The sequence below is a fragment of the Vibrio sp. CyArs1 genome (assembly GCF_022432925.1).
In the GTDB taxonomy this organism is placed as follows: Bacteria; Pseudomonadota; Gammaproteobacteria; order Enterobacterales; family Vibrionaceae; genus Vibrio; species Vibrio mediterranei.
The window spans coordinates 1-57,671 of the sequence record NZ_JAKRBO010000008.1; the positions used below are offsets into that span (position 1 = coordinate 1).

Here is a 57,671-nt window from a genome sequence, read left to right on the forward strand (position 1 = left end):
CGCGGGTTCGAGTCCCGTCCACTCCGCCACTTATTAGAAAACCCGATGCGAAAGCGTCGGGTTTTTTATTATCTAAAATTTGATTGCTTCCTTTTTCAAGGAAATCGACTTCCGGTTGATTTCAACCCTAGACTAGGCACTCCTGTCGAAAGACTGGGACTTTTACATTTCTCAAAAGATAGCTTCACACGCAGAACATTACCCTAGAGTAAGTGCTCTTTCCCTACCACCATCTCTTTCCCTACCACCATATCGATATCCACAAGGCTTTTGATATTCCTTTTAATATGAGCCTACTGTTATCCTCCTAGTGCACCGTTGTGCTGAAGACAATAAGCTAAAAGATAGTAAACAAGAGATGACTCTATGTCATTGCCTGTCACACCGGTTATTAGACTGAGTAGTCTTGTGGTCGCTTCGAGTAGCATGCAATGTAGATGATAAAGCACGCGTTACAGAAGTTTTTACTAGTACCTACTCTACAAGCGTTTAGCTAGAAAACCCATCCTTAGGGATAAGCTAACAGAGCAAGTAAATAATGCTATCGTCATAAGAATACGGTGTAATTACATCTACAAAGATAGCGAATACGTCTATATAGCTGATGAGGATATGACGTTTATTGTTGTTCCTCTTGACCCAGTGCTTCTGCGCTATGGTACGAGTTTTCACAATTTCAAAGATAGTGTCGGACAGAGTATTACAGACATTATCCTTTCTGAGCTTGATGCTGATGTCCGCAATATCGCTCGGGTTCTGGGTGTGATTGTGATATTGATGAGCAGATCAATCTACTTGCATTGAATGCCGCTATCGGGCTGCTTGTGCTTGGGGAGCAAGGCAGAAGCTTTAGAAGCTTTGTTGTTGCTACTGAAGTCAGAAATATTGTTTGCCGGACTCAACAAAGCATAAAAGAGATTCTAGAAATGATGGGTAATCTTCAGTAAGGCTCACAACATGCCTCAGTTGCCTTGCAAGAAGTTGTTGCTCCTTTTAGATGTTATTACAGAGAAAAGCCTTCAAATTGCGATAGTGGCAGCAGAACAAACAGTGGTGAGTGACGATTTCTCTCAACGATTAAACATGATTGAACAAAGTGGCACTGAACTTCGCTCGGCTGTAGAAGAAACATCGCAGGCCACTCGTTCATTAAATCAACTGTCGTTAGAGCTGTACCACAAAGTAGCTCGCTTTGAGGTTCAGTAATCAAGGCTTTTCTCTTTGTACTAGGGGACAAAATCTTAACTTTTTTGGTACTGGAAAAGTTAATGAGCCTAGTTTATCTATATTCATTAATAGAGCCGAACGACTGCTAGGGCTTGTTTTTGAGCGCCAAATGAATAAAAACAGAACGCTAAGTATAGAAAAGCACCAAACGATATTTTTTTTGCAATTTAGTGTTGACGTAAAGGACGAAAAACCGTTTAATACACCTCGTCGCCCGGATAGCTCAGTCGGTAGAGCAGAGGATTGAAAATCCTCGTGTCGGTGGTTCGATTCCGCCTCCGGGCACCACAATTTAGATTGTTGGTGCTGTTAACAGTAGTACGAGCAATAACAAATAAAGTGTCGCCGACTTAGCTCAGTAGGTAGAGCAACTGACTTGTAATCAGTAGGTCACCAGTTCGATTCCGGTAGTCGGCACCATTTATTTACGTAAAGTAATTCCCCCTTAGTTCAGTTGGTAGAACGGCGGACTGTTAATCCGTATGTCGCAGGTTCGAGTCCCGCAGGGGGAGCCACTTTTAAAAGTAAGCAAAAGCTTGCTTTAAGTGCCGACTTAGCTCAGTAGGTAGAGCAACTGACTTGTAATCAGTAGGTCACCAGTTCGATTCCGGTAGTCGGCACCACTTTATTGCGAAAAGCAATTCCCCCTTAGTTCAGTTGGTAGAACGGCGGACTGTTAATCCGTATGTCGCAGGTTCGAGTCCCGCAGGGGGAGCCACATTATAAAGGCTGCATCTTACGATGCAGCCTTTTTTGTTATCTTGAGTTTGCCTTCCCTCTACTGAACTGTAAAAAAGACCGTATTGCAGTAGTACAGTCTTTTCGAAGTGTTTTCTCACGCTGGTTAGAGCCAGTGATTAGCTCATATCTATCTTAATATCGCTAAGGTTTGATGAGCTGTTATTGTCGTTACTTTGAAGCTTTAACATTAATCTGAGATCATTTCGCGAATCAGCACTGTGCAAAGCGTCCTCTTGATTTATCTTGCCTGCTGAAACCAAATCAAATAACGCCTGATCAAAGGTTTGCATTCCGACTTCTTTACCCTTCGCAATTGCAGCTTTGATTTCATGTAAATCACCTTTACGGATGAGTTCGGAAATACGAGGACTATTTAGGAGAACCTCGAAAACGCCGTGACGGCCCTGTCCATTCTTATCTCGAATGAGCTGTTGTCCTACGATGCCTTTTAAATTCGAAGATAAGTCAAAGAGGAACTGTTCCCGTCTATCTTCCGGTGTAAGGTGTAGTATTCGCTCTAAAGCTTGGCTAGCATTATTCGCGTGCAATGTTGCGATACAAAGGTGCCCAGTTTCAGCAAACGACATGGCGTATTCCATCGTTTCCCTAGAACGTATCTCACCAATTAAAATCATATCAGGAGCTTGTCGGAGTGAATTTTTAAGAGCGACTTCATAACTTTCAGTATCCAGCCCAACCTCACGCTGTGTCACGATACATTTTGCGTGCTCATGAACGAATTCAATGGGATCTTCGACGGTAAGAATATGACCACTGCGGTGCTGATTTCGATAACCTGTCATCGCTGCCATAGTGGTAGATTTACCCGAACCAGTAGCTCCTACCACTAAGACTAAACCGCGTTTAGCTATTGCAAGATCTTGCAATACTTCTGGCAACGAAAGCTGCTCGAAGGTCGGTATCTGAGTTTCAATTCTTCGGATGACTGCACCAGGCAATTCTCGCTGGTAGAATGCACTTACTCTAAAACGGCCGTATGGCTTCACTATCGCAAAATTAGCTTCTTTTGTTGTCTGATACTCCGAGTACTTAGAACGCTCCATAACGCTGCTTAAAAGCGCTTGAATCACCTCTGCAGTGAGCTTGTCATCTTTTTCTTGCAGTTCGCCATCTACGCGATATAACAGTGGCGCATCGACTGTTAAGTAAAGATCAGAGGCTTTTTCGTCAAGCATGTGATTTAGAATGGTATCAATGTTGTGCATTATCTCGTCCTATTGAAACATTGAACCATGTTGTTCAATTTTCTTATTCACTTCTTCTAGTTCAACCACTCCTTGAGACAATAACCGTTTAGAGTGTTGTTCCATGGTCTGCATACCACTTGCCGCACCTGTTTGGATAATTGAGTACATCTGAGCTACTTTATCTTCTCGAATTAGGTTTCTGATAGCGGGTGTCGCTAGCATAATTTCATGACAAGCGATGCGCCCACCTCCCACGCGCTTTAACAGAGTTTGTGCGATAACAGCTCGTAAAGATTCTGAGAGCATAGAGCGAACCATTTCTTTGTCTTGGCCTGGAAAGACATCAATGATTCGGTCAATGGTTTTAGCTGCAGAACTTGTGTGTAGGGTACCAAATACTAAGTGACCCGTTTCGGCAGCGGTAAGAGCTAAGCTAATGGTCTCTTGATCTCGAAGCTCACCGACTAAAATGATGTCCGGGTCTTCACGCAGTGCAGAGCGGAGTGCAGCTTTAAAACTGTGGGTGTCGCGATGAACTTCTCGCTGGTTAACCAAACATTTTTTATTCTGATGAACAAACTCAATAGGATCCTCAATGGTCAGAATATGTTTGTTTTGATGCTGGTTAATGTGGTCGACCATGGCTGCTAGTGTCGTCGATTTACCTGAACCAGTCGGCCCTGTTACTAATACCAAGCCGCGTTCTAAACCGGCTATCTTGGAAAATTTGTCGGGTGCGTCTATTTGCGCCAGTGTTGGGACTTCACTGGGGATGGTACGAAAAACGGCAGAGCAGCCACGAGATTGATTAAACGCATTGACACGAAAACGACCGATATCGGGCACATCAAATGAAAAATCGATTTCGAGATGCTCTTCGTATTCGCTGCGCTGTTTATCATTCATAATGTCAAAAACTAATTTATGGACCTCAGAATGCTCAAGAGCAGGGATACCAAGCTTTCTTACTTCACCATCAATACGTACCATAGGTGGGACACCAGCAGAAAGGTGTAGATCTGAAGCGTTATGCTTTACACTAAAGTCTAGTAACTCGGTGATATCCATTCATTTTCCTTATAATTTGTAAGCTATGACTAGTATTCAACAAAATATCGAACTAATCACCTCCCAAATTGCACAGGCTGAGCAAAAGTGCGGGAGAGCGCAAGGTGATGTGCAATTGCTCGCGGTCAGTAAAACTAAGCCTATTGAGGCAATTTTAGACGCATGTCAGGCAGGTCAACGTCGTTTTGGCGAAAACTATGTTCAAGAAGGCGTTTCTAAAGTTGTTCATTTCAATGAACAACATGGTGATATAGATATTGAATGGCACTTTATTGGACCTATTCAGTCGAATAAAACACGACCAGTCGCAGAGCACTTTGACTGGGTTCATACTGTAGAGCGTGCCAAAATCGCACAACGACTTAATGATCAGCGCCCTCAAGGTATGAAGCCTATTCAAGTACTGATTCAGGTGAACACTAGCAGTGAAGCAAGTAAGTCTGGTGTCGATAGCGAGCAAGTTTTAGAGCTTGCCCAATTGATTTCCTCATTACCAAACCTCACGTTAAGAGGAGTAATGTCAATTCCAGAGAATGTTAGTGACTATCAATCTCAGCTCATTGCTTTTAAAGCACTGGCAGAGGTCAAAAACTTGCTGGCAGAAAAGCACCCTCAAGTCGATACGCTATCGATGGGTATGAGTGGTGATATGGAAGCGGCGATAGAAGCTGGAAGTACCATAGTTCGAATTGGAACAGCTATCTTTGGTGCGAGAGATTACAGCAACAAAGCGTAACACATAAGAGAGTGACGCAAAGTACCTCTAATTTAGGATAGGGTTAATGGAACAAAGAAAGATCGCATTCATTGGTGCGGGCAATATGACTCGCTCCATCGTCGCGGGATTGGTGGCCAGTGGCTACCGTCCAGATTGTATTACTGCGACAAATCCTAGCGAAGCAAAGTTAGTTGCTTTGCAGCAGGCTTATGATATTCAAGTGACGACGAACAATACTGAGGCAGCACAACAAGCCGATGTGATTGTGATGGCTGTGAAACCTCAATTAATGGAACAAGTGGCTAAACCACTTCAGTCGATTGATTTTCAGGGCAAACTGGTCATTTCAATTGCGGCCGGAATCTCAATAGAGCGTCTGCAACAAATGTTTGCCAGCCCACTAAATCTGATTCGAGTAATGCCGAATACACCTTCTTTACTAGGTGAGGGTATGAGTGGTCTATTTGCTTCCCCAATAACACCCGTTAGTGATAAAACCTATGCAGGTGAGCTGATGCAGGCTGTTGGTAAAGTTTGTTGGGTTGAGCAAGAATCCGGCATCAATGACATTATCGCTGCCGCTGGTAGTGCTCCGGCGTATTTCTTCCTCTTCATGGAAGCGATTCAGCAACAAGCGATAGCAAGTGGCTTTGATGGAGACACCGCTCGCCTGTTGGTGCAACAAACCGCATTAGGCGCAGCTAAAATGGTTAATGAGAATCCAGATACTGATTTAGCTACCCTGCGCCAACAGGTCACCTCTAAAGGAGGGACAACGGCAGAAGCGGTTCGTACGCTTGAGGAAAATGATATTCGAGGCATTGTTGCTAAAGCGATGCAATCGGCCGTGACCCGTGCTGAAGAAATGGAAAAACTGTTTTAATCCCAACAATGATAACTCGTAAGGGCTAGTTATGAATTCAATGAGTTTCTTGGTTTCGACCTTGTTTGATCTCTACATTATGGTCGTGATTTTGCGCATTTGGCTACAGGCAGCACGCGCAGACTTCTACAACCCGTTTTCACAGTTTATTGTGAAAGCAACCCAACCTGTAGTAGCGCCACTAAGACGAATGATTCCGTCTATTGGCGCTATTGATATGGCGACGTTACTGTTTGCTTACGTTCTTTGTGTTGGTAAATACGTGGCTTTGGTACTGATAGCTTCTGGTGGCAACTTTAGCTTCGGTGCTGACTTCTTGTTCCTAGGTTTGCTTTCTCTGATTAAAGCTGCGGGTGGCTTGTTGTTCTGGGTACTATTAATTCGTGCAATCTTAAGCTGGGTCAGTCAAGGGCGTAGTCCGATCGAGTATGTCTTCCATCAATTGACAGAGCCTATGTTGGCACCAATTCGCCGAATCATTCCAGCGATGGGTGGGTTTGATTTGAGTGTGTTAGTGCTATTTATTGTGCTGCAGTTTGCTAATTTTCTAATGGGCGATCTTATTGGTCCAATTTGGTATCGACTTTAATGTCAGCCGTAAAACAGGATGGAGAAGACCTCATTCTTCGTATTTATGTTCAACCTAAAGCCAGTCGAGACAAGCTGGTGGGAGAGCATGGTGAAGAATTTAAGGTGGCGATTACTGCTCCTCCTGTTGATGGAAAGGCCAATGCGCATTTGAGCAAGTACCTTGCTAAACAATTTAAAGTCGCAAAGGGACAAGTGTTGATTGAGAAAGGTGAGCTTGGAAGGCACAAACAACTTCGAATAGTGTCACCTGCACTGATTCCCAAGGAATTTATGGCCCTCTTATGAGGGCTTTTTTAAAGGAGAAGAACAATGAAAAAGTGGTTATTGTTGATTTCGGCATTGATGGTGACTGGGTTAGCTCAAGCGGAACAGTTCAAAACAATCAAGGATGCAGAAGTGCATTATGTGGTGTTTAACTCGACGTTTATGACGCCACAAGTGGCGCGTAGCTATGGTTTGAAGCGTAATGAGTTTGTTGCAACGGTGAATATCAGTGTCCTTGATCGTTCAAGCGCGGGTAAGCCTGCCATGCCAGTATCGATCAAAGGCAATGCTAAAAACCTGATTGGCCAAACCAAAACGCTCGAGTTTAAAGAAATTAAGGAAGGAGATGCGATATACTACTTGGCTCAATTTCCTATCGTGAACGAAGAGCAGTACCGATTCACGATTGATATTGATGCTGGAAACAAAGGTCGCGGTCCTATTACCTTTAGTCAGAAACTGTATGTAGAACCTTAAGGTTCCAGTAAATACCAACGCTTAAGCTTACTAACTCGAGAGAAACCCATGAGTAAAAAAATCGTACTTGCAACCGGCAATCAAGGCAAAGTAAAAGAGATGGCTGATTTGCTGTCTGATTTTGGTTTTGAAGTCCATGCCCAAAGTGAATTCAATGTCTCAGAAGTGGCTGAAACTGGTACGACATTCATCGAGAATGCAATCATCAAGGCCAGACATGCCGCTGAAGAAACAGGACTAGCTGCGATTGCAGATGACTCTGGGTTAGAAGTTGACTATTTAAAAGGCGCACCGGGTATCTACTCTGCTCGTTATTCTGGGGAGGGGGCGACGGACAAGCGTAACCTAGATAAAGTACTAGAAGAGTTGAAAGGGGTTCCTGAAGCCCAGAGAACAGCACGGTTTCATTGCGTGTTGGTGCTAATGCGTCATGCCGCTGATCCTACGCCGATCGTTTGCCATGGAAAATGGGAAGGTCGTATTCTAACGGAGCCAAGTGGTGACAATGGTTTTGGTTATGATCCGATTTTCTTTGTGCCTGAAGACAACTGTGCGTCTGCTGACCTCGAGCCTGCACGTAAAAAACAGCTGTCACATCGCGGTAAAGCGTTAAAGGAGCTTTTCGCAACGATTAAGGCGCAAGGTCTTTAACATGGAGCCAACACCTGTGCTGGTACCGCCGCCGCTGAGTCTCTATATCCATATTCCTTGGTGTGTTCAAAAATGTCCATACTGCGACTTTAACTCGCATGCCCAAAAGGGAGATATTCCCCAACAAGCATACATAACGGCGTTACTTGAGGATTTAGATACTGATATTCGTCAATACGGATTGGCTTCAGATTCTCGCCCGCTGCACTCAATTTTCATTGGTGGTGGTACACCAAGTTTAATCGCTCCAGAATACATTAAGCAGTTGCTTGATGGAGTAAGGGAGCGTATTCCATTTCGTGATGACATAGAAATCACTATGGAGGCCAATCCAGGAACGATCGAAGCTGCACGATTTGAGCAGTACCGAGTCGCAGGTGTCACACGCATCTCTATTGGTGTGCAGAGCTTTCAGCAAACCAAACTTGAGCGCTTAGGACGAATTCATGGTGAAAGTGAAGCGGTCAATGCAGCAAAGCTGGCTCATGAAATTGGCTTAAACAGCTTTAACTTGGATCTTATGCATGGATTACCAGATCAATCTATTGATGACGCATTAAGTGATCTTAAGCAGGCGATTGAATTGGCGCCACCGCATCTTTCGTGGTACCAACTCACAATCGAGCCGAATACCCTGTTCTACTCTAAGCCACCTACATTGCCAGATGATGATGATCTTTGGGATATCTTCGAGCAAGGACATCAAATGCTGGTGGAGGCAGGTTATCAGCAGTATGAGATTTCGGGCTATAGCAAGCCAGACTTTCAATGTCAGCATAACTTAAACTACTGGCGTTTTGGCGATTACCTAGGTATTGGCTGCGGTGCCCATGGTAAGTTGAGTTTTGCCGATGGTCGTATTGTTCGAACGACTAAAGTGAAGCACCCACGCGGCTATCTCAATATGTTAAAGCCATACCTAGATGCTCAAACCGAAGTGGCTCCGGAAGAGCGTCCATTTGAGTTCTTCATGAACCGTTTCAGGTTGTTGGAAGCATGTCCGCGAGTTGAATTTACAGAGCGGACAGGTTTGTCTGAAAGAGATATCGAAGACAAGGTAACTTGGGCTAAACAAAAAGGCTACATCAGTGAGACCTCGAAAGAGTGGCAGATCACCGATAAAGGTCGTTTGTTTTTAAATGATTTACTTGAAGGCTTTATGTAAAAAGGGAGGCGAAATGCCTCCCTTTTCAATTAAAATATAGAACGTCCAATTCGCTCCGAAAGCATCTCCAACGCTCTCGTCCCAGCGAGAGAGTTACCAGATTTATCCAGTTCTGGAGACCAAACCGCGATAGTCATTTCACCCGGAACAATCGCAATAATACCACCGCCCACACCTGACTTACCTGGCATGCCGACACGGTAAGCAAACTCTCCGGCACCATCATAGAGGCCGCATGTCGCCAATAACGCATTGAGCTGCTTGGTTTGTGTCGGTGTGATGATCTGCTTCTTAGTATTTACGGATTGCCCTTGATTGGCTAAATAACTAAAGGTTTTGGCAAGATCAACACAGCTCATCTTTAAAGCGCAGGCATGGAAATAGTTATTGAGAACAGGAATAACATCGTTATTAAAGTTACCAAACGAGCGCATTAGATAAGCGATAGCTGCATTGCGGTCACTGTGCATCATTTCTGAAGCTGCCACGATCTTATCGTAGACAATATGGTTGTCACCTGAAAGTGTTCTAACAAACTCCAATAGACGCTGCCTAGGCGCCGATAAGCGACTTTGCAGTAGGTCGGCTACCACAATCGCGCCAGCGTTAATAAACGGATTTCTCGGTATTCCTTGTTCCATCTCAAGCTGGATTAGTGAGTTAAAAGCTTGCCCTGAGGGTTCCTTGCCGACTCGCTGCCAGATTTCCTCTGGTTTATACAGCATCATTGCCAAAGTTAGGCTCAGTGCTTTGGAAATTGATTGTATAGAAAAGGACTCTTCGGCGTCTCCAGCGGTAATCACTTCACCTTCGTTGGTGTACACTGCTATGCCTAGTTTGTTGTTAGGTACTTTTGCAAGAGCAGGGATGTAGTCCGCGACTTTTCCTTGTCCAATCAGTGGTTTTACTTCACTGAGGATAGTAGAAAGAATCTGTTTAGTTGGTTTCATATTTGTTGTTCTCCCAACGTAAGCGCCAAAAAAAGCCAACGGGAGGTTGGCTTTTCAGGATTAGAATTCGATTAGCAATCGAAACTTAAGCTGTGCGGCGATATTTGATATCCCAAACACCATGACCAAGTCTGTGACCGCGAGCTTCAAACTTTGTTAAAGGACGATCATCTGGACGTGGTACAAAATCACCATCAGTAGCAATATTCTCATAGCCAGGTGCTTGGTTCATTACCTCGACCATATGCTCTGCATAGTTTTCCCAGTCTGTAGCCATGTGGAATACGCCAGTTTCTGGAATAAGCTTAGTTTTTACCATTTCAGCAAAATCTAACTGCACAATACGACGTTTGTGGTGACGCTTTTTATGCCATGGGTCAGGGAAGAACAACTGCATTGTACTTAGGCTGCTGTCCGGAATCATGTTGGCAAAGACTTCAACCGCATCGTGACACATAACACGCAGGTTAGTAATACCAGCATCGCGCGCTGATGATAGACATGCACCTACGCCTGGGCTGTGTACTTCAATGCCAATAAAGTTCTTTTCTGGTGCGTTCTTTGCCATTTCGACCAAAGAAGCGCCCATGCCGAAACCAACTTCAAGAACAACAGGGTTATTGTTACCAAATACCTGTTCCCAGTTGAGTAGTGACTCTTGGTAATCAATACCCATTGTAGGCCAGCACTCTTCCATCGCCGATTCTTGGCCTTTGGTTAGGCGTCCTTCACGACGAACAAAACTGCGAACTTTGCGAATCAGTTTGCCATCTTCTGTGTATTCGTTAGTAGTCACTTCACTCATTGGTTTAGCCTGTTCATTCAATAATCAGAGCGGGAATTATCCAAAGAATTTGCTCGCAAGCAAGCATTATCGGATCAGAATTTCACGCAGTTTTACTTCTGTTACTAAGTGTGGTGCAATTTCTAGTAAATTATAAGAGAGATGAGAGTAATTGTGACGCCTTTTGCACGCTCAATATTAGATTGGTATGAGAAATACGGTCGCAAAGAGCTACCGTGGCAACAACAGAAGACCGCCTATAAGGTTTGGTTGTCGGAAATCATGCTACAACAGACACAAGTGACCACCGTCATTCCATACTATGAAAGGTTTTTGGAGCACTTTCCCACAGTAGAGTCTTTGGCTAAAGCGCCACAAGATGAAGTGTTACACTTGTGGACGGGGTTGGGATATTACGCCCGAGCACGCAACCTTCATAAGGCCGCTCAAGTTGTTGTCGAACAGCATGGTGGTGAATTTCCTTTGTCACTCGAAGCAATGAATGCATTACCAGGAGTGGGGCGTTCGACCGCAGCTGCTGTTTTATCATCAGTTCATAAACTGCCTCATGCAATTCTCGATGGTAATGTAAAACGAACACTTGCTCGCAGCTTTGCTGTGGAAGGGTGGCCTGGGCAGAAAAAAGTAGAAAACCAGCTATGGCAAATTGCTGAACAACATACTCCCGCGGAAGATACGGATAAGTACAATCAAGCAATGATGGACATGGGGGCAATGGTTTGTACCAGAAGTCGACCAAAATGCACATTGTGCCCCGTAGAAAGCTTCTGTGTTGCTAATAAGCAGGGGAATCCTCTTGATTACCCGGGGAAGAAACCTAAGAAAACCAAACCTGAAAAAGAGACTTGGTTTGTGATTTTGAAACACCAAGATGAACTCTGGCTGGCTCAAAGGCCTCAAACGGGGATTTGGGGTGGTTTGTTTTGCTTCCCTGAGAGTCCTAGCGCGGATATTGATGAGGTGTTGGAGCAATATGGTATCCAACAGCGAAATATCCAATCCAGAGAGGTTGAAATCGCTTTTCGACATACATTCAGCCATTATCACCTCGATATAACGCCAATCGTCGTGACGCTTAACCAGCTTCCAACAATGGTTATGGAAGAGTCGAAAGGTCTTTGGTATAACATAACTAATCCAGAAAAGGTTGGATTAGCGGCACCAGTTAAGTCGCTAATTGAAACCTTACAACGACATTAATTGAGGATAACAATATGAGCCGTATGGTTTTTTGTGCTCACCTACAGAAAGATGCTGAAGGTCTCGACTTCCAATTGTACCCAGGTGAATTGGGTAAACGTATCTTCGATAACATTTCGAAAGAAGCATGGGCTTTATGGCAGTCTAAGCAGACCATGCTGATCAATGAGAAGAAACTCAACATGATGGATCCCGAGCATCGTAAGTTGATTGAAACTGAAATGGTGAACTTCTTGTTTGAAGGAAAGGATGTCGTCATCGACGGCTACACGCCGCCGTCAGAGTAATCTACAAGGAATAAATCAAACACCACCTTTTGGGTGGTGTTTTTAATGTTGTCTATGAAGAAGTTAATCTACTTTCTGGTTCCCCTATTGCTGGTGGGCTGTAGTCGCGAATTTATCGAGAAGATATATGATGTTAACTACGAGCCAACCAACCGCTTTGCTAAGAACTTAGCCGAACTCCCAGGCCAATATGTAAAAGACACAAAGGCGTTGGACGCGCTGATCAACAGCTTTAACGGTAATATCCAGAAGCGCTGGGGTAGTCGCGAAGTTAAGGTTGCTGGTAAAAGTAATTATGTGAAATACATTGATAACTACTTGAGCCGCGCCGAAGTTAACTTTAGTAAAGGTCTTATCACGATTGAAACCGTGTCTCCAACCGAGCCGGAGAAGCACCTTAAGGCCGCTATCGTGACAACGCTGTTGACGCCTGATGATCCATCAAGCGTTGACTTGTTCTCGTCTAAAGCCATTAAGTTAGAAGGTCAGCCGTTCCTTTATAACCAGGTTGTCGACCAAGAGAAAAAACCAATCCAATGGACGTGGCGTGCTAACCGTTTTGCCGATTATCTCATTGCGAATAAGTTAAAGACCAAAAACGTAGATTTCAAGAAGGCATACTACGTTGAGATCCCTATGGTAGCGGATCACTTTAAACAGCGTAGTTACCAGTATGCAGATATCGTACGCCGGGCTTCTAAGCGCTATGACATCCCGGAAGATCTTATCTACGCGATTATAAAAACAGAAAGTAGCTTTAACCCTTATGCGGTTAGCTGGGCTAATGCCTATGGTTTGATGCAGGTGGTGCCAAAGACTGCGGGTCGAGATGTGTTTAATCTTGTCAAAAACAAACCGGGAGAACCGACGCCAGAGTATTTGTTCAACCCTGAACAGAATATTGATACTGGGACGGCATACTTCTACATTCTAAAAAATCGCTACTTGAAAGATGTTAGGCATCCACTGTCGTTGGAGTACAGTATGATTTCCGCATATAACGGCGGGACGGGAGGGGTGCTGAAAACATTCCATAGTGACAGAAAGCGAGCTATGAACGACCTCAATTCGTTGCAACCGAATCAAGTTTATTGGGCGTTGACTAAAAAACACCCGAATGCTGAAGCGCGACGTTATTTGGAGAAAGTAACTAAATTCAAAAAAGATTTTAATGCTGGAAAAGGCTAATTTGTCCCGATCTGCGCAAAACGAATACGATTCGATGAAAAATGCAGCGCTTGAACGCTTTTTTGAAGTTTTTTTCAAAAAAGCGTTGACGGGAGACCGGAAAATCCGTTTAATAGCGCTCCGTTGCCCGGATAGCTCAGTCGGTAGAGCAGAGGATTGAAAATCCTCGTGTCGGTGGTTCGATTCCGCCTCCGGGCACCACAATTTGATATTGTTGGTGTTGATATAAATTAGCACGAGCAACGCAAAATAAAGTGTCGCCGACTTAGCTCAGTAGGTAGAGCAACTGACTTGTAATCAGTAGGTCACCAGTTCGATTCCGGTAGTCGGCACCATTTATTTGCCTCGATAGCTCAGTCGGTAGAGCAGAGGATTGAAAATCCTCGTGTCGGTGGTTCGATTCCGCCTCGAGGCACCATTATTTGGTGCTTAAGCAAATAGTGGTCTTAATGACCAGTGCTTACACAAATAATTCCCCCTTAGTTCAGTTGGTAGAACGGCGGACTGTTAATCCGTATGTCGCAGGTTCGAGTCCCGCAGGGGGAGCCACTTTAAAAAAGACCGCATCGAAAGATGCGGTCTTTTTGCATTTACGCTCCTAAGCTTTGCAAGCTTGATGTCGCTGACCTAAGCAGCCCCGTTGTAGCTACGAGTGCATGGTCAGTGGAGCCACTTATAAATAGGCCGTATCGTAAGATACGGCCTATTTTGCTTTTGATGTGTTTTAGTATTACTACTTCATTACTACATTCATAAAAAAGCCCCACCGATAAGGAGAGGCTCTTGGTAGATATTAAAAACTCACTATTCTTGATGGGCGTTGGTTTGCTCTTGAGCCGCTTTCTTTGCCGCCATTTCCTTCTCTGCAAGCTTCGCTTTTTCAATCATAGGCGTAATGGTGGAGCCTTGGATAAGAATAGAGAAAACCACCACAGAGTAGGTCATAACAAGAATTATCTCTTTAACGTCGATGAGTTTGTCTTCGATAACCCAAATTCCCGATGGAATAGAGAGTGCCATTGCTAAAGCAAGACCGCCGCGTAGGCCTCCCCACGTTAAAATTCGAACTGACCAAGGGTTATAAGTGCGATAGCGTTTAAAGCCTACATAGGCCAGTGCGACACTTAAATAGCGTGCACCAAGAACCAGAGGAATAGAGAAGGCCATCAAAATCCAGTCTTCTTGATGGAATTGAAACAGCAGCATCGACATACCAATAAGTAAGAACAGTACGCCATTTAAAAACTCATCAACAAGCTCCCAGAAGTGGTCTAGGTGGTCTTCTGTTTCTTTGGAGAAGCCGATATAACGAGTCCAGTTACCGATCATAATGCCTGACACCACCATCGACAATGGGCCTGAAACATGAAGCACTTCTGCAAAAGCATAGCCGGCTGTTGGGATACCTATGGTAAGTAGTAGTTCCATAGAGTGGTCGTCGGTCGAGCTAATTAGGTAGTGGAATACTAAACCTAAAACAAAGCCATATAAGATACCACCCAGAGCTTCTTGTAAGAACAGCATAGTCACGCTGCCGACAGTTGGTGTCTCACTGCCAAAAGCGATCGTAAAGAGAGTGACGAAGATAACCAGACCGAAACCATCGTTAAACAGTGACTCACCTTCAACCTGCGTTGAAACGCGTTCAGGCGCTTTGAGCTTTTTGACGATTGCCAATACTGCGATAGGGTCCGTTGGAGAGATAAGAGCACCAAACAGCAAGCAGTAGATGAGATCAAACTGAATGCCAATGACATTACAAAATCCATACAGCACAAAACCGATGAAGAAGGTCGAGAATAGTGTGGCACCGAGTGCGAGAACGGTGATTTCCCATTTCTGATCTTTTAAGTGAGGCAATTTAATACCCAAACCACCTGCAAAGAGTAAGAAACCAAGGATCCCTTGTAGAAGGAAGTCTTCAAAATCAATATCAGCTACGGTCTCTGTGGCAATCTCAGTAAGTTGAAACCAATCGTTTTGGCCAGCAATCAAGATGAGCAGCGACAGCATCATTGCACCAGCTGTGATGGCTATCGTAGTCTGCATTTTTCCTATCTTGCTGTTTACAAAGGCAATTAACATTGCCGCTGCCGACAAAAAACATAAAGTCTGATAAACGGACATCACTCCACCTAGTTTGTAAAAAAATGTTAATGGGATTTTGTGCTTCTCTTGCAGGAATATCAATCACTATTTTTGAATTCATTCCTCTTGTTTATAGATTAGAGCTTAATGAGGTAACTTGCGGATTTTTCTCATAACCGAAATGAAATTGTAGTCAGTGGATAGAATATAGAAGCGCTTGTGTCAGTCCTTTTAGTTAGATAACGTGGAAGATAATAAAACTAGAAAGATTTTTAGACGTCTAGATTTCTAAAAAATCTATGATACGATGACGGCATAAGCAAGGAATGAGGCAGTATCGTGGGAAGTAACGTAAGACAACAAATAGAGAGTCAGCTAAGGCAACGAATTCTACTGATTGATGGTGGTATGGGCACCATGATTCAGGGTTATAAGCTTGAGGAAGAAGATTACCGTGGTGAGCGCTTTGCTGATTGGCCGAGTGATCTAAAAGGTAACAATGACCTTTTAGTATTGACTCAGCCAGCACTTATTAAAGAGATCCATAGTGCTTATCTGGAAGCCGGCGCGGACATCTTAGAGACCAATACCTTTAACGCTACCACGATAGCAATGGCCGACTATGATATGGAATCGCTCAGCGAGGAAATTAACTACCAAGCGGCAAAGCTGGCTCGTGAAGCTGCAGATGAGTGGACGACTAAAACGCCAGACCGACCTCGCTATGTTGCTGGTGTACTTGGCCCAACCAACAGAACCTGTTCAATATCTCCCGATGTGAATGATCCTGGTTATCGTAATGTCACGTTTGATGAATTGGTAGAAGCGTACTCAGAATCAACACATGCACTGATCAAAGGTGGCTCAGACCTAATCCTTATCGAAACTATCTTCGATACACTCAATGCGAAGGCGTGCGCTTTTGCCGTCGAATCTGTATTCGAAGAGCTTGGTTATGAACTGCCAGTGATGATTTCGGGCACAATTACCGATGCATCCGGACGAACTCTTTCAGGTCAAACAACAGAAGCTTTCTATAACGCGTTACGTCACGTAAGACCGCTTTCCTTTGGCTTAAACTGCGCTTTAGGCCCTGATGAGCTTAGACAATATGTTGAAGAAATGTCGCGTATTGGCGAGAGCTTTGTTTCTGCTCACCCTAATGCAGGCTTACCTAACGCCTTTGGTGAATATGACTTGTCGCCAGAAGATATGGCAGAGCACATTGGTGAGTGGGCGCGCAGTGGCTTCCTAAACCTCGTTGGTGGTTGTTGTGGTACGACACCGGAGCATATTCGTCAAATGGCGAATGCTGTTGAAGGTGTCACTCCTCGTCCTCTACCAGAGCTACCTGTAGCTTGTCGACTATCAGGGTTAGAGCCACTGACGATTGAGAAAGACTCTTTATTTATTAACGTTGGTGAACGTACTAACGTAACTGGCTCTGCACGATTTAAGCGCCTTATTAAAGAAGAGCAATATGACGAAGCGTTAGAGGTTGCTCGTCAGCAAGTCGAAAACGGCGCGCAGATCATCGATATCAATATGGATGAAGGCATGCTTGATGCCGAGGCGTGCATGGTTCGTTTCTTAAACCTGTGTGCTTCTGAGCCTGAAATCTCTAAAGTACCAATCATGGTTGACTCATCAAAATGGGAAGTGATTGAAGCTGGCCTGAAGTGTATTCAAGGTAAAGGCATCGTTAACTCGATTTCCATGAAGGAAGGCAAAGAGAAATTTGTCGAGCAAGCGAAGTTAATCAGGCGCTATGGTGCTGCGGTTATCGTGATGGCGTTTGATGAAATTGGTCAAGCAGAGACACGTGAGCGTAAGCTAGAAATTTGTACCAACGCCTACAATATTCTTGTCGAAGAGGTTGGGTTCCCTCCTGAAGATATCATTTTTGACCCTAACATTTTCGCAGTGGCGACAGGTATAGAAGAGCACAACAACTACGCTGTGGATTTCATTGAAGCCGTTGCCGACATTAAACGAGACCTCCCACATGCCATGATTTCTGGTGGTGTGTCTAATGTCTCGTTCTCTTTCCGCGGTAACAACTATGTCCGCGAAGCAATTCATGCCGTGTTCCTTTATCACTGTTTTAAAAATGGTATGGACATGGGTATCGTAAATGCTGGTCAGCTTGAGATTTACGACAATGTGCCGGAGAAATTGCGTGAAGCGGTTGAAGATGTCGTACTTAACCGCCGTGATGATGGCACCGAAAGACTGCTTGATATTGCCGCTGAGTATGCCAATAAGGGAGTGGGCAAAGAGGAGGATGCCAGTGCACTTGAATGGCGCACTTGGCCGGTCTCAAAGCGTTTAGAGCATGCTTTGGTAAAAGGTATCACGGAGTTTATTGTTGAAGATACCGAAGAGGCGCGTGTTAATGCGTCTAAACCTCTGGAAGTCATTGAAGGGCCATTAATGGATGGCATGAACGTGGTGGGTGATCTGTTTGGTGAAGGCAAAATGTTCTTACCTCAGGTTGTAAAATCCGCTCGTGTTATGAAACAGGCGGTTGCCCATCTAGAACCGTTTATTAATGCAGAGAAACAAGCAGGTTCTTCAAATGGTAAGATCTTACTTGCGACAGTGAAAGGCGATGTTCACGACATTGGTAAGAACATCGTTGGTGTTGTATTGCAATGTAACAACTACGAAATCATTGATCTTGGCGTTATGGTGCCGTGCGAAACGATTCTTAAAGTCGCCAAAGAAGAGAATGTGGATATTATCGGTCTGTCCGGACTGATTACTCCATCTCTTGATGAGATGGTTCATGTAGCAAAAGAGATGGAGCGTCAAGGCTTCACATTGCCTCTGTTGATAGGCGGTGCTACTACATCCAAAGCGCACACGGCAGTGAAGATCGAACAGAACTACAGTGAACCTGTTGTTTACGTGAATAACGCATCTCGTGCGGTTGGTGTTTGTACTTCACTGTTATCTGAAGAGCTTAAACCAGCCTTCATTGAAAAGCTTGATATCGATTATGAACGCGTGCGCGATCAGCACAACCGTAAAAAGCCAAGAACTAAACCGGTGACGCTTGAAGAAGCCAGAGCAAACAAGGTGGCTATCGATTGGCAAAACTACACGCCACCGATTCCAGCGAAGTCGGGCGTGCATGTATTCGAGAACTTTGAGGTCGCAACACTAAGAAATTATATCGATTGGACACCTTTCTTTATGACTTGGTCGCTGGTGGGCAAGTATCCCGCGATACTAGAGCATGAAGAAGTAGGTGAAGAAGCGAAGCGATTGTTCCATGATGCCAATGAGTTGCTAGACCGAGTTGAACGTGAAGGCTTGCTAAAAGCAAGTGGCATGTGTGCCTTGTTCCCAGCGGCATCTGTCGGAGATGATATTGAAGTATACACTGATGAATCTCGCACCCAAGTTCGCAAAATACTGCATAACTTGCGTCAGCAAACTGAAAAGCCTAAAGGGTTCAACTACTGTCTCTCTGATTATGTAGCACCAAAAGAAAGCGGTAAGCAAGATTGGATTGGTGCGTTTGCGGTAACTGGTGGTATTGGTGAGCGTGAGCTGGCTGACGAGTACAAAGCCCAAGGTGACGATTACAATGCGATCATGATCCAAGCGGTTGCTGATCGTTTGGCAGAAGCGTTTGCAGAATACATGCATGAGAAAGTTCGTAAAGAGATCTGGGGTTACTCAGCAGATGAAGCCCTGTCTAATGACGATCTGATTCGTGAAAAGTACCAAGGTATCCGACCAGCACCTGGTTACCCAGCCTGTCCAGAGCATACGGAAAAAGGTGCGTTGTGGGAGCTACTCGAAGTTGAGCAAACTATCGGCATGTCACTGACTTCTAGCTATGCGATGTGGCCAGGTGCTTCTGTGTCCGGATGGTATTTCTCACACCCTGATTCTCGATACTTTGCAATTGCACAGATTCAACAAGATCAGGTAGACAGCTATGCTGATCGTAAAGGTTGGGATCAAACGGAAGCTGAGAAGTGGTTAGGGCCTAATATCAACTAGGTTGTTCCATTTGGAAGTAGAGAAAACGGCACCTCTTGGTGCCGTTTCTTTTAATACTGGTTGGTTATTTTTTGTTCTTTGGAAAAACTTTGACCATCTTGATACGGTTCTCTTCCAGTTCAACAATTTCCATTTGATGCTCCGCAACTTGAACACTCAGGTGGCTTTCAGGAATATCTTCCAAATACTCCAGCATTAAACCATTCAATGTTCTAGGGCCATCTGTTGGTAGGTTCCATTTAAGGCCTTTATTAATGTCTCGGATGTTGGCACTGCCTTCGATCAAGAAGCTACCGTCCCCTTGTGGCGTAATTTCATCAGAGAGTGTTGGCGCCATTGAGGTAGTGAACTCACCAACGATTTCCTCGAGAATGTCTTCAAGGGTGACTAGGCCATTAATATCACCGTACTCATCAACGATCAGTCCTATGCGTTCTTTATTACGTTGGAACTTTAGCATTTGCACGTTGAGTGGCGTCCCTTCAGGAATGAAGTAAACCTCATCAGCACTTCGGAGCAGGGTTTCTTTGGTGAATTCGTTTTTCTCCAACATTAAACGATAAGATTCACGTAGACGCAGCATCCCAACTACTTCATCAATCTGATCACGATACAGCACCACACGACCATGAGGTGAGTGGGTTAACTGACGAACAATTGATTTCCAATCATCATTAATATTGATGCCAGTAATCTCGTTGCGGGGGATCATAATGTCATTCACGGTCACGTGTTCAAGATCGAGAATAGAAATCAGCATATCTTGGTGACGTCGTGGGATCAGCGAGCCAGCTTCATTAACTACTGTTCTCAGCTCCTCCGAGCTTAAATGATCTTCATCATTGTGATTAACGCGAATACCCAATAAGCGAATAAAGCCGTTAGTAATAAAGTTAACTAAAACAACCAGAGGAGACAGAACCTTCATCAGAATGGTCAGCAAGATACTGCTCATAAAAGAGACGCGTTCTGGATACAGGGCGGCGAGCGTTTTCGGTGTGACTTCGGCAAAGACCAAAATAATCAGAGTTAGTGCACCTGTGGCAATGGCGACACCAATATCACCATAAAGGCGTAAACCGATGACGGTGGCTATGGCTGAGGCGAGAATATTAACGAGGTTGTTACCGATGAGAATTAACCCAATCAACCGATCTGGGCGATTGAGTAAGCGCTCGACGCGTTTCGCGCCTTTGTGGCCAGTCTTAGAAAGATGTTTAAGTCGATAGCGGTTCAGAGACATCATCCCTGTCTCTGAGCCGGAAAAGTAGCCGGAAATTACAATTAGACCTGCAAGGATTGCAAACAAAATACCGGTCGAAATGTCGTCCAAAACTTCAAAATTCCTTTAGTTAATAGCTGGTTAATTAATGAACCATTTATACTGTGTTGTCAACGCGACATTCGTAGTGTGCTAAATAGAGCATATCAAGCCATTTAGCTTAGTATGATTTCCCTAACGAATCGGCTACCGAAGTATGCCAGAGTCAGCAAGGTTGCGCCTGCAACAGCAAACCAAGTCACTTTTTTGCCTCGCCATCCTTTGCGGTAATGTCCCCAAAGCAATACTGAGTAGATAATCCAAGCCAAGAATGAAAGCACACCTTTGTGAGCTTTTCCTTGAGCAAACATATCTTGAACAAACACAAAACCAGTAAGAAGCGTTGCGGTAAGCAGACCAGTGCCAATCAAAATGATCTTGAAAAGCTGTCTTTCAACCATCATTAAAGGTGGAAGATTAGGATTAATGGTCAGTGCTTTCTTATTCTTAAGCTTATGGTCAAGCCACGCTAATTGAATTGCGTAAAGCGCACCAATGGAGAGCGTAGAATAGGAAAAAAGTGCTAACGAAATATGAATTAGCAGTTTTGGATTGTGCTCCAAGTGAGTAATAAACGCAGTTGGAACAAAAGCGGCGGCGGAGAGATTAATGGCGGCAAAGCCGTAAACCACAGGCAATAAGAACCAAATTCGCGTTTTAAGCATAGCAATGCTCATAAACAGCGAAATAATGAAGCCAATTAATGAAGCGACATTCAAGATGCTGAGGTTTTGTCCACTGCCACTTAAGATGAGATCACTGAGTAGCCACGCATGAAAAGCTAGTGCTAAAACCGCACTGACGAGAACAGTTTTTGTACGGATCCCGACCTGGTGGACCAAGCCTGGGATAATTGTAACGATGGCCAGCACATAAAGAATAGCGGCCGCAATTGCGATTAAACTGTCCATTTTTCCTAAAAAATCGATTGCTTAGAGCTGGAATTATACCCTGCATCGACTCAATGAGCCATCGCAGAAGTAAAAAGTATTGACTCGTATTTGATCTTGTTAGGTATGACTCTCACTGCTGGCTAAGGTATACTCACTACAATTGATCGCAATTTACAGCGAAGAGAAAGAAATGTTTGAGAATTTAACGGATCGTCTATCCAAAACGCTGAAGAATATCAGCGGCAAAGGTCGTCTGACCGACGACAATATTAAAGATACTCTGCGCGAAGTTCGCATGGCGCTTCTAGAAGCCGACGTTGCTCTGCCAGTAGTTCGAGATTTCATCAAAGGCGTAAAAGAGCGTGCCGTTGGTGTTGAAGTTTCTAAATCCTTAACTCCAGGCCAAGAGTTCATCAAAATCGTTCAAGCTGAGCTTGAGTCGGTCATGGGTGAATCCAACGAAGCACTGGACCTAGCTGCACAGCCGCCGGCGGTCATCTTAATGGCAGGTCTGCAAGGTGCGGGTAAAACGACCAGTGTTGGTAAACTCTCTAAACTGCTGCATGAGCGTGACAAGAAGAAAGTTCTTGTGGTGTCTGCCGACGTTTATCGTCCAGCTGCGATCAAACAGCTAGAAACACTTGCTACCGATATTGGCGTTGATTTCTTCCCTTCATCAGCAGATCAAAAGCCAATTGATATAGCCAATGCAGCTATCGATCATGCGAAGAAAAAGTTTTATGACGTATTGATTGTCGATACCGCGGGTCGTTTAGCGGTAGACCATGAGATGATGGATGAGATTAAAGATCTCCATTCAGCAATCAACCCAGTCGAAACGCTGTTTGTTGTCGATGCGATGACAGGTCAGGATGCCGCGAACACAGCAAAAGCTTTTGGTGATGCGCTGCCATTAACGGGTGTCATCTTAACTAAAGTCGACGGTGATGCTCGTGGTGGTGCGGCGCTTTCTGTTCGTCATATTACGGGTAAACCAGTTAAGTTCTTGGGTGTGGGTGAAAAGACTGACGCACTAGAACCTTTCCACCCAGATCGTGTTGCATCACGTATCTTAGGCATGGGTGACGTTCTTTCTCTTATCGAAGATTTACAACGTAATGTTGATACCGATAAAGCAGAAAAGATGGCGAAGAAGTTCAAGGAGAAGAAAGGTTTCGACCTAGAAGATTTCCGTGAGCAACTTGGTCAGATGCAAAATATGGGCGGTATGATGGGAATGATGGACAAGCTACCAGGCATGTCTAACTTACCTGATAACGTTAAAGACAAAGTTGACGACAAGATGTTTAAGCAGATGGAAGCGATCATCAACTCAATGACAATGAAAGAGCGTCAACGTCCTGAATTAATTAAAGGTTCTCGTAAAAAGCGTATCGCTGCAGGTTCTGGTACTCAAGTGCAAGATGTTAACCGTCTCTTGAAGCAATTCACTCAGATGCAAAAAATGATGAAGAAGATGCAGAAAGGCGGCATGCGCGGAATGATGCGCAACATGCAAGGCATGATGGGTGGCATGGGCGGCGGCGGCTTCAATCCATTTGGTCGCTAGCCGTGGATTGGTTCAGGTTTCAGTCCCTTAAGTTTCAAACTGTTATCTGCGTCACACGAGAAATGCCAGCCAAAAACTGGTGAAAAAATAGCTAAACCCCTTGCAATGCCTCGGAATAAGAGTAAAATTCCGGGGCTTTATTTTGGCACGAGACCTCAGGTTGCTCATTAGAGAAACACTTCTGAGGTCATTTTTATTATTGAGAAAGCAAAGAGGACGATATGGTAACCATTCGTTTGGCACGTCACGGCGCTAAGAAGCGTCCATTCTATCAAATCGTAGTAGCGGACAGCCGCAATGCAGCGACTGGCCGTTTCATCGAGAAAGTGGGTTTCTTTAACCCAACTGCTACTGGTCAAGAAGAAGGTCTACGTCTAGACCTAGAGCGCGTTAACCACTGGGTTGGTCAAGGCGCAACAGTTTCTGACCGTGTTGCTAAGCTAGTTAAAGACGCTCAAAAAGCGGCTTAATTATTAGTTTAGTTAGCAGTATGTCGTCGATGAAAGGTAAAGAAACTATGAGCAATACTCCCGAAAGAATTGTTGTAGGTAAATTTGGTTCTACTTATGGCATTCGTGGATGGCTTAAAGTGTTTACCTACACAGACAATCCTGAAAGTATTTTCGATTACAGTCCTTGGTACATTAGTCAAAAGGGCGAATGGGTCGAATTGAAAGTTGAAAGTTGGAAGCGCCATAACAAAGGTATGGTGTGTAAACTTGAAGGTCTTGAGGTTCGTGAAGAAGCTCACCTACTAACTAACTTTGAAATTGCAATTGATCCAGCTGTGCTTCCTGAACTGTCAGAAGATGAGTTCTACTGGCGCGAATTGTTCGGCATGAAAGTAGTGACCACAAAAGGTTACGACCTAGGTGAAGTAACCGACATGTTGGAAACGGGTTCGAACGATGTTCTGGTTGTGAAAGCAAATCTGAAAGATGCTTTTGGGCAAAAGGAACGGTTGATACCGTACCTTGAAGAGCAAGTGATCAAGAAAGTTGATCGCGAAGCTCAACGGATCGAAGTTGACTGGGATCCTGGATTCTAATCCTTAATTGGTAACTGAAAGAGCGAGAGAACAGATGTGGGTTGGCGTAATTAGCCTTTTTCCAGACATGTTCCGCAGCGTTACTGATTATGGAGTAACAGGTCAAGCGGTTAAAAAAGGTCTACTGTCGATTGAGACATGGAATCCTCGTGATTTCACTCACGACAAACATCGCACTGTCGATGATAGACCCTACGGTGGTGGTCCTGGCATGTTGATGATGGTTCAGCCATTGCGCGATGCCATTCACGCAGCCAAACAGGCATCACCGGGTAAGACGAAAGTTATTTACCTTTCTCCTCAAGGTCGTAAGCTCGACCAGATTGGGGTAGAAGAACTAGCGAAAAACGACAACCTTGTGTTGATTTGTGGACGCTACGAAGGGGTAGATGAGCGCATCATCCAAACAGAGGTTGACGAAGAATGGTCAATCGGAGATTTTGTGATGACAGGTGGGGAAATCCCAGCCATGACGCTAATCGACTCAGTCTCACGGTTTGTTCCGGGAGTACTAGGCGATTTTGCTTCAGCAGAAGAAGATTCTTTTGCAAATGGCTTACTAGATTGTCCACACTATACGCGCCCTGAAGTTCTAGACGATTTAGAGGTACCAAGTGTCCTCAAGTCTGGTAACCATAAGGACATTCGTCGCTGGCGACTTAAGCAGTCGTTAGGCCGTACTTGGCTAAGAAGACCGGAGCTCCTGGAAAACCTAGCTCTGACTGACGAACAGGAACAATTACTTGCCGAGTTCATAAAAGAGCATCGAGTTAATAGCAAGTAACCTATTTAATTTAGTATCAGTTTATTCTAGGAATTTAAGAACATGAGTAACATCATCAAGGCTCTTGAAGAAGAGCAAATGAAATCAGGCCTACCTAAATTTGCACCAGGTGACACTGTTGTAGTTCAGGTTAAAGTAAAAGAAGGTGACCGTGAGCGTCTACAGGCTTACGAAGGCGTTGTAATCGCTATCCGTAACCGTGGTCTTCACTCTGCTTTCACTGTTCGTAAGATCTCGAACGGCGAAGGTGTTGAGCGTACGTTCCAAACTCACTCTCCAATGGTTGATAGCATCGAAGTTAAACGCCGTGGTGCAGTACGTCGTGCCAAGCTGTACTACCTACGTGAGCGTTCTGGTAAGTCTGCTCGTATCAAAGAGAAACTTGCTAAGAAGTAATGCTATTTTACTAGCGTTCTCAAGTATTAAGCGGAGCCCAAGGGCTCCGCTTTTTTTTATGTTTAAAGTTAACACATTAGCACTTTTACTTATGTGTCCGGTTAGAACTGTTAGCTATGAGCCCGGTCAGTACGTTTTGGTAAGATCCCTGCCTACGCAGGGATGATGAGAGGTAAATGGCGGTAATTTCTAGACGAAGTTAATAATTATCTTCAGACCAGCCATCGCTGTCAGACATATCTGGTGCGCCAGGAATGGTGTTCTCTTCGTCGGCCCACTCACCAAAATCAATCATTTGACACTGCTTTGAGCAAAACGGGCGAAAAGGGCTGTCTTCGTTCCATACAACTTCAGCTTTACATTGAGGGCATGGAACAACGGTTGGTTTACTCATAGTGATTCCTGAGTGTTATTTTCAGCTGCAAACAGCTAATTCAAATTCAATATCATTAGGGTAGGCTTGACCTGATTCAAAGGCAATAAACTTCACTGCAAAGCGGTTTTTGTGCCCTGAAATCATTGGGTAGACACCGTACTCCATTGGAATGGTTAGACGAAGGATATTGGCTTCTTCAGCGTCACTTTGATAAAACCCAGAGCGGGCAATTTGTTTCTTAAAGCGACCAGTCTCACGAGTGAGCTTCAGCCATAACTGAAGGGCATTCATAAGTGGTTTGACTGACGCTAACCAAGCTTCAGCATCATGCATACGTTTTTCAATCGGCAGATGTAACCAGTAATGCAATGACGGAAGATCGAAACAGCATGAACCACCCGGCAGTCCAAATCGTTGGCGGATTGCGCTGAGGAAGCGATCTTCTTTCAGGGATTGACCGAATCGTTCGGCCATCATCAAGTCTTTATGTACACCATCTAGATCCCTTAAGATCGAGCCTAGCATTTCCTGATCGACGTCATCGACATTAAGCCATGCACGATAAGTTTGGCGTTGCTTCTCAAGATCTTTAGCAAGTTCGCTTTTGAGCTGGATTTGTTCAAAGATCTCCAGTAAATCAAACAGTGATTTGAAGAAAATTTGATACTGATAATTATCTGAAAAAGACGAGGAGTGCTGAAGCTGTCTCAATAGAGATTCAACTCTTAGGTACATTCTTGTTTTTTCATTAAGAGGGTGTTCGAATCTATTTGTGATCATCTGCTAGCCTTTAAACGCTTCCCTGCTATTTTCACCGATTTTGTTCGCATAATGCTAGGTACTTTTGGTGTAATTCTGTGACTTGGGACAAAAGTTGAGCGTTATCAGTATTATTATCAATCACATCGTCAGCATGCAATAAACGAGTTTCTCGGTCTACTTGTGATTTGAGTATAGAACGCACTTGTGACTCAGGCACCCCATCACGTGTCATTGTTCGGTAAATTTGTGTTTCTTCACAGACATCTACAACTAAAACACGGTCAGCCATAGTTTGCAGCCCATTCTCGATGAGAAGTGGAACTACGAATAGGGTATAAGGGCTGGTGGATGCATCCAGTTGTGATTGCATGCGCTCTCTGATCATCGGGTGCAGTAAGTTATTTACCCAAAGTTTTTCGTCCTCATTAGCAAAAATACGCTCCCGAAGTGCGCTGCGATTAAGAGAACCATCAGCTTGGAGGATCGCAACACCAAAGTGTTGCGTTAAAGCGTCAAGACCTGCCGAACCTACTTCTACAACTTCTCGAGCAACAAGGTCTGCATCGACCACATCAATGGCGAAGTTATCGTGAAAAAGGTTGGCAACGGTGGTTTTTCCGCTGGCAATACCGCCGGTAAGCCCAATAACAAATCCCATGGTTACATCCCTATATACGACGTGAGGTAGTATTGAATAAGCTGCTCGCCCCACAATGCGCTAATCCAACCGGCAATAGCGAGATAAGGGCCGAAAGGAAATGCAACATCAATCCCTTTCTTTTGCATTCGCAATTGAACGAGACCAAATAAAACCCCGACAACGGATGACATTAAGACGATCAGAGGCAAGTGTTGCCAGCCTAACCATGCTCCGAGAGCTGCCAGCAACTTAAAGTCACCGTAGCCCATACCCTCTTTACCTGTTAGTAGTTTAAACAGCCAGAAAATGGACCATAAGCAGAGGTAGCCAGCCATGGCACCAATTACAGAATCCGTCAACGAAATTGGAGAGATGCCTAATAATGCTAGTGCAATGCCTAACCACATCAGAGGTAAGGTAAGCTGGTCTGGCAACAGCATGGTATCGAAGTCAATAAAAGTGGCACCGATAAGCACGAAGGTAAAGACGATTAACGCTAAGCTATATTCACTATACCCAAGTTGCCACGCTACGGTTGCACACATGGCTGCCGTCAGGAGCTCAATAAGTGGGTAACGAGCACTAATTTTATGACTGCAATGATGACACTTGCCCTTAAGTAACAACCAGCTGAGTACAGGAATATTATCGATAATTCGAATCGGTGTATGGCATTTTGGGCATGCCGAGCGCGGCACGCTAAGGTTAAATTTATCTTCTGGAGGGGCAATTTTGTACTCAGGAAAGGCTTCGGCACATTCTTCGCGCCAACCACGCTCCATCATTATCGGTAATCGATAAATGACGACATTCAAAAAACTGCCAACGATCAAGCCGAAGAGAGCCGCAAAAGCAGGGAAGAGCCAAGGATAATAAGAAAATGCGTCCATTCTTGAGTATGAAACCGTAAAATCAGTGAGTTATTGCCTATGTTAGCCTATTACCGACATTAAGTTAAAGATAGGTAAGTACATTGCAATCACTAACCCGCCAATTATTGTGCCAAGGAAGGCAATAACCAAAGGTTCGATGATTGTTCCTAAGTTGTCTACGATGTTATCGACATCCGCCTCATAGATGCTAGCGATCTTATTGAGCATTTCATCTAACTTGCCAGTTTCTTCACCTATCATGACCATTTGCAGCACCATCTCAGGGAAAGCGAGACTGTTTCGCATTGCTAAATGAACAGGTACGCCCGCTACGACATGAGTGTGTATAGAAAAAATAGCTTGTTGAAAGTAAGCGTTCTCTGTTGTTCTTGCGCTCGCTTGTATGCCTGTGAGTATCGGTATTCCAGAACTAAAACTGGTCGCTAATGTTCGGCTAAATTTGGCAATGGTTGCTTTGGTAATGATGTCGCCAACAACGGGTAGTTTGATGGCTAATTTACTTATATATAATTCGGCAGTAGCATTTTTAAGGCTAATAAACTTAATGCTAGCAATCAATAAACCTAGAGAAACAACGCTAACCAGTCCGTATGATTGGCTCCAGTTTGATAGCTCCAGCACCTCGGATGTGAACCAAGGTAAATTGGCATTGAACCCTTTAAACATCGATTCAAATTCAGGAATCACACTCGTAAGCATCAAATAGGTTACGGCACAAGAAACTATCAGCACCATACTTGGATATATCATGGCTTTAACGACTTTAGACTGCAGAGCATCATGTTTTTCACGATATGTTGCTAACCTATCTAACGTCACCGCAATGTTTCCGGACGATTCGCCCGTCGCAATCATATCGATATAGAAGCGGTCAAAATGTGTACTTAGTGCTTGTAGCGCTTGAGCGATAGGGACGCCACTCTCCACTCGGCTAGCGACCTGATTAAGGACCGATTTCATTTCGGCTTTGGAGTGGCTTTCAGAGATAAGCTTAAGGGCTTGAACAAGAGGAACTCTTGTCGTCAGCAAAGTAGCCAATTGCCTAGTGAATAGAGTGATGTCTTTGCGTGAAATCTTGTGGGTTAATCTGGTCAAAAACGAAATGCGATGGCGAGAAATTTTTCTGATATGGATTTGCTGCCGACCTAATTGATTTCTGACCTCCATTTCGGTTAAAGCAAGGATTTGCCCCTTGGCTTTTGCGCCAGATCGATCAACACCTCTCCAGCGGAACTTTCTTAATGGCATAGGAAGCGGGTTAGGCATAGGGGCATTCTCATTCGAAATAAAGGACACGCTGTAGTTCTTGGTAGCTTGTCAGTCCAAGTGTGAGTTTTTCAAGCCCCGCTTGTTTAAGTGTCATCATTCCTTGTGACACAGCGATGACTTCAAGATCTTGAATACTGGCTTTCTGAAGAATGGCAGCGCTTAACTCGTTGGAAAAAACCAGCACTTCGTAAATACCGATACGACCCGAATAACCTCTATTACATTTGCTACAACCAACATCATTGGCTCTGTAAATCTTTTGGCTGGAGGATATATCGAGACTGCGGAGCAGATCTTTAGGTAGGTGATCTGGGCGCTTACATAAAGAGCACAAACGGCGAGCGAGCCGCTGCGCGATAATTAGCGAAAGTGAAGACACGAGGTTGAAGCTCTCTATTCCCATATTTTGTAGCCGTGTGATGGTCTCAAGTGCGGAATTAGTGTGCAAAGTTGACAGAACTAGATGACCTGTTTGAGCCGCTTTAACCGCAATCTCCGCTGTGTCGAGATCTCGTATTTCTCCCACCATAACCACATCCGGATCTTGGCGTAAAAAAGTGCGTAAGGCTGCAGAAAAACCAAAGCCTATCTTAGGGTTAACTTGAACTTGGTTTATCCCATCTAGATGTATTTCAATCGGGTCTTCGGCAGTAGAGATATTTCGCTCTGGGGTATTAAGACGTTTGAGTCCCGCATAGAGGGAGACGGTTTTGCCACTTCCAGTAGGCCCTGTCATTAACACCATTCCTTGAGGCTTGCGTAACGCTTGCAAGTAAAGGGTTTGTTGAGTGTCGTTATACCCTAATTGCTCGATATCCAAACGGGCAGAATTTAGGTCGAGAATTCTCAGTACTACCTTTTCTCCCCACATGGTTGGCAGGGTTGATACCCGGATATCCGTGGCGGAGTGGGGGGATAGTTTGAGTTTGATTCGACCATCTTGAGGAAGACGGCGTTCAGCAATATCTAGCTTAGCGAGAATCTTCAGGCGAGCGGATAGTCTGCGGCTTAATTGGATCGATGGCTGATGTGCCTCAATAAGAATACCATCACAGCGAAGTCGAATTCGATACTGGTGTTCGTATGGCTCAAAATGAATATCGGACGCTTTCTTGCTGACGGCTTCTAATAGGATTTGGTGAATGAAACGACTGACAGGCGAGTCATCCAGCATTAGCTCGTCGCAATGCTCAAGTTCACTCTCATTCACTTGTACTAAGTTTGCCAGTTCGTGGGAGGTGAGTTCCTTAGTCTGTTGGCTCCATTGCTCTTGACCGTCTCCATAAATTTTGCGTATTGCGGCGTTTATGTCTTGATGGTTAGCCAAGCTCAGTTCGATTTGTAATCCTGAGGCAAACTTAAAATCACTTTCTAACTGCGAAGGTGTGGGATCGCTGACCGCAACGGTTAGAACGTTGTCGCGCAGTAAAATAGGTAAGGCTTGGTATTGAGTTATGACGTCCCGTAAACCGAGTTGTTGGCACAATCTCGCATAGTCGTTGTCCTTTATCGACACTATTGGGAGTCCAAAAACTTCGGCTAGAACAGCAACAAGCTCTTGCGCCTGACAAAGGTTGAGCTCAGTTGCTCCTTCTGGAACGGAGCAACCAGATAGCATGGACAGGTCATATAACGCGGCTTCTTGCGTTTCATCGATGGCGTTAGCCTGTCTTAAAATAGATGGAAGAGTGGACGGGATCATTCGGGTACCGTTACTGAGACGCTTTTGGAATATTGACAGCCCTTTGGTAATACTCCGGATTCTTCCGTGGCAGTACTAATACATGCCCATCCGCCTTGAGCATTTCGTGCTAATGCCAATTTATAATTACTAACCGAAGGACTTGCGTTGGGGACTTGATCAAATGACAAAATGATATTGCCTGCACTGCTGACTCCAGCCTCGGCTTCAATGGCTTCAATAATAGCGTTGGGGAAACCTAATCGAGTTTTTAAGGCTGGTGTAGTTTCGGTATCAGGAAAGCTTCCTTGCTCAAGAGTGTACGGTTCGATATTGGTGCGAAGTCCCGATAAGGTCGCTAAAGCAGAGGCCGCCTCACTTTTTCCAATGTATTTTTGATATTGCGGTAGAGCGACAGCGGCGAGTACACCGATAACGGCAACCACAATCATCAGTTCGATTAAGGTAAACCCTTTTTGGTTAATTCCTTGGTGCATAGTGATTCCTCAGAGACGTAAAGCTTGAACATTAGAGGCATCACAGCTGACGTTGAAGCGACTAGATAAGCGCTTACGAGGAGGCGTGGATAATTAAAAGCAGACTTGCAAAAAATGAGAATGGTGTTGCGGAGCAAGTGGCGATTTCGGGTGTAGAACTCTGGATTGGGCAATGCTGGAAATAAAAAAGCGAAGCTCAAATAGGCTTCGCTTTAGTAAGATTCTCTCATTGAGAAATAGACTAGTCTTTAAATCTCATCGACAAGTCCATTGCTTTCAAGTGCTTGGTCAAAGCACCCACAGAAATATAATCAACGCCAGTTTCCGCAAACTCAGCGATGGTGTCCATAGTGACATTTCCTGAGTTTTCTAAAGCAGCACGGCCAGCGTTAATCTCAACCGCCTTGCGCATCATGTCGGTGCTGAAGTTATCGAGCATAATGATATCCGCTCCTGCATCGATGGCTTGTTGCAGCTCTTCTAGAGATTCCGTTTCGACCTCAACTGGTTTGCCTGGATTAAGCTGTTTCGCAGTTTCAATAGCTTTAGTGATACCACCACAGGCAATGATGTGGTTTTCTTTAATTAAGTAAGCGTCAAATACGCCAATGCGGTGATTAAAGCCACCACCACAAGCGACAGCATACTTCAACGCACTGCGCAGGCCAGGAATGGTTTTACGTGTATCTAACAGTCGGCACTCGGTATGCGCAATTTTCTCAGCGTACTGCGCAACCACGCTGGCGCAGCCAGACAGAGTTTGGATGAAGTTCATAGCGTTACGTTCGCCGGTAAGCAAGACTCTCGCAGGGCCTGTTAGTGTGCAAAGCACTTGATTCGGTTCCACCTTGTCACCATCTTGGACATGCCATTCAATGACGACTTCACCACCAAGTTGCTTAAAGACTTCATCAGCCCACATTTGGCCACAGAACACACCGTGCTCACGAGTAATAATCGTTGCAACATTCTGAGTCTCAGCCGGAATTAAACTTGCAGTGATATCCGCTGTGGCATCTAGTGTACCACCGAGGTCTTCGCGTAGTGTATCTGCCACGGCACGAGAGATTTCTGCTGGTAGTTGCTGCTTAAGATATTCGAGGCGTTCTTGACTGTTATGTGTGTTCTTCATCGCTAAAACTGTCTTTGTGGGGTAACAAAGTGCGCATGATACTCTTGCTTGTGCGGAATTTCAGCATCAATTCTCGCATTTTCTTTGTTGTTGGATAAAATCATAACGACATAGAGGTAGATGGAGTCTAGATGTATGCGCAGTAGCAATACAAATGAAGGTAAACAAAGCTTGGAGCTTATTGATGCTCAAGGGTGGTATTGTCATGCGCGAATTGTCCCATCTCCTCACTATGATGTCCGAACAGACACTAGTGATATATCACTGCTGGTTATTCATAACATCAGCTTACCGCCAGGCCAGTTTGGTGGCTCTTACATCGAAGACTTTTTCCTAGGCAAGCTCGACTCGTCAATTCACCCTTTCTTCAAAGTGATTGAGAACATGCGAGTATCTGCGCACTGTTTGATCCGACGTGATGGAGAAGTGGTCCAGTTTGTGCCATTTCTTGCTCGAGCCTGGCACGCAGGAGTATCGAGTTTTGCTGGCCGAGAGAAGTGCAATGATTACTCGATCGGTATTGAGCTTGAAGGGTCGGACTATGTGGCTTACACCGATGAACAGTACCTCAGTCTGCAACGCCTCAGTAGTGCCTTGATTCAATCGTATCCATTAATTACCCAACCACGTATTACAGGGCACCAATATATTGCCCCGCTGAGAAAGAGTGATCCCGGTCTTGTTTTTGACTGGGCTCGATTTAGAAAATCATTGTCATAAAAAACCATTGTTCAATTACTGAGCGGTTGGGTTTCGCTGCAGATTTATTTTGTTATTCAAATTATTAATAACCCGGCCTAGGGTTATTCCTTCCTTTATTGATATTGGTCAAGTTTCCTTGTCCGACAAAATGATTCCTTTGTTATTGATTTATAAGTGTTTTTATAGCACGCAATTTGCCCGATAAGTTTCTTGTATGTAATTGGTCTGACCATGAGTGTTGATGTTTTAATCTATAAATGTTTCAGAATGGTTAATGCAAGGCCGGTTCTATGATTTGAATCAATTTTTCACTAGACATCGGTGTTTTAAATGTGTTAATTTTTACGCCAATTTGAAATTGGTAATACCAATTAACTTCGAAAGAAAAGTAGAATAATAAATATGGCTTATCAAAGGATTCGTCAGCCGAAACTTTCTGATGTGATTGAACAGGAATTGGAACGCTTGATTGTTGAAGGGACACTTTCAGCAGGTCAACAGCTTCCACCTGAACGAGAGCTGGCTAAACAGTTTGATGTTTCTCGACCTTCTATTCGAGAAGCAATTCAGCGCTTAGAAGCGAAGAAACTACTTACCCGCCGCCAAGGTGGAGGTACGTTTGTGAGCGAAAATATTTGGAAAAGTTTCTCGGATCCGTTGCTAGACCTTCTATCTTCCCATAATGAAACGCAGCTTGACTTGCTCGAAGCACGTCATGCTATGGAAGGGATTTCTGCTTATTTCGCAGCATTGCGTGGTACCAATGAAGATTTTGCTCAAATTGAAAATTGCTTAGGCACTATTCGTAAAGTACAAGAAACCGATGACATCGAAGCAGAAGCTGCTGCGGTCATGGCTTTTCTTGTTGCGTTAACTGAAGCTGCACACAATGTTGTTTTGCTTCATATCGTGCGAAGCCTAGCACCACTGCTAGAGCAAAATGTTTTACAGAATTTAAAGTTATTGCACCGCCGAAGTGAAGTGGTGGAGAAAGTCAGTAAACACCGAGCTAATATCGTGGAAGCGATTGTTTCTGGAAAGCCTGAAAAGGCACGTGAAATGTCTCATTCACACTTAGCTTATATCGAAGAAACATTGTTGGATTTGACTAGAGAAGAGTCTCGACGTGAGCGCTCTTTAAGACGAATTCAACAAGATAGTGATTCTTAAAACTAGAAACGCTTACTTTTATTAAGTAGATCCAACCAACAGAAGGAAAGATCGCCATGTCTGACATGAAGCATGACGTAGATGCACTGGAAACTCAAGATTGGCTACAAGCACTTGAGTCCGTTGTTCGCGAAGAAGGTGTAGAACGCGCGCAGTTCCTACTAGAAACAGTTCTAGAGAAAGCACGTTTAGACGGCGTTGATATGCCAACAGGTATCAACACTAACTACATCAACACTATTCCAGCAGCACAAGAACCAGCTTACCCTGGTGATACCACGCTTGAGCGTCGTATTCGTTCGATTATTCGCTGGAACGCAATCATGATCGTATTGCGTGCTTCTAAGAAAGACCTAGACCTTGGTGGTCACATGGCTTCTTACCAGTCTGCAGCAGCATTCTATGAAGTGTGCTTCAACCACTTCTTCCGTGCTCCTAACGAAACAGACGGTGGCGATCTAGTTTATTATCAAGGTCATATCTCACCAGGTATCTACTCTCGCGCATTCGTTGAAGGTCGTCTAACTGAAGAGCAGCTAGATAACTTCCGTCAAGAAGTAGATGGTAAAGGTATTCCTTCATACCCACACCCTAAACTGATGCCTGAGTTCTGGCAGTTCCCAACAGTATCTATGGGTCTAGGTCCAATTTCTTCGATCTACCAAGCGCGTTTCCTTAAGTACCTAAACGGTCGCGGCCTTAAAGACACTTCAGCTCAACGTGTTTACGCCTTCCTAGGTGATGGTGAGATGGATGAGCCAGAATCACGTGGTTCACTGTCTTTCGCTGCGCGTGAGAAACTAGATAACCTATGCTTCCTAATCAACTGTAACCTTCAGCGCCTAGATGGTCCTGTAATGGGTAACGGTAGCATCATCCAAGAGCTAGAAGGTCTATTTAAAGGCGCTGGCTGGAACGTTGTTAAAGTTATCTGGGGTAACAACTGGGATGCACTACTGGCGAAAGATACGTCAGGCAAACTACTACAGCTAATGAACGAAACTGTAGATGGTGACTACCAAACATTTAAGTCTAAAGATGGCGCGTATGTACGTGAGCACTTCTTTGGCAAGTACCCAGAAACAGCAGCACTTGTTGCTGACATGACAGATGACGAAATCTTCGCGCTTAAGCGTGGTGGTCACGATTCTTCTAAGCTGTATGCAGCGTATAAAAATGCGGCAGAAACTAAAGGCCGTCCTACAGTAATCCTAGCTAAGACAGTTAAAGGTTACGGTATGGGTGATGCTGCTGAAGGTAAGAACATCGCACACCAAGTTAAGAAGATGGACATGACTCACGTACTACACCTACGTGACCGTCTAGGTCTTCAAGACATTCTAACTGATGAGAAAGTAGCAGAGCTTCCATACCTAAAACTGGAAGAAGGTAGTGCGGAATACGAATACCTACACGCTCGTCGTAAAGCACTTAAAGGTTACACGCCACAGCGTCTACCTAAGTTCACTCAAGAATTTAAAGTTCCTGAGCTAGAAGAGTTTGCGCCGCTACTAAGCGAGCAGAAGCGTGACATCTCAACTACGATGGCATACGTTCGTACGCTTAATATCCTGCTTAAGAACAAGAACATTGGTAAGAACGTTGTTCCTATCATCTGTGACGAAGCTCGTACGTTTGGTATGGAAGGTCTATTCCGTCAGATCGGTATCTACAACCCACACGGTCAGGAATACACACCAGAAGATAAAGGCATCGTTTCTTACTACAAAGAAGCAACCTCTGGTCAGGTTCTGCAAGAAGGTATCAACGAGCTAGGCTCAATGGCTTCTTGGGTTGCCGCTGCAACTTCATACAGCACTAACGATCTACCAATGATTCCGTTCTATATTTACTACTCAATGTTTGGTTTCCAACGTGTAGGTGATATGGCATGGATGGCAGGTGACCAACAAGCTCGTGGTTTCTTATTAGGTGCTACAGCTGGCCGTACAACACTAAATGGTGAAGGTCTACAGCACGAAGATGGTCACTCGCACATCATGGCGAACACAGTACCTAACTGTATCTCTTACGACCCAACATTCGCTTACGAAGTTGCGGTAATCATGCAAGACGGTATCCGTCGCATGTACGGTGAGAACCAAGAGAACGTGTTCTACTACCTAACAGTGATGAACGAAAACTACGCAATGCCAGCAATGCCAGAAGGTGCTGAAGAAGGCATCCGTAAGGGTATCTACAAGCTTGAGTCTTACGCTGGTGACAAGTCTAAAGTTCAGCTAATGGGCTCTGGTACTATCATGAACGAAGTACGTAAAGCAGCGACTATCCTAAGCGAAGACTACGGCATCGCCTCTGACGTGTTCTCTGTAACATCGTTCAACGAGCTAACTCGTGACGGTCAAGACGCAGAGCGCTACAACATGCTTCACCCAGAAGCAGAAGCGAAAGTACCTTACATTGCACAAGTAATGGGTACTGAGCCAGCAATCGCGGCGACTGACTACATGAAGAACTACTCTGAGCAAGTTCGCGCATTCATGCCTACTGAGTCTTACAAAGTACTTGGTACAGATGGTTACGGCCGTTCAGACAGCCGCGAGAACCTACGTCGTCACTTCGAAGTTAACGCAGGCTACGTGGTAGTTGCAGCGCTAACTGAACTAGCGAAGCGCGGTGATGTTGAGAAGTCTGTTGTGACTGAAGCAATTGCTAAGTTCAACATCGACACTGAAAAAACTAACCCACTTTACGCTTAATACAGCGCTTAATTAGAAGGTAAATAAGCAATGGCAATCGAAATTAATGTACCTGATATCGGTGCGGATGAGGTTGAAGTTACTGAGATTCTTGTAAGCGTTGGCGACAAGGTAGAAGAAGAGCAGTCTCTAATCACTGTTGAAGGCGACAAGGCTTCTATGGAAGTTCCAGCGTCTCAAGCAGGTATCGTTAAAGAAATCAAAGTAGCGGAAGGCGATTCTGTTACTACGGGTTCTCTTATCATGATTTTCGAAGCTGAGGGTGCAGCTGACGCTGCACCTGCTCCTGCGGCAGAAGCGGCTCCTGCAGCGGCTCCAGCTCCAGCAGCGGCTGAGCTTAAAGAAGTTCACGTTCCAGATATCGGCGGCGACGAAGTAGAAGTTACTGAAATCATGGTTAAAGTTGGCGATGCAGTGGAAGAAGAACAATCTCTTCTAACTGTAGAAGGCGACAAAGCTTCTATGGAAGTACCAGCACCATTTGCAGGTACGGTTAAAGAGATCAAGATTGCTGAAGGTGATTCAGTAACAACTGGTTCTCTTGTTATGGTTTTCGAAACAGCGGGCTCTGGTGCACCAGCAGCTGCTCCTGCAGTTGAAGCGGCTCCTGCAGCATCCGGAGCGCCGGCCGCAGCTGAAAAAGAAGTAAACGTACCAGATATCGGCGGTGACGAAGTTGAAGTTACTGAAGTAATGGTAGCGGTTGGCGATACAGTGGAAGAAGAGCAATCTCTTATCACTGTAGAAGGCGACAAAGCTTCTATGGAAGTACCAGCACCATTCGCTGGCACAGTTAAAGAAATCAAGATTGCAGCTGGCGATAAAGTCACGACTGGCTCGCTGATTATGACATTCGTTGTAGAGGGCGCAGCGCCTGCACCTGTTGCAGCACCTGCACAAGCAGCGACTCCAGCAGCACCTGCGGCGGCTCCGGCTCCAGCAGCGAAAGCGGATGCAGCACCACAAGCGAACGACTTCCAAGAGAACCACGAGTACGCGCACGCGTCTCCAGTCGTTCGTCGTCTAGCTCGTGAGTTTGGTGTTAACCTAGCGAAAGTAAAAGGTACGGGTCGTAAGAGCCGCGTACTGAAAGAAGACGTTCAAGCTTACGTTAAAGATGCACTTAAGCGTCTTGAGTCTGGTGCTGCGGCATCTGGCAAAGGCGGTGACGGCTCTGCTCTTGGTCTACTACCTTGGCCGAAGGTTGACTTCAGCAAGTTTGGTGAGACTGAAGTTCAGAAGCTTTCTAAGATCAAGAAGATCTCTGGTGCTAACCTACACCGTAACTGGGTAATGATCCCGCACGTTACACAGTGGGATAACGCTGATATCACAGCCCTAGAAGCGTTCCGTAAAGAGCAAAACGCTATCGAAGCGAAGAAAGATTCAGGCATGAAGATCACTCCACTTGTGTTCATCATGAAAGCTGTTGCAAAAGCACTAGAAGCATTCCCTGCGTTTAACTCTTCTCTATCAGAAGATGGCGAGAGCATCATTCTTAAGAAGTACGTGAACGTTGGTATCGCGGTTGATACGCCAAACGGCCTTGTTGTTCCAGTATTCAAAGATGTAAACAAGAAAGGCATCTACGAGCTATCTGAAGAGCTAATGGTAATTTCTAAGAAAGCACGTGCAGGTAAATTAACTGCGGCTGACATGCAAGGTGGCTGTTTCACTATCTCAAGCCTAGGTGGCATCGGTGGTACAGCATTTACGCCTATCGTAAATGCGCCTGAAGTAGGTATCCTTGGTGTATCTAAGTCTGAAATGAAGCCTGTGTGGAACGGTAAAGAATTCGAACCACGTCTGCAGCTACCTCTGTCTCTATCATACGATCACCGCGTTATTGATGGTGCAGAAGGTGCACGTTTCATTACTTATCTAAACAGCTGCCTAAGCGATATTCGTCGTCTAGTACTGTAAGATAACTTTCCCACTCTCGCTCCCCCTAATCAAAGGGGAGCGAGTGAGGGGAAAACAAATTAATACAACATTTCCAACGTGAATTGTTGTCTAGCTCACAGGCTAAATTGATTTACTTTTCACACCATTAACATCTCTGTAAAATGTTGGCGGTCTGAAATCATAATTGTTTAAGTTATTTGTTTAATAGAACGTCTGTTTAAAACGAAGTCTAAGCATATAAAAATCAATACCCACTCAGCCTGTTAGGGATAATGACTACAAGAGGTCAAAATGAGCAAAGAAATTAAAGCCCAGGTGGTAGTACTTGGTGCCGGTCCTGCTGGTTACTCCGCTGCATTCCGTTGTGCCGATTTAGGCCTAGAAACCGTTCTTATTGAACGTTATAGCACGCTTGGTGGTGTGTGTCTGAATGTGGGTTGTATCCCATCTAAAGCACTACTTCACGTTGCTAAAGTTATCGAAGAAGCAAAAGCGCTTGCTGACCACGGTATCGTATTTGGTGAGCCACAGACTGACATCGATAAGATTCGTCTATGGAAAGAAAAAGTTATTAACCAACTTACTGGTGGTCTTGGCGGTATGGCTAAGATGCGTAAAGTAAATGTGGTTAACGGTTTCGGTAAGTTTACTGGTCCTAACTCAATTGAAGTTGAAGGCGAAGACGGTAAAACTGTTGTTAACTTCGACAACGCCATTGTAGCCGCGGGTTCACGCCCTATTAAATTGCCATTCATCCCGCATGAAGACCCACGTATTTGGGATTCTACTGATGCGCTAGAGCTGAAAGAAGTACCGGGAAAACTGCTTATCATGGGCGGTGGTATCATCGGTCTAGAAATGGCGACGGTATATCACTCTCTGGGATCTCAGATTGATGTTGTAGAAATGTTTGACCAACTTATCCCAGCTGCGGACAAAGATATGGTTAAAGTCTACACCAAGCGTATTAAGAACAAGTTCAACTTGATGCTTGAAACCAAGGTGACGGCAGTTGAAGCTAAAGAAGACGGCATCTACGTTTCAATGGAAGGTAAGAAAGCACCTTCTGAAGCTGAGCGTTACGATGCAGTGCTTGTGGCTATCGGCCGTGTACCAAACGGCAAACTGCTTGATGCAGAAAAAGCGGGTATTGAAGTAGACGAGCGTGGTTTTATCAATGTTGATAAGCAAATGCGCACAAACGTCCCTCACATCCATGCAATCGGTGATATCGTTGGTCAACCAATGCTTGCTCACAAAGGCGTGCATGAAGGTCACGTAGCGGCAGAGGTTATCTCTGGTAAGAAGCACTACTTTGACCCGAAAGTGATTCCTTCAATTGCTTACACTGAGCCAGAAGTCGCTTGGGTTGGTAAGACTGAGAAAGAAGCGAAAGCAGAAGGCATCAACTACGAAACGGCGACATTCCCATGGGCAGCGTCAGGTCGTGCAATCGCATCTGACTGCGCAGACGGTATGACTAAGCTTATTTTCGATAAAGATACTCATCGCGTAATTGGCGGTGCTATCGTGGGTACTAACGGTGGTGAACTGCTTGGTGAAATCGGTCTAGCGATCGAGATGGGTTGTGATGCAGAAGATATCGCATTGACTATCCACGCTCACCCAACGCTTCACGAATCTGTTGGTCTTGCAGCAGAAGTATTTGAAGGCACTATCACTGACCTTCCAAATGCAAAAGCGAAGAAAAAGAAATAATTTCTGAGTGAAGACAAAAACAGCCAGTATCATACTGGCCGTTTTTTTATAGATACTATTTAAAATCAAGCCCTTAAGCATTTTTGCTCAAGGGCTGTTTTTTAGTGGCGGCTATCTTTCTCGTAGATGCAAACCATATCCATATAGCAGTCGGTCAACGACTTAATGGATTCACCATCACTACTGCGATTAGCTTCAACAAACAGTGAATAGCAAATACCGTGGAATAGGCTAGTAAGATGCTTAGTGTTGTGTTGAGAGCAGACTTCGCCGCGTTCAATGGCTTTAATGAACATGTTTTCAATCAGTGCTTGGCTAGTTTTGTTCGATGAAACAAACAATGGCCAAACCTCATCGCGCGTAGATGTACTCCATTCAAACCATACCTTATTCCAGTGACAGTCTTCGATCACCATATCCACCACACCATCAAGAATATTGGTTAGGTTTTCTTTGATGTCGACATCAAGGTCAATGGTATTTGATAAGAAGTTGGAATACTGACAGACGACGTGGTTAAGTACTTCATCAACCAAGTCTTCTCGTGTTGGGAAGTAGTTGAATACCGTTGCTACTGAAACTTGTGCAATTTCTGCGATATCCGCGTGACCTCCACGACCAATGCCGCGTTTCGCGAATACTTCTAGTGCAATCTCCATAAGCTGTAACTTGCGCTTTTGTGGAGATAAGCGAGTTCTAGGTCTTTTTACTATTGAGTCCATAATATTTCCTTGCCAACGTTGGTAGGGCTGGTAACTCTATGAGTACGTCCAACTGCGCCCTGTTTGTTATACAGAGTCAGAGATTTGGTCCAATATGAAAGCTGTTATACACAATAACTGGCATATCAATGTTAGTTTTTGGTTAACAATTTCCATTTTGGAAATCACATGCTCTATTTTTTCTTTTGTTTGATAAGTGTAATGGTGCATATGTGCTTTGGTCAATAGTCATACACTGATAATTTTCATAATTAGCGTTAATTTACCTGCATATCACACTTTGCGCTGAAAGCGTCATATTCTTTCAACACCATGCGTTAACAAAGATTCGTTCTGGTTTATACCAACAGAGTAATTTGACGCCAGATTTTCGCTTGATTTTTATCCTGAGTCAGAAAGTGATACCATACCGCGCAAATGTGAACGCTTGGCATCTCTTCACTAAAATAGTGTTGTCTGTTTTAGGAGAGGACTCACAGCTACTGTTGCTGTGGTGACCAAGTTAACCAATCAACATCGAGATAGATATGAAACATACTGTTGAAGTCATGATTTCTGAGCAAGAAGTTCATGAGCGTGTAAAAGTGCTAGGTAAAGAAATTACTGAACACTACAAAGGTAGCGAAGATTTAGTTATGGTCGGCTTGCTACGTGGCTCTTTTGTCTTTATGGCGGATTTGGCTCGTGCCATCGAGCTTACTCACTCAGTAGACTTTATGACGGCATCAAGCTATGGCAATACCATGGAAAGCTCACGTGATGTGCGCATCCTGAAAGATCTTGATGATGATATTAAAGGTAAAGATATTCTGCTGGTGGAAGATATTATCGATACTGGTAATACCTTAAATAAAGTGAAAGAGATTTTATCGCTACGTGAACCAAAATCTATTCAGATTTGTACCTTGCTAGACAAGCCATCACGCCGTGAAGTCGATGTCGATGTTAAATGGATTGGCTTCGAAATCCCGGATGAGTTCGTAGTGGGTGTTGGTATCGATTACGCTCAGAAATATCGTCACTTACCATACATCGGTAGAGTGGTACCTCAGGAATAAATCTGGTCGTACAAACATAAAAAATGCCCATCTCTGTGAGATGGGCATTTTTCTAAATACTGAATTATTTTAATACTTCGGTACTCAATATTTTCGACATGGCAGCTTGGTAATTTACTTCAAGACTCTCTCTGCTTGAACAGCGAACACCGAGATCTTGCAACTTACCATCACCAATGCCATAGACCACACCATGAACTTCAACTTCTTGGCCGCGTTCCCAAGCGTTTTGCATAATGGTTGAGTTACCTAGGTTATACACCTGCTCAGCAACGTTAATCTCACAAAGCTTGTCACCCCACATGTCGCGTGGCAATTCACCGAGCCAGTTACGATGCTTTAAGTACAAATCGCGGATATGTAGAAGCCAGTTGTTAATGAGCCCAAGCTGTGGGTTATCAATAGCAGCATTCACGCCACCACAGCCATAGTGACCACAAACGATGATGTGTTTGACTTTTAGCACATCTACCGCGTATTGCACTACAGATAGGCAGTTAAGATCGGTATGAATGACTTGGTTGGCAACATTACGGTGAACAAAGAGTTCGCCTGAATATAACCCCGTTAGACGCTCTGCTGGTACTCGGCTATCGGAGCAACCAATCCAAAGGAATCCAGGGTTTTGGCCTTCCTCTAGCTTTGCGAAATACTCTGGTCTTTCGGAGCGAATTTCTTCAGACCACTTTGAATTGTTGTCAAAGAGTTGTTTGATTTCCGGCATGATACTTCCCTTCAATAATTCGAGATACTATACACAATGTTACAAATTGAATCTCGAAAAAAAAGTATCAAAATGTACTCATCTGACGTGTTCATGTACCTAAAATCAGTGACTTAACGATTCAGTGAAAAAAACTTATATCTTATGAAAATTGAATGGCCCTTATTAGTTATTAACTTATTGTCACATTTGTTAAGGTGAGGCAATTTTTTGGTTATTTTCAAGGATAGTAATGAAGTTAGGACGTCGTTTTGAAGATATAAACCTTAAAGGGGATGTATTTGGCGGGGTAACTACCGCGATTATTTCATTGCCACTGGCGTTGGCGTTTGGTGTGGCATCTGGAGCAGGCGCAGAAGCCGGGCTGTGGGGCGCAATCATGGTGGGGCTGTTTGCCTCTCTATTTGGCGGTTCTTCTAGCCTTATTTCCGAACCGACAGGCCCTATGACGGTCATCATGACAGCGGTATTGACAGCAATGATGGCTAAGTACCCGGAAACGGGGATGGCGATGACCTTCACTGTCGTTATGATGGCGGGTATTTTTCAAATCTTGCTTGGTACGTTAAAACTCGGAAAATACGTTACCTTGATGCCATACAGTGTTGTCTCGGGGTTCATGTCGGGAATTGGTGTGATCTTGGTGATTCTTCAACTGGCGCCACTATTGGGACAAGCCGCGCCAACGGGCGGCGTTATTGGGACAATCAGGGCATTACCTGAACTGCTGACCCATATCGACTTTTCAGAATTATTCCTTGGGTTACTGACGTTAGCGATTCTATTTCTGTTCCCTAAAAAATACCGTCAACATATTCCTCCGCAGCTTGTGGCGCTGGTGTTAGTCACAGTGATATCTATGCTGTTTTTCAGTAGTGAGAGTATTCGCAGAATTGGCGAGATTCCAGCAGGTTTGCCTTCTTTAGTCATACCGCATTTTAACGCCGAAATGCTGACTACCATGCTTATCGATGCGCTTGTACTCGGCACATTAGGCTGTATTGATACCTTATTAACAGCTGTTATCGGTGATTCTCTAACTCGGAAAGAGCATGACTCAGATAAGGAATTGCGCGGCCAAGGGTTAGCGAACCTTATCGCAGGTTTGTTTGGGGCTTTACCGGGAGCGGGTGCGACGATGGGGACGGTGACCAATATCCAAGTAGGGGCTCGCTCTCCATTGTCTGGTGTGGTGCGGGCATTGGTGTTGGCGCTGGTGGTACTGGTAGCAAGTGGTTTAACTGAACCTATTCCAATGGCGGTGTTGGCAGGCATTGCTGTTTATGTCGGTTTTAACATACTGGATTGGAGCTTTATTCAGCGAGCACATAAGGTGAGTTTGGCCGGTATGGCGATCATGTACGGTGTTATGCTGCTGACTGTATTTGTAGATCTTATCGTTGCCGTAGGCCTTGGTGTGTTTATCTCGAATATCATCATTATCGAAAGATTGAGCCGTGAGCAAGCTCGTCAGGTAAAAGCGATCAGCGATGCTGATGACGACGATGTGCCGTTAAGTGAATATGAGCGAGAGTTGCTAGAACAAACTCAAGGTAAGGTATTGTTTTTCTACTTATCTGGGCCAATGATTTTTAGTGTCTCTAAAGCAATTTCAAGACAACACTCAAGTATTGCCGATTATCAAGCGATGATACTCGACCTTACCGATGTTCCTATGATCGACGTAACGGTTGGTCTTGCTCTAGAAAATGCCATCAAGGATGCCAAAGACGCAGAGTGTCAGGTGTACTTGTTATGTCCAAATACGCAAACTCGACAGCAATTGGATAAATTCCACGTTATTGATCTTGTTCCGGATGGCAATATCTATCAGCAGCGAGAACACGCATTGGATGCCGCATATAAGGCAACGGCTTAAAAGGGATAAAAAGCGAGTACTAACATACTCGTTTTTTTTATAGCCAATTTATCACCACCACTTGAAAAATTGAGCCATCATCATCATGTGTAAGGGTATATTCAAACTTTTCGATATCATTGGAAATATCAAATTATTCCAATGATGCATTCTTCGGTGCAAATTATGATCGCATTAGAAATTGAGCAGTTAAGAAAGACCTATGCGGGTGGCTTTGAAGCGCTAAAAGGGGTGAGTCTTCAAGTTGAGCAGGGAGACTTTTATGCTTTGCTTGGACCTAATGGTGCGGGTAAATCGACCACCATCGGTATCATTACGTCTCTAGTCAACAAAACATCGGGCAAGGTCTCGGTGTTTGGTCACGATATTGATAATGAACTTGAACTGGCGAAGCAACAACTTGGTCTGGTGCCACAAGAGTTCAACTTTAACCAGTTCGAAACCGTTGAGCAGATTGTTCTTCAGCAAGCAGGGTATTACGGTGTTGCTAAGGATGTGGCGAAGCAACGCGCGCAAAAATACCTCTCTCAGCTAGACCTTTGGGAAAAGCGTAGCGAGCGAGCACGAAACCTCTCCGGAGGAATGAAGCGTCGACTTATGATCGCTCGCGCTCTAATGCATGAACCCAAACTGCTCATTCTTGATGAACCGACTGCTGGGGTTGATATTGAACTTCGTCGTTCAATGTGGGATTTCCTTAAAGAGATTAATCGACAAGGCATCACCATTATTCTGACAACTCACTACCTTGAAGAAGCGGAACTGCTTTGTCGCAACATCGGTATTATCCAACGCGGTGAGCTGATTGAGAACACATCGATGAAAGCTTTGCTTAATAAGCTGGATGTAGAAACGTTTATTCTCGATATTGACGCAAGCGTTGATATTCCTGAGCTACAAGGGGTTAAATCGCAAAATGTGGTGAATGGCTCTTTGGAGATAGAGATTGAGAAAACTCAGGGGGTAAACCACATTTTCACTCAACTTTCCGAGGCTGGTATTAAAGTGCTGTCAATGAGGAACAAAGCCAATCGACTTGAAGAGTTATTTGTTTCTATTGTGCGTAATCAAACGGAGGCAAACTGATGAATTTGTACGGTTTGTATTGGACGGCATTTAAAAGCCTTCTGACGAAAGAAATTAATCGCTTTACTCGAATTTGGGTACAAACCCTAGTACCGCCAGCGATTACCATGACACTTTACTTCATCATCTTCGGTAGTCTGATTGGTTCTCGAATCGGTGAAATGAACGGCTTCAGTTACATGGAATATATTGTTCCTGGCCTTATCATGATGTCGGTGATTACTAACTCGTATTCGAATGTTGCTTCGTCCTTCTTTAGTGCCAAATTTCAGCGCAATATTGAAGAGCTTCTTGTCGCACCTGTTCCCAATTACGTCATCATTGCTGGTTTTGTCATGGGCGGTGTTGTACGTGGCTTATTGGTTGGCACGATAGTGACTTTTGTCTCACTGTTTTTTGTTGATTTACAAGTTGAACATTGGGCAGTAATTATCGCGACTGTGTTTATGACGTCGGTGGTGTTCTCACTCGGTGGTCTTATTAATGCGGTGTATGCCAAGACCTTTGATGATATATCGATTATTCCCACTTTTGTTTTGACACCGCTGACATATCTAGGCGGTGTGTTTTATTCCATTAGCCTGCTTCCTGAGTTCTGGCAAGGTGTATCCAAAATCAATCCAATCGTTTATATGGTCAATGCTTTCCGTTACGGTTTCTTAGGTGTGTCGGATGTAGGGATTGTGACATCTTTTGGCGTACTCTTAGTGTTTATCGTGGTACTTTATGGAGTAGCCCATCATTTGGTGACTAAGGGTATTGGCCTTAGAAGCTAGAGCAAGATTCTAGCGTAATACACTGATATGTGATCAATGAAGTGGTAGCGGTAGCTGCCACTTTTTGTTTCAGTCGAGACAAGGACGACAAATGCAACTGCCTGCCGAATTACAACACGATGCTCAATCAGCGTTTGAGCGAATTCAACAAGCCTATTCTGACCTATCCCATTGGACTCCAGAGCGACAACAACAGCTAAAGTATGTCATGGCGATGAGCTGTTTCGTGGAAGAGTCACTACTGAAAGATGAAGGGCTGTTCGCGGAGCTACCTGACATGCTATCGCAGCAGAGTAGAGCTGAGGATTATCGGGTGCGATTGGCTACTCAACTTGAGTCTTGTGGTAGCGAAACGGAAGGTCATCGTGTTTTACGTCGATTCCGAAATCGTGAAATGACATATATCGCGTGGCGCGATTTTACTAGTGACTGGAGCCTAGAACAAAGCCTGCACCATCTTTCCATGTTAGCTGAAGCGATGATCTTTGAGACTTATCAATGGCAATATAAAGCGTGCTGCTTGGAATGGGGTACACCTTGTAATGCAGAGGGTGAAGCGCAGCCAATGTTGATTATCGGTATGGGGAAGCTCGGTGGCGGTGAGCTGAATTTCTCATCGGATATCGATCTCATTTTCACTTATCCAGAAAACGGTGAAACACAGGGGACGCGTCGCTCAATTGCTAATGCTCAATTCTTTACACGCCTAGGGCAGCGAATCATCAAAGCACTTGATCAGCAGACGTTTGATGGCTTTTGTTACCGAGTGGATATGAGATTACGCCCATTTGGTGAGAGCGGACCATTGGTGATGAGTTATGCGGCACTGGAAGATTACTATCAAGAGCAAGGCCGTGATTGGGAACGCTATGCGATGGTGAAAGCGCGTGTAATGGGCAGTGAGATGTATCCACAATACCAAGAGCTGCGTAAAATGCTGCGCCCTTTTGTGTTCCGCCGTTATATCGATTTTAGTGCCATTCAGTCATTAAGGCGCATGAAATCGATGATCAGTAGCGAAGTTCGCAGACGAGGGTTAGGAAACAATATTAAGCTCGGACCAGGCGGTATTCGTGAAGTGGAATTTATCGCTCAAGTGTTTCAGCTTATTCGTGGAGGACGTGAACCGAGTTTAAGAGGTCGAGGGTTACTGGAAACGCTTGATGCAATCGACACTCTGTCTCTACTAGAGTCAGAAAATGTCCAACAGCTGCGTTCGGCTTATTGTTTCTTGCGTCGGTTGGAAAACCTATTGCAAGCCATGGCCGATAAGCAGACTCAGACACTACCTGATAAGCCATGCGACCAGCTCAAATTAGCGTGTGCGATGCAATTTGAAAGCTGGTCTGCTATGGTTCAAGCAACCGAGTTGCATATGCTAAATGTACATCAGGTGTTTGCTAACTTGATTGGCGAAGATGAGGACGAAGAAGACGCGAACCCAATCGCTAAGCACTTCCATGAGTTATGGGATATGGCGGATCGACCAGAAGTGATCGAGCACTTGCTAGAGCATGATCTTCATGTGGAGAATCCAGCCGACAAACAGAAAACCATTCAGCAGTTTAAAGCGGATCTTGCCAAGAAAACACTAGGCCCTCGTGGGCGTGAAGTACTTAATCGATTGATGCCTAAAGTCTTTAGTGCCATTTATGCCCATAAAGATGCAGAGTTTGGTTTATCACGAGTGCTGCATGTTCTGCATCGTATTGTGACTCGAACGACTTACCTTGAGCTATTGGATGAGCACCCAGCCGCACTTGTGCAGTTAGTGAGGCTCTGTACGGCAAGTCCAATGATCTCGGAACAGCTTGGACGTTATCCGATCTTGCTTGATGAGTTGCTTGATCCTGCGCATCTCTACAACCCAGTACCTCTTGAGTCCTATAAGACCGAACTACGGGATTATCTAGCTCGTATTCCAGAAGAGGATATGGAACAGCAGATGGAGGCGCTGCGTCAGTTTAAACAGACCTGTATTCTGAGAATAGCGGCCGCCGATATTGCAGGCGTACTGCCTGTTATGAAAGTAAGTGATCATTTAACGTATTTGGCTGAAGCTATTGTAGAGGCGGGCATAAACCAAGCTTGGCAGCAAATGGCGGCTAAATATGGTGAACCAACACACTTGAAAGATCGTGGCAGCAAAGGTTTTGCCGTGATTGGCTACGGTAAAGTAGGGGGTTGGGAGCTAGGTTACAACTCTGATCTGGATATTGTGTTTATGCATGATTGTCCGGTAAGCGCGTACACCGACGGAAAAAAGGATATCGATGGTCGTCAGTTCTATCTTCGTTTAGCACAGCGCATTATCCACATATTCTCAACCAGAACAGCATCGGGAATTCTGTATGAAGTGGATACTAGACTGCGTCCTTCCGGCGCGTCTGGACTGTTAGTGAGTCCGACTGACGCCTTTGATGAATACCAGCATAATGATGCTTGGACGTGGGAGCATCAAGCTTTGGTCAGAGCACGTATGATATACGGTGATGCATTTCTGCAACACGCATTTGAAAACACCCGCGATGACGTCCTTCGGACCGCTCGTGATGAATTGACATTGAAACAGCAAGTGGTCGATATGCGAGAAAAAATGCGCGACCATTTAGGGGGTAAAAAAGCGGGTCGATTTATGCTTAAACAAGATGCTGGGGGTATTACTGATATTGAATTTTTAGCCCAGTATTTGGTGTTGCAATACAGTCATGACAAGCCAAAGCTGACACGCTGGTCGGATAATGTGCGTATATTTGAGTCAATGATGTCACAAGGTGTGATGGAAGAAGAGCAAGCGATGGCACTTACTCACGCCTACACCACATTGCGTGATGAAATTCATCATCGTAACTTGCTCAACTTAGACGCGGATGTTGACGATAGTAAGTTTACTCAAGAGAAAGCCATCGTCGTTGAAGCATGGAAACAGTGGCTAGGGTAATTCTTGCTTCAGCTTGGTATTGAAAGGAAGAGTTGTGCTACTATCCATTCAATGGCTTAGCCAAAAGATTTAAGACAAGAGGGCATAATTGAGCCCTCTTACATCATATTGGAGTACAGAAATGAAACCCATCCTACCGAATTACAGCGACTCTGGCGTATTGATTGTCGGTGACCTTATGTTAGACCGTTACTGGTATGGTCCGACAGGGCGTATTTCTCCAGAAGCCCCAGTTCCTGTAGTAAAAGTAGAAAATAACGAAGAACGTCCAGGTGGCGCTGCCAACGTTGCTATGAATATCGCTTCGCTAGGTGGTCATGCACATACTATTGGACTTGTTGGTATGGATGAACCAGCAAAAGTACTGACTGAAACACTGACGTCGTTGAAAGTAACTTGTGATTTTGTTGCATTACCTAACTACCCAACTATCACCAAACTTCGTGTTTTGAGCCGAGGGCAGCAACTGATTCGTTTGGACTTTGAAGATAAGTTCGAGAATACCGATCCTGAGCTTGTACTCGCAAAGATGGATCAAGCGTTACCAAACGTGAAGTCTGTGGTGCTATCCGATTATGCCAAAGGTGCACTAGAGCATGTTCAAGCGTATATCCAGAAAGCGAAAGCCGCAGGTGTTCCTGTATTTATCGACCCTAAAGGGGCTGATTTCGAACGCTATCGCGGCGCAACATTGCTAACACCAAACATGGCGGAATTTGAGCATGTTGTAGGCAAAGTGAAAAGCGAAGAAGAGCTTATCGAGAAAGGTAATGCGCTAATAAAAGAGTTCGACTTTGAAGCATTATTGGTGACACGTAGTGAGCATGGTATGACTTTACTTCGTAAAGATCAGGAACCGTTCCATTTGCCAACACAAGCGAAAGAAGTGTATGACGTTACTGGTGCGGGGGATACGGTTATCTCTGTATTGGCTGCATCAATAGCAGCAGGTAAACCGCTTGATGAGGCGTGTGCGTTGGCTAATGCAGCAGCTGGAGTGGTTGTTGGTAAACTTGGTACATCAACACTATCTACTATTGAACTTGCTGAAGCGGTTCACGGTAGTCAAGATACTGATTTCGGTGTGATTAGTGAAGCTGCGTTGATTGAAGCGGTAGCGAAAGCGCGCTCTAAAGGTGAAACCGTCGTGATGACGAATGGTTGCTTTGACATTCTTCACGCAGGACATGTGTCTTATCTAAACCACGCTGCTGAACTGGGTGATCGCTTAATTGTTGCTGTGAACACAGATGAATCTGTTCGAGCGTTAAAAGGACCAGGTCGTCCGGTTAATCCAACTGATCGCCGTATGGCTGTTCTTGCTGGTCTAGGGGCTGTTGATTGGGTTGTAGCATTCTCTGAAGAAACGCCACAACGCTTGATCTCAGAAGTGCTACCAAGTCTGCTTGTTAAAGGCGGTGACTATAAGCCAGAAGAGATTGCAGGTGGTAAAGAGGTAATCGCGGCTGGTGGTGAAGTAAAAGTACTGAACTTTGAAGATGGCTGTTCAACGACCGAGATCATTGAAGCTATCAAAGGTGGCCGAGGTTAATCCTTCCGTCAGCATAAACAAATAAAAAGGGACGCATCCGCGTCCCTTTTTATTTCCGTTAGCAATTACTTCGCTTTTTTAAGGCCAGCATTGATATCAACGATATCTTGCTCGCTTAATGTACCTACCGATTGACGTAGGTTCAGAATACTAATGATGTAGTCGTAGCGTGAATCAGAAAGGTTACTCTCGGCGTTATAAAGTGCCTGAGTCGCTTCTAACACGTCAACGATAGTACGAGTACCAACATCAAAACCGGCTTTAGTGGCTTCTAGTGCAGACTCAGCAGAAATCACCGTTTGCTCATAAGCGCGAATAGCACCAATAGAAGAGTTGATATTGTTGTTATTTGCACGAACATTCTTCACAACTGAGCGGTAAGTTTGCTCTAGCTGTTCACTTGCTTCAACGTATGCGAACTCTGCTTGTTTGGTTTGCGAGGTAATGTTGCCACCAGTGTATAGAGGTACTGATAGGTTAATACCTGCATTGAAAGCGTTACTTCCATCAAACTGGCTAGCTACGTTGTTATTGTTACGTTCGTTGCCGTAGTTGTAACCACCATCCAATGTTAGTTTTGGAAGGTGACCAGAACTTGCTAACGTGATGTTGTCTTTAGCAATGTCTTGACCGATACGCGCAGAAAGTAGATCTAGGTTCTTATTCTGGGCTTCTTCGAGGAAGAAAGTCACGGATTGCTCTGGACGTGCTGCGGAGAAGCGGTCGGTATCAAGAACATCGATGTTCTTGTGCTCTTGACCTGTAATTTCGCGAAGCGCTTCATATTGGTTAAGTAAGTTGTTTTCTGCAACAACTTCATCAGCCAACACTCGGTCGTATTGTGCTTGTGCATCGTGAACGTCAGTAATCGCTGAAAGACCTACCTCGAAACGTTGCTTAGTTTGCTCTAGCTGACGAGCAACCGCCGCTTTGTTAGCGCGAACCGATTCAAGGTTATCTTTTGAACGTAGTACTTCGAAGTAAGCTTGTGCAGTACGTAGGATTAGGTCTTGTTGCGCTGCAGCGTATTGTGAATCTGCTTGACGAGCCGTTTTCTCAGCACTGTCTAGAGTGATCCAACTAGTACGGTTATAAAGCTCTTGTGAGAACCCAACACCAGCACTCAGTTTGTCACTATCGGCAGTATCGATATCGCTTCTTACTGCGTTATAGCCAGCCGTTAAGTTAATTTGTGGCAACAGAGTCGCACGAGCAGAGTTAATGGCTTCAAATGCACGATCACGTTGTGCCGCAGCTCTTAGTAGCTGAGGATCGTTTTGTTTAGCTTGATCGTAGATTTCCGTTAGGGAGTCGGCCCATGCCGCTGCACTTACGCTTCCTAATGCAGCTGTGATAAATAATGGAAGCAGTTTTTTCATTTGTCCTAATCCTGCCTGATAATACTGATAAGGGTATGATTCACAGTTTAACTTAAAATGACCGTAATTCACTCGAAACTTTGCACTTTTTTACGCAAGCTCACCTAAAATTGCGACAAATAATTAACCAAAAGCAAATTTTATTTGAATTATTGCGTAAAAAGTTGAACTTTGTCGTTGGTAGAACCCCCTTTCCTTGAGTAGACTATAAGATTAACTTCAGCCAGAGGTCAGTGATGAAAGACTCTTTACAACAGCATGATAAGTTTACATCTGACGATGTAGAAATAATGTCAAAACAAACGGTGTTCAAAGGGTTCTTCGAAATGGTTCTATATCGCTTCAAGCATAGACTGTTTGAAGGCGGTTGGAGTTCCGTAATTGACAGAGAAATGTTAGTTCGCGGTGGGGCTGCTGCGATGCTGCCTTATGATCCTGTTCGTGACGAGGTAGTGTTAATTGAGCAAATCCGAGTTGGTGCCCTTGAACATGAAAACCCATGGCAGGTTGAGATTGTCGCAGGCATCGTTGACAAAGATGAAACGATTGAAGAACTGGTCCGTCGTGAATCGGTAGAAGAAGCTGGAGTAGAAGTTAAGGCATTAGTCCCCATCACTCGCTACTACCCTTCCTCTGGTGGATGTTCAGAACGCATCTCTGTATTTGTCGGGCATGTTGACGCATCACTCGCTAGTGGAGTCCATGGTCTGGAGACAGAGGGAGAGGATATACGAGTTTGCGTTGTGTCTCGTGAAGCGGCGTATCAGATGGTAGAAAGCGGTGAAATTGAAAATGGAGCTTCGATCATTGCATTGCAATGGTTAGAACTTAATTACCGCAAATTACAGGCAAATTGGTAGGAATTTTCTATGGTAGGCGTTGTCGATCGTAATACGTATCATGTTGATCTTGCGGAGCTAATGCGGATCTATGAAACGAATTACGCTAAATTGAATCGCTTGATTCCAACAACACCGACGGTTGGAGATGTCCGTTGCTACCAAGCGGCAAATTTGACCTATCAATTGGAAGTTCTAGAAGTGACGAAGTACACAACATTGGTCGAAATTTGCCAAGATGATGAGCTTCCTGTTTTTCCATTGCCTAAAATGACGGTACGGCTCTATCACGATGCTAGGGTCGCAGAAGTTTGCAACTGTGAGCAAACTTCACGAGTAAATGCGCGTTATGATTATCCCAACGCCAAAATGCTGCAAAAAGATGAAAAATTTCAGTTCAATCAGTTTCTAAGTGATTGGCTAACTTTTTGCTTAAAAAATGGAATTAGTCGAGCTCCGATTATGTATCGAAGCTGAAAGAATTTGATGTTCAGGTTTCTATATTTTGAAAACAACACCCAGTGATGAATCTCAGTTAAGTAGCGTCAGGTTGCTGCAATTGACCGACACGCATCTATTTGCGCCGCAAGATGGCTGCCTACTGAGTGTTAATACCCAAGAAAGTTTTAATGCTGTTGTGGCTGAAATCGTTGCACAAGGCACGCAATTCGATGCCTTGCTTGCGACTGGTGATATTTCACAAGACCACACAGAAGCTTCATATGAGAAATTTGTTGCGGGAATTGAGCCGTTAGCTCTTCCTTGCTACTGGTTGCCAGGCAATCATGATTACAAACCTTGTATGAATAGCGTGGTGAGCTCGCCGCTTATTCAAGATGTTACCCATGTTCTTCTAGGAGATAAGTGGCAGGTAGTGCTGCTTGACTCTCAGGTCGTGGGAGTGCCTCATGGTCGACTGAGTGATAGCCAACTCGAGTTTTTAGACCGTATGCTTTCTACGCATTGTGACAGACATACCTTAGTATTGCTGCATCACCATCCATTGTTAGTAAATAGTGCTTGGCTCGATCAACACTCGCTAAAAGATGCGGATGAGTTTTGGAATGTTGTCGAAAAGCATGACAATGTTCGCGCCGTACTTTGTGGCCATATTCATCAAGAACTAGATGAAATGCGTGGCGGAGTGCGTGTGCTGGCAACGCCTTCAACTTGTGTGCAGTTTAAACCGAACTCGAACGAGTTCGCGCTAGACGTCCGCTCTCCGGGTTGGCGTGAGCTGGAACTAATAGAGGATGGTCGCTTGCACACCGAAGTGAAACGCCTAGCTAACGGCTCGTTTAGACCTGACTTTAACGCGGAAGGCTACTGATGACGAAAAAGAAGCCGCTGCTTTTATATATTCATGGTTTTAACAGCTCGCCTCTATCGCTTAAAGCGCAGGTAATGTCGGAATACTGCCAGAAGCATCGTCCTGATATCAAAGTGTTAGTGCCGCAAATGCCTTGTTTTCCTCAGCAAGCCGCTGAACTACTGAAGCAATTGATAGAGCGCTATCACAGTGACTATCATATTGCGTTAGTTGGTAGCTCTCTTGGTGGTTATTTGTCGACTTGGCTCAATGCTCATTATGGATTGAAAGCGGTGTTAGTGAATCCTGCTGTAAAGCCCTATGAGTTGTTGCTCGATTTTCTCGGTGAACAAGAGAACCCTTATACTCACGAACGTTATACCCTTGAGCATAAGCATATCGATGAGCTTAAGAGATTAGATGTGCCAGTGCTTAAAAAACCTGATGACTTTTGGTTATTGCAACAAGAAGGTGATGAAGTCTTAGATTATCGTCAAGCCGTGGCAAAGTATCAGCACAGTAAGCAAACGGTGGAAGCCGATGGAGATCATAGCTTTATAGGTTTTGAGCGCTATCCAGAAAGGATAATTGAGTTCTTAGCGCTTTAAAGTGGTGCTTTTTTCGTCTCTGCTTGAGGAGACAGTCATAAATTTATCCCCAACTTTGGCTTGAAACTTGACAACACTTCCTCAGAGCCAGAGTATGATGTGTCTGTACTTACGCGTAAGCCTTGGAAGTTTGTCATATTTTGACAGTAAAGTGTCTTCTAACAGGCGTGGTATAAAGCCACAATCTCTATTTTTGCTGCTAAGTATCAATCTTTATTTGAGTAAAATTTCCGTATTATGACAGAACAATATAATGCTGGAGCCATTGAGGTACTCAATGGGCTTGAGCCAGTACGTCGCCGACCAGGGATGTATACGGATACAGTGCGCCCAAACCACTTGGGCCAAGAAGTCATCGATAACAGTGTCGATGAAGCGCTAGCCGGACATGCCTCTAAGGTACAAGTAATTCTGCACGCAGACCAATCTTTGGAAGTCATCGATGATGGTCGAGGCATGCCAGTTGATATCCACCCAGAAGAGAAGATTTCAGGCGTAGAGCTGATTTTTTGTAAGCTGCACGCGGGTGGTAAGTTCTCAAACAAAAACTACCAGTTCTCTGGTGGTCTACATGGTGTAGGTATTTCGGTTGTAAATGCCCTGTCCAAGCGTGTTGAAGTTACTGTCCGTCGTGATGGTCAAGTCTATGAAATGGCTTTTGAAAACGGCAACAAAGTTGAAGAGCTGACCGTGACTGGCACATGTGGTCGCCGCAATAAAGGCACCAGTGTCCACTTCTGGCCAGACGCTAGCTATTTTGATTCGGCTAACTTCTCTGTTACAAGACTTATCAACAACCTACGCGCTAAAGCGGTGCTTTGCCCAGGTCTTGAAATCACCTTTACCGATAAGGTGAATAACAAGGACTATAAGTGGTTTTATGAGGATGGTTTAAAAGACTATCTGGCAGAAGGCGTAAAAGGTTATGCGGTTCTTCCTGAGCAACCATTTACTGGCGAGTTTTCCGCAGAAACTGAAGCGGCAACGTGGGCAGTAATTTGGCAGCCAGAAGGCGGTGAGATGATCACCGAAAGCTACGTCAACTTGATCCCAACGGCTCAAGGCGGTACGCATGTTAATGGTCTTCGCCAAGGTTTGCTTGACGCAATGCGCGAGTTCTGTGAGTTCCGCAATTTATTGCCTCGCGGCGTGAAGCTAACTGGTGATGACGTGTTCGAGCGTTGCTCATACGTTCTCTCTATCAAGATGCAAGACCCGCAATTTGCTGGGCAGACCAAAGAGCGTCTCTCTTCACGTCAATGTGCAGCGTTTGTATCTGGTGTCGTTAAAGATGCGTTTAGCTTATGGCTAAATGAAAAGCCGCAGCTAGCAGAACAGTTAGCGGAAGTCTGTATTGCCAATGCGCACCGCCGTATGCGAGCGAGCAAAAAGGTCGTGCGTAAGAAAGTGGCTTCAGGCCCAGCGCTTCCGGGTAAGCTTACAGACTGTTCGCAACAAGATCTAAATCGTACAGAAATCTTCTTTGTGGAAGGGGATTCTGCGGGTGGTAGTGCTAAGCAAGCACGTGACCGTGAGTTCCAAGCGGTGATGCCATTGCGTGGTAAGATTCTTAATACTTGGGAAGTGTCTGCGGACCAAGTGCTAGCATCGCAAGAAGTACACGATATCTCGGTAGCTCTGGGCATTGACCCTGACACCGAAAATCTTGACGGGTTGCGTTACGGTAAAGTTTGTATCCTTGCCGATGCGGACTCGGATGGACTTCACATTGCGACACTGTTGTGTGCTCTGTTCACCAAGCATTTCCGTTCTCTCGTTGCTGCTGGCCATG

The 57,671-nt window shown here is 44.6% G+C and carries 52 protein-coding genes and 9 tRNA genes (1 of these 61 running past the window's edge); 43 read left to right on the forward strand and 18 right to left on the reverse strand.

Annotation, left to right across the window (positions count from 1 at the left end; translation table 11 throughout):
- Positions 1-612: 612 nt before the first annotated feature.
- From MMA19_RS20385 to MMA19_RS20415, 7 genes are all read left to right on the forward strand, one after another.
- Positions 613-804: a hypothetical protein gene (locus tag MMA19_RS20385; RefSeq protein ID WP_240207097.1), complete on the forward strand. Its 192-nt coding sequence runs from the start codon at positions 613-615 to the stop codon at positions 802-804.
- Between the two features lie 153 nt (positions 805-957).
- Positions 958-1,206, forward strand: a complete 249-nt coding sequence (locus MMA19_RS20390) for a hypothetical protein (protein ID WP_240207098.1) — start codon at positions 958-960, stop codon at positions 1,204-1,206.
- Between the two features lie 233 nt (positions 1,207-1,439).
- Positions 1,440-1,515, forward strand: a tRNA-Phe gene (locus MMA19_RS20395).
- A gap of 56 nt (positions 1,516-1,571) precedes the next feature.
- Positions 1,572-1,647, forward strand: a tRNA-Thr gene (locus MMA19_RS20400).
- Between the two features lie 19 nt (positions 1,648-1,666).
- Positions 1,667-1,742, forward strand: a tRNA-Asn gene (locus tag MMA19_RS20405).
- Between the two features lie 32 nt (positions 1,743-1,774).
- A tRNA-Thr gene (locus MMA19_RS20410) sits at positions 1,775-1,850 on the forward strand.
- Between the two features lie 19 nt (positions 1,851-1,869).
- Positions 1,870-1,945, forward strand: a tRNA-Asn gene (locus MMA19_RS20415).
- Between the two features lie 139 nt (positions 1,946-2,084).
- Here MMA19_RS20415 and MMA19_RS20420 read toward each other — a convergent pair.
- Positions 2,085-3,194 carry a PilT/PilU family type 4a pilus ATPase gene (locus MMA19_RS20420; RefSeq protein ID WP_240207099.1) on the reverse strand — a complete coding sequence of 370 codons (1,110 nt, stop codon included), beginning with the start codon at positions 3,192-3,194 and terminating at the stop codon, positions 2,085-2,087.
- A gap of 9 nt (positions 3,195-3,203) precedes the next feature.
- Positions 3,204-4,244 carry a type IV pilus twitching motility protein PilT gene (locus MMA19_RS20425; RefSeq protein WP_240207100.1) on the reverse strand — a complete coding sequence of 347 codons (1,041 nt, stop codon included), beginning with the start codon at positions 4,242-4,244 and terminating at the stop codon, positions 3,204-3,206.
- Between the two features lie 25 nt (positions 4,245-4,269).
- Here MMA19_RS20425 and MMA19_RS20430 point away from each other — a divergent pair, with 25 nt between their 5' ends.
- From MMA19_RS20430 to hemW, 7 genes are read left to right on the forward strand one after another with little or no spacing between them, the layout of a single operon-like run.
- On the forward strand, positions 4,270-4,980 hold the full coding sequence (locus MMA19_RS20430) for a YggS family pyridoxal phosphate-dependent enzyme (RefSeq protein ID WP_031496887.1): 711 nt from the start codon (positions 4,270-4,272) through the stop codon (positions 4,978-4,980).
- 46 nt (positions 4,981-5,026) lie between these two features.
- Entirely contained in the window at positions 5,027-5,845 is an 819-nt protein-coding gene (proC, locus tag MMA19_RS20435) for a pyrroline-5-carboxylate reductase (protein ID WP_006075532.1), read from the forward strand.
- Between the two features lie 31 nt (positions 5,846-5,876).
- Positions 5,877-6,434: a YggT family protein gene (locus MMA19_RS20440; RefSeq protein WP_006075533.1), complete on the forward strand. Its 558-nt coding sequence runs from the start codon at positions 5,877-5,879 to the stop codon at positions 6,432-6,434.
- Complete coding sequence (yggU, locus tag MMA19_RS20445) at positions 6,434-6,721, forward strand: DUF167 family protein YggU (RefSeq protein WP_006075534.1); 288 nt, start codon at positions 6,434-6,436, stop codon at positions 6,719-6,721. Before MMA19_RS20440 ends, yggU begins: the two co-directional genes overlap by 1 nt.
- A gap of 24 nt (positions 6,722-6,745) precedes the next feature.
- Positions 6,746-7,177 carry a DUF4426 domain-containing protein gene (locus MMA19_RS20450; protein WP_006075535.1) on the forward strand — a complete coding sequence of 144 codons (432 nt, stop codon included), beginning with the start codon at positions 6,746-6,748 and terminating at the stop codon, positions 7,175-7,177.
- Positions 7,178-7,225: 48 nt separating this feature from the next.
- A complete protein-coding gene (locus MMA19_RS20455; RefSeq protein WP_240207101.1) occupies positions 7,226-7,828 on the forward strand; it encodes an XTP/dITP diphosphatase in 603 nt (200 codons plus the stop codon).
- Between the two features lie 16 nt (positions 7,829-7,844).
- Positions 7,845-8,993, forward strand: a complete 1,149-nt coding sequence (gene hemW / locus MMA19_RS20460) for a radical SAM family heme chaperone HemW (protein WP_240207168.1) — start codon at positions 7,845-7,847, stop codon at positions 8,991-8,993.
- A gap of 29 nt (positions 8,994-9,022) precedes the next feature.
- On the opposite strand, the gene glsB is transcribed toward hemW, so the two are convergent.
- Together glsB and trmB are read right to left on the reverse strand one after the other, a co-directional pair.
- Positions 9,023-9,943 (reverse strand): glutaminase B, encoded by a 921-nt coding sequence (gene glsB, locus MMA19_RS20465; RefSeq protein ID WP_062459974.1) that lies wholly within the window; start codon positions 9,941-9,943, stop codon positions 9,023-9,025.
- Between the two features lie 85 nt (positions 9,944-10,028).
- Positions 10,029-10,748, reverse strand: a complete 720-nt coding sequence (trmB, locus tag MMA19_RS20470; protein ID WP_240207102.1) for a tRNA (guanosine(46)-N7)-methyltransferase TrmB — start codon at positions 10,746-10,748, stop codon at positions 10,029-10,031.
- Between the two features lie 153 nt (positions 10,749-10,901).
- On the opposite strand from trmB, the gene mutY reads away from it, so the two are divergent.
- The 7 genes from mutY to MMA19_RS20505 all read left to right on the forward strand — a co-directional run bounded on the left by mutY (position 10,902) and on the right by MMA19_RS20505 (position 13,972).
- On the forward strand, positions 10,902-11,948 hold the full coding sequence (mutY, locus tag MMA19_RS20475) for an A/G-specific adenine glycosylase (RefSeq protein WP_038224374.1): 1,047 nt from the start codon (positions 10,902-10,904) through the stop codon (positions 11,946-11,948).
- 14 nt (positions 11,949-11,962) lie between these two features.
- Positions 11,963-12,235 (forward strand): oxidative damage protection protein, encoded by a 273-nt coding sequence (locus tag MMA19_RS20480; RefSeq protein WP_038224304.1) that lies wholly within the window; start codon positions 11,963-11,965, stop codon positions 12,233-12,235.
- 54 nt (positions 12,236-12,289) lie between these two features.
- The gene (mltC, locus tag MMA19_RS20485; protein ID WP_038224375.1) at positions 12,290-13,423 is read left to right on the forward strand and encodes a membrane-bound lytic murein transglycosylase MltC; all 1,134 of its coding nucleotides are present in this window, start codon (positions 12,290-12,292) and stop codon (positions 13,421-13,423) included.
- Between the two features lie 125 nt (positions 13,424-13,548).
- A tRNA-Phe gene (locus MMA19_RS20490) sits at positions 13,549-13,624 on the forward strand.
- A gap of 58 nt (positions 13,625-13,682) precedes the next feature.
- Positions 13,683-13,758 (forward strand) — tRNA-Thr (locus MMA19_RS20495).
- A 7-nt stretch (positions 13,759-13,765) separates the two neighbouring features.
- Positions 13,766-13,841 (forward strand) — tRNA-Phe (locus tag MMA19_RS20500).
- A gap of 55 nt (positions 13,842-13,896) precedes the next feature.
- Positions 13,897-13,972: transfer RNA gene (locus tag MMA19_RS20505), tRNA-Asn, on the forward strand.
- A gap of 255 nt (positions 13,973-14,227) precedes the next feature.
- On the opposite strand, the gene MMA19_RS20510 is transcribed toward MMA19_RS20505, so the two are convergent.
- Positions 14,228-15,550: a sodium:proton antiporter gene (locus MMA19_RS20510; protein ID WP_240207103.1), complete on the reverse strand. Its 1,323-nt coding sequence runs from the start codon at positions 15,548-15,550 to the stop codon at positions 14,228-14,230.
- Between the two features lie 300 nt (positions 15,551-15,850).
- Between MMA19_RS20510 and metH the strand changes: the two genes are divergently transcribed.
- Entirely contained in the window at positions 15,851-19,528 is a 3,678-nt protein-coding gene (gene metH, locus MMA19_RS20515) for a methionine synthase (RefSeq protein ID WP_240207104.1), read from the forward strand.
- A gap of 64 nt (positions 19,529-19,592) precedes the next feature.
- Here metH and MMA19_RS20520 read toward each other — a convergent pair whose 3' ends face one another.
- Both MMA19_RS20520 and MMA19_RS20525 read right to left on the reverse strand, forming a co-directional pair.
- Complete coding sequence (locus MMA19_RS20520) at positions 19,593-20,861, reverse strand: CNNM domain-containing protein (RefSeq protein WP_006075528.1); 1,269 nt, start codon at positions 20,859-20,861, stop codon at positions 19,593-19,595.
- Positions 20,862-20,965: 104 nt separating this feature from the next.
- Positions 20,966-21,760, reverse strand: coding sequence for an inner membrane protein YpjD (locus tag MMA19_RS20525; protein ID WP_038224308.1), 795 nt, complete (start codon positions 21,758-21,760; stop codon positions 20,966-20,968).
- A gap of 172 nt (positions 21,761-21,932) precedes the next feature.
- On the opposite strand from MMA19_RS20525, the gene ffh reads away from it, so the two are divergent.
- The 5 genes from ffh (at position 21,933) to rplS (ending at position 25,540) form a co-directional block, all read left to right on the forward strand.
- A complete protein-coding gene (ffh, locus tag MMA19_RS20530) occupies positions 21,933-23,312 on the forward strand; it encodes a signal recognition particle protein (RefSeq protein WP_006075530.1) in 1,380 nt (459 codons plus the stop codon).
- Positions 23,313-23,533: 221 nt separating this feature from the next.
- Positions 23,534-23,782: a 30S ribosomal protein S16 gene (gene rpsP, locus MMA19_RS20535; RefSeq protein WP_031494887.1), complete on the forward strand. Its 249-nt coding sequence runs from the start codon at positions 23,534-23,536 to the stop codon at positions 23,780-23,782.
- Between the two features lie 20 nt (positions 23,783-23,802).
- The gene (rimM, locus tag MMA19_RS20540) at positions 23,803-24,360 is read left to right on the forward strand and encodes a ribosome maturation factor RimM (protein WP_031494889.1); all 558 of its coding nucleotides are present in this window, start codon (positions 23,803-23,805) and stop codon (positions 24,358-24,360) included.
- Positions 24,361-24,394: 34 nt separating this feature from the next.
- The gene (trmD, locus tag MMA19_RS20545; protein WP_038224311.1) at positions 24,395-25,144 is read left to right on the forward strand and encodes a tRNA (guanosine(37)-N1)-methyltransferase TrmD; all 750 of its coding nucleotides are present in this window, start codon (positions 24,395-24,397) and stop codon (positions 25,142-25,144) included.
- Between the two features lie 42 nt (positions 25,145-25,186).
- Positions 25,187-25,540, forward strand: coding sequence for a 50S ribosomal protein L19 (gene rplS, locus MMA19_RS20550; protein WP_006074418.1), 354 nt, complete (start codon positions 25,187-25,189; stop codon positions 25,538-25,540).
- A 199-nt stretch (positions 25,541-25,739) separates the two neighbouring features.
- Here the strand turns inward: rplS and yacG are convergent, their stop codons facing one another.
- From yacG to nadC, 8 genes are all read right to left on the reverse strand, one after another.
- The gene (gene yacG / locus MMA19_RS20555) at positions 25,740-25,934 is read right to left on the reverse strand and encodes a DNA gyrase inhibitor YacG (RefSeq protein WP_006074419.1); all 195 of its coding nucleotides are present in this window, start codon (positions 25,932-25,934) and stop codon (positions 25,740-25,742) included.
- 21 nt (positions 25,935-25,955) lie between these two features.
- On the reverse strand, positions 25,956-26,696 hold the full coding sequence (zapD, locus tag MMA19_RS20560) for a cell division protein ZapD (protein ID WP_031494891.1): 741 nt from the start codon (positions 26,694-26,696) through the stop codon (positions 25,956-25,958).
- A 31-nt stretch (positions 26,697-26,727) separates the two neighbouring features.
- The gene (gene coaE, locus MMA19_RS20565; protein ID WP_006074421.1) at positions 26,728-27,336 is read right to left on the reverse strand and encodes a dephospho-CoA kinase; all 609 of its coding nucleotides are present in this window, start codon (positions 27,334-27,336) and stop codon (positions 26,728-26,730) included.
- Between the two features lie 2 nt (positions 27,337-27,338).
- The gene (locus tag MMA19_RS20570) at positions 27,339-28,208 is read right to left on the reverse strand and encodes an A24 family peptidase (protein ID WP_124940291.1); all 870 of its coding nucleotides are present in this window, start codon (positions 28,206-28,208) and stop codon (positions 27,339-27,341) included.
- Between the two features lie 42 nt (positions 28,209-28,250).
- A complete protein-coding gene (locus MMA19_RS20575; RefSeq protein ID WP_240207105.1) occupies positions 28,251-29,477 on the reverse strand; it encodes a type II secretion system F family protein in 1,227 nt (408 codons plus the stop codon).
- A 10-nt stretch (positions 29,478-29,487) separates the two neighbouring features.
- A complete protein-coding gene (gene pilB, locus MMA19_RS20580) occupies positions 29,488-31,179 on the reverse strand; it encodes a type IV-A pilus assembly ATPase PilB (RefSeq protein WP_240207169.1) in 1,692 nt (563 codons plus the stop codon).
- A complete protein-coding gene (locus MMA19_RS20585) occupies positions 31,179-31,658 on the reverse strand; it encodes a pilin (protein ID WP_240207106.1) in 480 nt (159 codons plus the stop codon). Before MMA19_RS20585 ends, pilB begins: the two co-directional genes overlap by 1 nt.
- Positions 31,659-31,899: 241 nt before the next feature.
- Complete coding sequence (gene nadC, locus MMA19_RS20590) at positions 31,900-32,790, reverse strand: carboxylating nicotinate-nucleotide diphosphorylase (RefSeq protein WP_006074430.1); 891 nt, start codon at positions 32,788-32,790, stop codon at positions 31,900-31,902.
- A gap of 135 nt (positions 32,791-32,925) precedes the next feature.
- Between nadC and ampD the strand changes: the two genes are divergently transcribed.
- The 5 genes from ampD (at position 32,926) to lpdA (ending at position 41,006) form a co-directional block, all read left to right on the forward strand.
- On the forward strand, positions 32,926-33,510 hold the full coding sequence (ampD, locus tag MMA19_RS20595) for a 1,6-anhydro-N-acetylmuramyl-L-alanine amidase AmpD (protein WP_006074431.1): 585 nt from the start codon (positions 32,926-32,928) through the stop codon (positions 33,508-33,510).
- Between the two features lie 384 nt (positions 33,511-33,894).
- The gene (gene pdhR, locus MMA19_RS20600; protein ID WP_240207107.1) at positions 33,895-34,662 is read left to right on the forward strand and encodes a pyruvate dehydrogenase complex transcriptional repressor PdhR; all 768 of its coding nucleotides are present in this window, start codon (positions 33,895-33,897) and stop codon (positions 34,660-34,662) included.
- Between the two features lie 56 nt (positions 34,663-34,718).
- Positions 34,719-37,382 carry a pyruvate dehydrogenase (acetyl-transferring), homodimeric type gene (gene aceE, locus MMA19_RS20605; protein ID WP_240207108.1) on the forward strand — a complete coding sequence of 888 codons (2,664 nt, stop codon included), beginning with the start codon at positions 34,719-34,721 and terminating at the stop codon, positions 37,380-37,382.
- Between the two features lie 30 nt (positions 37,383-37,412).
- Positions 37,413-39,305, forward strand: a complete 1,893-nt coding sequence (gene aceF, locus MMA19_RS20610; RefSeq protein ID WP_171392213.1) for a pyruvate dehydrogenase complex dihydrolipoyllysine-residue acetyltransferase — start codon at positions 37,413-37,415, stop codon at positions 39,303-39,305.
- A gap of 273 nt (positions 39,306-39,578) precedes the next feature.
- The gene (gene lpdA / locus MMA19_RS20615; RefSeq protein ID WP_006074435.1) at positions 39,579-41,006 is read left to right on the forward strand and encodes a dihydrolipoyl dehydrogenase; all 1,428 of its coding nucleotides are present in this window, start codon (positions 39,579-39,581) and stop codon (positions 41,004-41,006) included.
- Between the two features lie 101 nt (positions 41,007-41,107).
- Here the strand turns inward: lpdA and MMA19_RS20620 are convergent, their stop codons facing one another.
- On the reverse strand, positions 41,108-41,728 hold the full coding sequence (locus MMA19_RS20620; protein WP_006074436.1) for a LuxR/HapR/OpaR family quorum-sensing transcriptional regulator: 621 nt from the start codon (positions 41,726-41,728) through the stop codon (positions 41,108-41,110).
- Positions 41,729-42,255: 527 nt separating this feature from the next.
- Between MMA19_RS20620 and hpt the strand changes: the two genes are divergently transcribed.
- Entirely contained in the window at positions 42,256-42,786 is a 531-nt protein-coding gene (hpt, locus tag MMA19_RS20625; protein WP_240207109.1) for a hypoxanthine phosphoribosyltransferase, read from the forward strand.
- A gap of 64 nt (positions 42,787-42,850) precedes the next feature.
- Here hpt and can read toward each other — a convergent pair whose 3' ends face one another.
- Positions 42,851-43,510, reverse strand: coding sequence for a carbonate dehydratase (gene can / locus MMA19_RS20630; RefSeq protein ID WP_006074438.1), 660 nt, complete (start codon positions 43,508-43,510; stop codon positions 42,851-42,853).
- A gap of 232 nt (positions 43,511-43,742) precedes the next feature.
- Between can and MMA19_RS20635 the strand changes: the two genes are divergently transcribed.
- The 5 genes from MMA19_RS20635 to hldE all read left to right on the forward strand — a co-directional run bounded on the left by MMA19_RS20635 (position 43,743) and on the right by hldE (position 51,744).
- Positions 43,743-45,389, forward strand: coding sequence for a SulP family inorganic anion transporter (locus MMA19_RS20635; RefSeq protein WP_006074439.1), 1,647 nt, complete (start codon positions 43,743-43,745; stop codon positions 45,387-45,389).
- Positions 45,390-45,554: 165 nt separating this feature from the next.
- On the forward strand, positions 45,555-46,475 hold the full coding sequence (locus tag MMA19_RS20640; RefSeq protein ID WP_240207110.1) for an ABC transporter ATP-binding protein: 921 nt from the start codon (positions 45,555-45,557) through the stop codon (positions 46,473-46,475).
- 5 nt (positions 46,476-46,480) lie between these two features.
- A complete protein-coding gene (locus MMA19_RS20645; RefSeq protein ID WP_006074443.1) occupies positions 46,481-47,251 on the forward strand; it encodes an ABC transporter permease in 771 nt (256 codons plus the stop codon).
- Positions 47,252-47,342: 91 nt separating this feature from the next.
- Positions 47,343-50,192 carry a bifunctional [glutamate--ammonia ligase]-adenylyl-L-tyrosine phosphorylase/[glutamate--ammonia-ligase] adenylyltransferase gene (gene glnE, locus MMA19_RS20650; protein ID WP_240207111.1) on the forward strand — a complete coding sequence of 950 codons (2,850 nt, stop codon included), beginning with the start codon at positions 47,343-47,345 and terminating at the stop codon, positions 50,190-50,192.
- Between the two features lie 121 nt (positions 50,193-50,313).
- Positions 50,314-51,744, forward strand: coding sequence for a bifunctional D-glycero-beta-D-manno-heptose-7-phosphate kinase/D-glycero-beta-D-manno-heptose 1-phosphate adenylyltransferase HldE (gene hldE / locus MMA19_RS20655; protein ID WP_240207112.1), 1,431 nt, complete (start codon positions 50,314-50,316; stop codon positions 51,742-51,744).
- A gap of 65 nt (positions 51,745-51,809) precedes the next feature.
- Here the strand turns inward: hldE and tolC are convergent, their stop codons facing one another.
- Entirely contained in the window at positions 51,810-53,123 is a 1,314-nt protein-coding gene (tolC, locus tag MMA19_RS20660) for an outer membrane channel protein TolC (RefSeq protein WP_038224336.1), read from the reverse strand.
- Positions 53,124-53,359: 236 nt separating this feature from the next.
- Between tolC and nudF the strand changes: the two genes are divergently transcribed.
- The 5 genes from nudF to parE all read left to right on the forward strand — a co-directional run.
- Positions 53,360-53,983, forward strand: coding sequence for an ADP-ribose diphosphatase (nudF, locus tag MMA19_RS20665; protein WP_088876252.1), 624 nt, complete (start codon positions 53,360-53,362; stop codon positions 53,981-53,983).
- 9 nt (positions 53,984-53,992) lie between these two features.
- Positions 53,993-54,439 (forward strand): DUF1249 family protein, encoded by a 447-nt coding sequence (locus tag MMA19_RS20670; RefSeq protein ID WP_240207113.1) that lies wholly within the window; start codon positions 53,993-53,995, stop codon positions 54,437-54,439.
- 28 nt (positions 54,440-54,467) lie between these two features.
- Entirely contained in the window at positions 54,468-55,292 is an 825-nt protein-coding gene (cpdA, locus tag MMA19_RS20675) for a 3',5'-cyclic-AMP phosphodiesterase (protein ID WP_240207114.1), read from the forward strand.
- Positions 55,292-55,879: an esterase YqiA gene (gene yqiA / locus MMA19_RS20680; RefSeq protein ID WP_236110190.1), complete on the forward strand. Its 588-nt coding sequence runs from the start codon at positions 55,292-55,294 to the stop codon at positions 55,877-55,879. Before cpdA ends, yqiA begins: the two co-directional genes overlap by 1 nt.
- 237 nt (positions 55,880-56,116) lie before the next feature.
- On the forward strand, positions 56,117-57,671 hold the 5' portion of the coding sequence (gene parE / locus MMA19_RS20685) for a DNA topoisomerase IV subunit B (RefSeq protein WP_038224343.1). It continues 326 nt past the right edge of the window; only the first 1,555 of its 1,881 coding nucleotides appear in the window; the start codon lies at positions 56,117-56,119; its stop codon lies beyond the right edge, outside the window.

Bases quoted from the DNA above. Each gene is read 5' to 3' on its own strand.
- MMA19_RS20385 (WP_240207097.1), top strand. From the start codon at position 613: ATGACGTTTATTGTTGTTCCTCTTGACCCAGTGCTTCTGCGCTATGGT.
- MMA19_RS20390 (WP_240207098.1), top strand. From the start codon at position 958: ATGCCTCAGTTGCCTTGCAAGAAGTTGTTGCTCCTTTTAGATGTTATT.
- MMA19_RS20420 (WP_240207099.1), bottom strand. From the start codon at position 3,194: ATGCACAACATTGATACCATTCTAAATCACATGCTTGACGAAAAAGCC.
- MMA19_RS20425 (WP_240207100.1), bottom strand. From the start codon at position 4,244: ATGGATATCACCGAGTTACTAGACTTTAGTGTAAAGCATAACGCTTCA.
- MMA19_RS20430 (WP_031496887.1), top strand. From the start codon at position 4,270: ATGACTAGTATTCAACAAAATATCGAACTAATCACCTCCCAAATTGCA.
- proC (WP_006075532.1), top strand. From the start codon at position 5,027: ATGGAACAAAGAAAGATCGCATTCATTGGTGCGGGCAATATGACTCGC.
- MMA19_RS20440 (WP_006075533.1), top strand. From the start codon at position 5,877: ATGAATTCAATGAGTTTCTTGGTTTCGACCTTGTTTGATCTCTACATT.
- yggU (WP_006075534.1), top strand. From the start codon at position 6,434: ATGTCAGCCGTAAAACAGGATGGAGAAGACCTCATTCTTCGTATTTAT.
- MMA19_RS20450 (WP_006075535.1), top strand. From the start codon at position 6,746: ATGAAAAAGTGGTTATTGTTGATTTCGGCATTGATGGTGACTGGGTTA.
- MMA19_RS20455 (WP_240207101.1), top strand. From the start codon at position 7,226: ATGAGTAAAAAAATCGTACTTGCAACCGGCAATCAAGGCAAAGTAAAA.
- glsB (WP_062459974.1), bottom strand. From the start codon at position 9,943: ATGAAACCAACTAAACAGATTCTTTCTACTATCCTCAGTGAAGTAAAA.
- trmB (WP_240207102.1), bottom strand. From the start codon at position 10,748: ATGAGTGAAGTGACTACTAACGAATACACAGAAGATGGCAAACTGATT.
- MMA19_RS20480 (WP_038224304.1), top strand. From the start codon at position 11,963: ATGAGCCGTATGGTTTTTTGTGCTCACCTACAGAAAGATGCTGAAGGT.
- mltC (WP_038224375.1), top strand. From the start codon at position 12,290: ATGAAGAAGTTAATCTACTTTCTGGTTCCCCTATTGCTGGTGGGCTGT.
- MMA19_RS20510 (WP_240207103.1), bottom strand. From the start codon at position 15,550: ATGTCCGTTTATCAGACTTTATGTTTTTTGTCGGCAGCGGCAATGTTA.
- MMA19_RS20525 (WP_038224308.1), bottom strand. From the start codon at position 21,760: ATGGACAGTTTAATCGCAATTGCGGCCGCTATTCTTTATGTGCTGGCC.
- ffh (WP_006075530.1), top strand. From the start codon at position 21,933: ATGTTTGAGAATTTAACGGATCGTCTATCCAAAACGCTGAAGAATATC.
- rpsP (WP_031494887.1), top strand. From the start codon at position 23,534: ATGGTAACCATTCGTTTGGCACGTCACGGCGCTAAGAAGCGTCCATTC.
- rimM (WP_031494889.1), top strand. From the start codon at position 23,803: ATGTCGTCGATGAAAGGTAAAGAAACTATGAGCAATACTCCCGAAAGA.
- trmD (WP_038224311.1), top strand. From the start codon at position 24,395: ATGTGGGTTGGCGTAATTAGCCTTTTTCCAGACATGTTCCGCAGCGTT.
- rplS (WP_006074418.1), top strand. From the start codon at position 25,187: ATGAGTAACATCATCAAGGCTCTTGAAGAAGAGCAAATGAAATCAGGC.
- yacG (WP_006074419.1), bottom strand. From the start codon at position 25,934: ATGAGTAAACCAACCGTTGTTCCATGCCCTCAATGTAAAGCTGAAGTT.
- zapD (WP_031494891.1), bottom strand. From the start codon at position 26,696: ATGATCACAAATAGATTCGAACACCCTCTTAATGAAAAAACAAGAATG.
- coaE (WP_006074421.1), bottom strand. From the start codon at position 27,336: ATGGGATTTGTTATTGGGCTTACCGGCGGTATTGCCAGCGGAAAAACC.
- MMA19_RS20570 (WP_124940291.1), bottom strand. From the start codon at position 28,208: ATGGACGCATTTTCTTATTATCCTTGGCTCTTCCCTGCTTTTGCGGCT.
- MMA19_RS20575 (WP_240207105.1), bottom strand. From the start codon at position 29,477: ATGCCTAACCCGCTTCCTATGCCATTAAGAAAGTTCCGCTGGAGAGGT.
- MMA19_RS20585 (WP_240207106.1), bottom strand. From the start codon at position 31,658: ATGCACCAAGGAATTAACCAAAAAGGGTTTACCTTAATCGAACTGATG.
- nadC (WP_006074430.1), bottom strand. From the start codon at position 32,790: ATGAAGAACACACATAACAGTCAAGAACGCCTCGAATATCTTAAGCAG.
- ampD (WP_006074431.1), top strand. From the start codon at position 32,926: ATGCGCAGTAGCAATACAAATGAAGGTAAACAAAGCTTGGAGCTTATT.
- pdhR (WP_240207107.1), top strand. From the start codon at position 33,895: ATGGCTTATCAAAGGATTCGTCAGCCGAAACTTTCTGATGTGATTGAA.
- aceE (WP_240207108.1), top strand. From the start codon at position 34,719: ATGTCTGACATGAAGCATGACGTAGATGCACTGGAAACTCAAGATTGG.
- aceF (WP_171392213.1), top strand. From the start codon at position 37,413: ATGGCAATCGAAATTAATGTACCTGATATCGGTGCGGATGAGGTTGAA.
- lpdA (WP_006074435.1), top strand. From the start codon at position 39,579: ATGAGCAAAGAAATTAAAGCCCAGGTGGTAGTACTTGGTGCCGGTCCT.
- MMA19_RS20620 (WP_006074436.1), bottom strand. From the start codon at position 41,728: ATGGACTCAATAGTAAAAAGACCTAGAACTCGCTTATCTCCACAAAAG.
- hpt (WP_240207109.1), top strand. From the start codon at position 42,256: ATGAAACATACTGTTGAAGTCATGATTTCTGAGCAAGAAGTTCATGAG.
- can (WP_006074438.1), bottom strand. From the start codon at position 43,510: ATGCCGGAAATCAAACAACTCTTTGACAACAATTCAAAGTGGTCTGAA.
- MMA19_RS20635 (WP_006074439.1), top strand. From the start codon at position 43,743: ATGAAGTTAGGACGTCGTTTTGAAGATATAAACCTTAAAGGGGATGTA.
- MMA19_RS20640 (WP_240207110.1), top strand. From the start codon at position 45,555: ATGATCGCATTAGAAATTGAGCAGTTAAGAAAGACCTATGCGGGTGGC.
- glnE (WP_240207111.1), top strand. From the start codon at position 47,343: ATGCAACTGCCTGCCGAATTACAACACGATGCTCAATCAGCGTTTGAG.
- hldE (WP_240207112.1), top strand. From the start codon at position 50,314: ATGAAACCCATCCTACCGAATTACAGCGACTCTGGCGTATTGATTGTC.
- tolC (WP_038224336.1), bottom strand. From the start codon at position 53,123: ATGAAAAAACTGCTTCCATTATTTATCACAGCTGCATTAGGAAGCGTA.
- nudF (WP_088876252.1), top strand. From the start codon at position 53,360: ATGAAAGACTCTTTACAACAGCATGATAAGTTTACATCTGACGATGTA.
- MMA19_RS20670 (WP_240207113.1), top strand. From the start codon at position 53,993: ATGGTAGGCGTTGTCGATCGTAATACGTATCATGTTGATCTTGCGGAG.
- yqiA (WP_236110190.1), top strand. From the start codon at position 55,292: ATGACGAAAAAGAAGCCGCTGCTTTTATATATTCATGGTTTTAACAGC.